The sequence below is a fragment of the Pseudomonas sp. BF-R-26 genome (genome assembly GCF_019947395.1).
Taxonomy (GTDB): Bacteria; Pseudomonadota; Gammaproteobacteria; order Pseudomonadales; family Pseudomonadaceae; genus Aquipseudomonas; species Aquipseudomonas farris.
Genome location: NZ_JAGYGK010000017.1, coordinates 1 through 57,186, shown reverse-complemented (window position 1 = coordinate 57,186; position 57,186 = coordinate 1). Strand labels below are relative to the sequence as shown.

The following is a 57,186-nucleotide window of genomic DNA, read 5'->3' as shown; positions in this document are numbered from 1 at the left end:
GCAGTGAGCACCGCGCCGGTCAGGTAGATCGGTTTGCGCCCGACGATATCCGACAGATAGCCCATCAACGGAATCAGGAAGAAGTGCACCAAGTGCGCGCCGAACATCAGCAGCAGAATTTCCGAAGTGTCCTTGTGCACCACCAGTTTCAGATAGGTGATCGAAAAGGTGACCACGGTGTAATAGAGGATGTTCTCGGCAAAGCGTGCGCCGATGCCGACCAGCACGGCGCGCCAGTGATGACGCAGCACTTCGACCACGCCCAGCTGTTGTTGCTTGGTCTGCGCCTGACGGGCCTGGGCTTCTTTGAAGATCGGCGCGTCATCGACGCTGGTGCGAATCCAGTAGCCGATCAGCACCACCACAGCCGAGAACCAGAACGCCACGCGCCAGCCCCAAGCGAGGAATTGCTCCTCCGACAGGTTCGACGACAACAGCAACAGCGCGACCGTGGCCACCATGTTGCCGGCCGGCACCCCGGCTTGCGGCCAACTGGCCCAGAAGCCTCGACGGTTGTCCGGGCAGTGTTCGGACACCAGCAGAATCGCGCCGCCCCATTCACCGCCAAAGGCAAAGCCCTGGATCAGCCGCAGCAACACCAATAATACTGGCGCGGCATAGCCGATGCTGTCGAAGCCCGGCAGGCAGCCCATCAGGAAAGTCGTGATGCCGACCACCACCAGGCTCAATTGCAGCAGGCGTTTTCGGCCGAACTTGTCACCGTAGTGACCGAACACCAGACCGCCCAACGGACGAGCGAGAAAGCCGACCGCGTACAAGGCGAAGGCGGCGATGATGCCGTCGATGGGACTGTCGGTCTGGCGGAAGAACAACTGGCCGAAGACCAGTGCCGAGGCGGTGCCGTAGAGAAAGAACTCATACCACTCGGCGACGGTGCCGGCCATGGCGGCGGCCACTACGCGTTTGAGTCCCGAGGGGGTGGTTGCGCTTTGCGTGTGTAGAGGATTGGACATGCTGGCGTTTCCTGTAGAGGCGCAAAAACAGGCAGCCGGGCCGGGTCCGCAAAGACCCGCCCGGCAATCACTCAGAGACCGACGTCGGGCAACTCCGGACGGTTAGCCAAGGCCTTGGCCATGATCTGCTCGACGAATACCCGATCAGCTTCCGGCAGTGCCAGGCGTGGCGGACGGGTCAGCGCGCTGCCGCGACCGGCGATGGCTTCGCAGAGCTTGATGCACTGCACCAGGTCGGCGCGGGCATCGAGGTGCAGGATCGGCATCAGCCATTCGTAGATCGGCATGGCTTCGGCGAAGCGACCGGCCTTGGCCAGGCGGAAGATGGTTTCGCCTTCTTTCGGGAATACGTTCGACATGCCCGAGACCCAGCCTTCGGCACCTACCGCGATGCTTTCCAGTACCACGTCGTCCAAACCTGCGAACAGCACGAAACGGTCGCCGACTTCATTGCGCACGTCGATGAAACGACGGGTATCGCCTGACGAATCCTTGAAGCACACCACGTTGTCGCAGTCGGCCAGGGAAATCAGGATGTCCGGGGTGACGTCGTTTTTGTAGATCGGCGGGTTGTTGTAGACCATCAGCGGTACGTCGGCGTTTTTCGCCACGTAGCGGTAGTGCTCGGCGGTCTCGAACGGTTTGGAACCGTAGACCAGCGCCGGCATCAGCATCACGCCGTCGACGCCGACCCGGCGCACGGCATTGGCGACCTTGGCCGCTTGCACGCTGGTGAACTCGGCCACACCGCAGATCACTGGCACGCGACCCCGGGAGGCGTCGACCGCGACTTCGGTCACGGCGATTTTTTCTTCGGCGGTCAATGAGGTGTTTTCCCCCACCGAACCGCACACCACCAGGCCCGATACGCCGTCACGGATCACGTTGGAAATCACCTGATGGGTTTTTTCCAGGTTGATGGAGAAGTCGTCGTTGAATTGAGTGGTCACCGCGGGGAAGACGCCACTCCAGTTAATACGCTTGCTCATTGTTGCCTCCGGTTCGTTAATTGTATTTCGTATACGATATTTTAAATGGCAATGACTCGGCTAGTGTTTTTTTCAATTAGTCAGGGGTTTTTGGTAGCCGTTGGTCTGGGGGAGTTTCAGGCACCTGGCCAGGTGTCAGACAGGCGATAGCCCTGTGGCCACGGATCGCTCGGATCGAGCAGCAGTTGGTGGGTGCCGGTGATCCAGGCCCGGCCGGAAATGCATGGGTAGATCGCCGGGCGTCCGGCCACTTCGGTCAGGGAATCGATGCGACAGTGGAATTCGGAACCGATGATCGAACGGCCAATAAAGCGCTCACCGACCTGCATCAAGCCCTTGGCCTGCAGCACCGCCATGCGCGCCGAGCAGCCAGTGCCGGTGGGTGAGCGGTCGATCTTGCCGGGTTGAATCACCACCGCGTTGGCGCCGGTGGCTATGCCATTTTCAACGACGATGGGCGCGGCAATCTGGCAGAAGGAAATATGTGACCACTCAGGGTTCAGCGGATGGACGAAGCCCAATTGTTCATTGGCCGCGCGAGTGATTTTCAACCCGACCGCCACCAGGTCGGCAGCCTCATCAGGACGGATGGAAAAGCCCAGGCACTCGGCGTCGGCGATCACAAAACTGTCGCCGCCATACGCAGTGTCGACCTGCAACGAGCCAAGGCCTTCGACTTCGATCCAGGCGTCGAGGCGGTCAGCGAAGGAGGGTACGTTCTTGATTTCTACCCGCTCGACCTTGCCATCACGGCAATCGGCCACAGCCTCGATCAGGCCGCCGGGTGCTTCGAGCACCAGTCGGGTTTGTGGTTCGGTCATCGGCAGAATGCCGCTGTCGAGCAGCACGGTGGCGACGCACAACGAATTGGAGCCGGACATCGGTGGCGTGTCCGCCGGTTCCATGATGATCCAGGCCATTTGCGCCCGAGGATCCTTGGCCGGCACCAGCAGATTGACGTGACGGAACACGCCGCCGCGAGGCTCGTTGAGCACGAAGTTGCGCAGTGTCTGATCCTTGGCGATCCAGCGCGATTGCTCCCACACAGTGGCGCCCGGTGGTGGGGCGACACCGCCGACGATCACATCGCCGACTTCGCCTTCGGCATGACAGCTGACTACATGAATCACTTTCGATGAGCGCATGGGTTGCTCCTTCTATTGCCTGTTGAGGCCTCATCGCGGGCAAGCCCGCTCCCACAGGGTTTGATGGTGTACACAAAATTGGTGGCCAACACAGATACCTGTGGGAGCGGGCTTGCCCGCGAAGGGGCCATCAGTTACTTCACCGATTTCAGAAATGCCGCCGTTTCCGCATGCATCGGGTTACCAATCACCTCTCACACACAGTGATCTGGGTTGGCCACCGATTTTGCGGACACCATCAAACCCTGTGGGAGCGGGCTTGCCCGCGATGGGGTCATCCGTTACTTCACCGATTTCAGAAAAGTCGCCGTTTCCGCATGCACCGGATTACCAATCACCTGATCCGGCGAGCCGATCTCGTGCACCAGGCCATTGCGAAAGAACGCCACGCGGTCGGATACATCGCGGGCAAAGCGGATTTCGTGGGTCACCAGCACCATGGTCATGCCGTCTTCGGCGAGCATGCGCATGGTGTCCAGCACCTCACCGACCAATTGCGGGTCGAGGGCCGACGTGGCTTCGTCGAACAGCATGTAGTCCGGCGACATGGCCAGGGCGCGAGCGATGGCCATGCGTTGCTGCTGGCCTCCGGACAACTTGCCGGGGAAGGTCTTGAGCTTGTCGGCAAGGCCCACGTGAGTCAGTTGTCGCACCGCCAACTCCTCGGCGTCGCACTTGCTTTTGCCCAGGACTTTGCGTGGCGCCAGCATCACGTTTTCCAGCACCGTCAGGTGCGGGAAGGCATTCCATTGCTGGAACACGATGCCGATTTTCTGCCGCAGGCGATTGAGGTCGGTGGCGCTGTCATGGACCTCGACGCCGTCGACGCGAATGCTGCCTTTCTGGATCGGTTCCAGGCCGTTGATGCACATCAGCAGGGTCGATTTGCCGGAGCCCGAGCCGCCGATGATCGACACCACCTCGCCCTTGTTCACTGTCAGGCTGACACCCTTGACCACGGCGAGGTCGCCGAAGGATTTATGTACGTTGTCGATCTCAATCATTTTCTTGCCACCTTCTTTCCAGACGAGCGCCCAGGCGTGCGACCACCAGGCTCATGACGTAGTAAATAAGGCCCGCGATGCACAGCACCAGCAACGGTTCCTGGATGCGGGTGACGATGGTTTGCGAGGCGCGCAGCAGTTCGACGATGCCGATCCACATCACCAGCGCGGTGTCTTTCATCACGCCGAGCACCAGGTTCAGCCAGCCGGGAAAAGCCACCCGGGTGGCCATCGGCAGGACGATCCAGCGCAAGTCCTGCAGGAAGCTCAGGCCCAGCGAACGACTGGCCCGGCGCAGGGTGAACGGCACCGACAGCACGCCAGCGCGCACGATCTCGGTGAAATACGCGGCGGCGTAAACCCCCAGCACAATGCAGCCGACGCTGAAGGCGCTGATGTTCAAACCGACGATGCTTTTGAGCGAGTTGAACAGCACGAACTGGATCAGCAACGGCACGCTGCGAAACACGTCCAGCACCCAGGCCAGAGGCAGACTGGCCCGCGGCAACAAGGCCCGCAGCAGGCCGAAGAGCAAGCCGGCGAGGGAGCCGAGCATGATCGACCAGAACGTCAATTGCAGCGTGACCCAGGCGCCATTGAGCAGGAACAACAGGTCATTGGAGGAAAAACCGGTAGAGAACATGCACAGCTCCTCAGTAACGGAACAACCGCCAGGCCATCAGCCGGGCTGCCGCGACGATCGCCTTGGCAATCAGGTAATACAGCACCGCTGCGATGGCGAAGAACTCGAAGGTGCGGAACGTTTTGACGTTGTAGTCCTGGGTCACGCCGGTCAGGTCATTGTTCAACCCGACGATCACCCCCAACGACGTCATCAGCACCGCCCAGACCATTTGATTAGTCAGCGGGTAGAAGACGATTCGCAGCAGCTGCGGGACGATGATCATGCGGTAGGCCTGGAAGGCACTCATGCCCAGCGAACGTGCAGCGCGCACTTGTGTGTCCGGTACGGCCTTGAGGCCACCGCGAAAGTTCTCCGCCAGGTACCCGGCATTGTTGAAGGTGATCCCGGCCAGCAGGGCGAGCCATGAACTGACGTGCATGCCCAGCGAGCCGAGGCCGAAGTAGAGGACGTAGATCTGGAACAGCGACGGGGTGTTGCGCGCGATCGATACCCAGCCGTTGCCGATGCCGCGCAGCAGCGGGTTTTTGCTTTCGCGCATCACGGTCAGGGCCAGGGCGATCAGCACGCCGAAGATCATCGACAGCGCCGCGGTCTCGAAGGTGACCAGGGCGCCGGCGAGCATGTCCGGCAGGGCGCGCAGCGCTGAGCGCCATTGGAAGCTGTAGTCAAACATGCGCAGGGCTCTCCAGTAGGACGGCAGGTTGTAGCCACGCCGGCAGGCGCCCGCTGGCGGTGGCATTGCAGGCGGCATCGACGCATTCTTTGATGCTGGCGAAATGCACTTTTCGGCCTACCAGGCCCGGTGCGTAATGGGCGTATTTGCCGGAGTTGGTCATCAAGGTTTTTGCGGCCAGCGGGATCACCGGTTCGCCGAGCATGCACCAGCAGGTATCGGTGACCAGGGTGGCGCCGAAAGCTTCGATCACGGCGATATGCCCGGCTTCGCGAGCCTGCTCCAGCACGGCACGGCCGCAGGTAATGGCGAGGACCACGTCAGGGTGTTTGTGCCGACCGAGACACAACCGCGCGAGGTGGGCGAACTCGCTGAGGGAGAAATGCGGATTGCCCAGCGAGACCACATCCACCCGGTTGTCGCGGGCACTGTTGAGTTCACGCCAGCTGACCAGCAGATCCTTCAAGAGGATGTGTTCTACCGGTACCCGGATATCCGTATCCAGCACTTGAGACGGGTCGATGGCCTCCGGGGTTATTCCGGCGATATGGAACAAGGGCGCGGCGGACGTGGTGGCAAATGCCGCGCCGAAAGCTTTGAGGTCGTCCAGGCTTGGCTGGCGGTTTTCCAACCCGCGCACCAGTGGAATCCGGCTGCCCGCCAGCGCGCCGATGTGGTAACCGAGCAGCGGGTAGAAGGCGTCGTCCAGTTCACCCAAGGCGGGCAACTCGATCTGCAGCCGGGCCTTGCGTTGCGCGTCCAGATGGCAGCCGATCAACGGGGCGCGGCCAGTCAGCGCGATGCAGATGTCCAGATAGTCCGGATACTTCAGGGTGCGTGCGCCGAGCACGCTGTTGGCATAAACCACCGCGTTGGATTCGGCCCAGACGATCTGCTCGCCAGCCTTTGGCGCGCTGTCGAGCAGGTAGGGCGCGCAGGTGAAACTCAGCTGTGCGCCCATTGCCATATAAGCATCGCCCAAGGCACTGGCCGGTTCGCCGAGGGCGGGATCAATGCCTAGCTCGCGCCAGCGGCGCTGGTCCACGGAAATCGAATTGAGGGTGGTGGGCACCCGCACTGTTGCTCCCCATTGCACCAACTGTTGGGCAAAACGCAGGCTCGCAGGTCCGGTGTAGATGCAGCCGTCAATGTGCGCTTGGGTGATATCCACCAGAAGTCGGGCACCTTGCAGTTCGGCCATGCGCAGGACGATCTGCATCGCCACCTGCGCGGCCTTGCCATGCTGACCGTCGAGCAGCGCCCGGTCGTGTTCGGTGAGTTCGATCGCGGTGGCGATATCGGTGCTCGGCAAAGGGTTGTCGAGTGCCTGCCAGGCATCGCCCGGCAGGAGCTCGAACAGGCTCAGCGTTGTGTCCTCGACCCGAGCGAAGGCCTTACCGCGCAGAGCGGCGAAGGCCTCCCGGCCGATGCACAGCACCGGCAGGGAACGCTCGAAAATGGTCTGTGCCAAAAGCACGCCCAGGGTCAGGATCTCATCGGGCTCGGCCAGCACCAGTGCGGCCGGTGCGTGACCGTTGCTGATCAGTTCCATCAACACGCTACTACCGGTGCACGAGCCGCGACCGCTGGGAATGGCCAGCACACGGCCGGCTAGGTATTCGCCGCTGAGCGGGTGGTGACGGTCAATGATCTCGCCGCTATATGGATCGACCCCGCCCCAGAAACTCAACCCGATATCGGCGAACAGCAGGACACCCTCGGCGGCGCCCGCGACCAGGATGCGACCGGTCAGAGAAGTGGGCCTAGGCATGCCGGACATCTCAGTAGTAGACCTTTGGCACGGTCAGGTCGGTGGGTGAAATCTCGGTGCCGACCCATTTGGTGAACAGCTCGTTGTAACGGCCTGTTCGCACTTGCTGGTTCACGAACAGGTCGAGATACCGGAGTAGACCGTACTCGTTGCGCTTGGCGCCGAGGGAAACGTAGTCGATCACGTACGGCGCGTTACCGGCGACTTTCAGGTTTTTGTATTTGCCGGATTTGAGAGTGGCGGCGGCCACGGTGTTGGTAACCACGGTGGCGTCGATATGACCCTGGGCGACTGCCAGCAGAGTGTCGTTTTGCGACTGATAGGCGCGGAAGGTGCCGGTGCCCCATTTCTTCACGTCTTTCTCCAGGGCGATGGCCTCATAGGTGCCGCTGGTGTTGCCCACGGGTTTGCCCTTGATGTCATCGAAACTGTTGATGCCAGTGTCGTCGCGGGTCAACACCACCATCTGGAAGGCAAAGTAGGGCACGGTAAGGCCGACGGTCTTGGCCCGCTCGAGGGTGTCGGAGGTGGAGGCGACGATCACGTCGGCACGCCCGGAGACCAGCGCCGGAATGCGATCCGGGAATGGCGTCTCTACCACTTCGGCGTCGACCCCAAGGATTTTCGCCAGGTCATGGCAGTAGTCCACGTCAAAACCGGCCGGGTTGTTGCCTGCATCGCGAAAACCCATGGGCGGGAAGTCCAGGGTCACGGCGCAGCGCAGCTTGCCTGAACCGATGATGTCGTCGAGTTTGTCGGCCTGGGCGGTGGCAATAAAGGAGGTACTGAGAACAGCGCTGAGGGCTACGGCAAATGCGGGGGTTTTCATAGAGGCCTCGTTGAAGTGAAGTGCTGTTGGATATCGTATTGGGGATTTCGTATACGATATTAACAATAGCAATCAACGTGCCTATTTCCAGGCAGGGGTGCGAATTAATCGTCAGGCGTTGAAGTAGAGGTCTTTGAATGCGTCAGCGTGACGCCGTAAGGGTCGAGGCCCGTAATGGCAGGTGTTACAGATGGGAGCAATGGTTGTGCGGGGCGCCCCTTTAAGGAACACCGGGCCCTGCGATTTTTTGATCGACCAGGCACACCTGACACTCATGTGGCGAGGGGGCTTGCCCCCGTTGGGTTGCGAAGCGACCCCAAAACCTGCAACCGTATGTTTTCAGGTACACCGCATACGCCGTTTTTACGACTGCTTCGCCGCCGAACGGGGGCAAGCCCCCTCGCCACAAAAAGCCTGTGGTCTCAGATTAATGGTCAGGACGGCGGATCGAGATTATCCAGCACCCGATTCACCGCCAACTCACCAAGCATGACCACCGATTGAATCCCCAACATCACGTTGCGATGTGGCATATCCATCAAGCCGGCGAACTCACTGAGCATCATGCTGGCCGATGCCAGGGATTCGCAGGCGTTGACCAGCAGGGTTTCGTTATCGACCTTCGCACCCACATGGTAAATGGTGCTGGGTTTGCGCTTGGTGTCTTTGGGGATGGGCGGCTTGAGGTAATGGTCGAGGGCGCGGTCGGCGGCTTCGTTGAGCTTTTTGGAATCGAGGGATTCGTAGGGGGATGTTGGATCGGTTTCCGGTGGGTTGGGTGTCGGTTTGAACATGGTGAAGCTCCTTGATGAGTGGAGCTACCGCCGTTCGCGGTCAAACGAACAAGGTGGCAGCTGTACGCGGGTTGACCGACCGGACATCAAGGACTCCGGCACACCCGAAGGTGTCCCACGCACAGCCACCGCGACACGATATTTCAGACATGCCTGAAACAGGTCTTGGACGCTGGCGCGCCTTGATTGATTCGGACGGTCAAATCCGATCGCTGATTCGTCAGCGACCCGGAAACGATAGAGCCCGGCCTCAAGGCGCACAAGCCGGCGGATTTTGGCGTAGTCGTAGGCAACGGCGCAAGGATGTGTAGCCTGGGTGAGTGTCTGGAAGTGTCATTTAAACAGTGCTTGTTTAACCGTCTGCCACCGAGCCTTGTGGTGGCGGTACTGGCCTCATCGCGGGCAAGCCCGCTCCCACAGGTATCTGCGTTGACCAAAGAATGTGTTTACGACACCAATCACTATGGGAGCGGGCTTGCCCGCGATGAGGCCCGAAAGAACACCCTCAAACCCAGGACCAAATCACCGGAGAATGACCCTAGCGTTGATTATCCCGAAACTGGCTCGGTGACAGGCTGGTCAAGGCGCGGAACTGTCGGCTGAAGGCACTGTGGTCGGTGTAACCGCAGCGCAGGGCGATTTCGGTGATCGGCAGGTCGGTGTGCAGTAACAGCCGCGAACCTTCTTCCAGGCGCGCTTTGTGAATCATCTGCCGTGGGGTGAGCTGAAATACCCGTTTGCAGTGACGCTCCAGTTGCGCCACGGAATAGCCGGCGATGGCGGTCAGTTCGGCGAGGCTGATGGCGCGGGCGAAGTGGCTGCGGATATGCGCATCCACGGCGGCGAGTTTCTGGAAGGCGGGATGGTTGGACTGGGGTGATTGCAGGTCGCGGGAGATCCCGGCCAGGCCAACGATCTGACCTTGTTCATCCTGCAAGGCGAGTTTGTGAGTCAGGCACCAGATCGGCTGATTACCGTAATACAGGTGCAATTCCAGTTGGTCGGACAGTTCGCGGCCGCTGGACAGTACCCGCCTGTCCTGTTCGGTGTACAGCGGGCCGAAGCGTTCAGGGAACACCATTTCGGCGGTGAGCCCCAGCAGTTCCTCGCGATGTTTGAAACCGCAACGCCGGGCCAGGGTCTGGTTGACGAAGGCGTAGCGGGCTTCGCGGTCCTTGATGAAAAACACCACGTCCGCCAGGGTATCGAGCAGCGGCGCAATCGGCTGCAGACTGTTGAGCAGCGTTGGCAGGTCGCAGGGTTTGAAGGTGCTGAGCGAGGGGTACATGGCGCTGGGGTCTGATGGCGACCCCGGGATCATAGAGGCTCGGCAGCGTGGCCGAAACCCCCGACGGGGAATCAGGCCGGCGGGGTGTCGTCCAGGCACATCAAGGTCTCGATTCGCGCCGGGCTGAAGGGTGGGCGGGGGGCCGAAGGTTGCCAGCCGAACAGGTGCTGCACCGCACCGCCACACACCCGGCCCTGACAGGCGCCCATGCCGCAACGGCTGGCCAGCTTGGCTTCGCGCCAGTCAGTGTGCCCGGCCAATGCGGCGTAAGGCACGTCTTCGCAGCGGCAGACCAGGGTGTCGGATCGGGCCAAAGACTTGAGTTGCGGGTCGAGGGCGAATGCCTGATTCAGTGCCTTGGCGAAACCCTGCCAGCGTGCCCGGCGTGGCCACAATTGGCGGGCCGCTTCCAGGTCACCGACCGCCGCGTGGCCAGCAATTTCACCTTCGACCAACGCCAGTTCACTGCCACCAAACCCGGTGCATTCGCCTGCCGCATAATGATCGACGCGGCTGCTGGCCTGCCAGGCATCCACCGCCAACGCCTGACCTTCGATGGCGTAACCCAGTGCCTGGCCCAATTGAATGTTCGGGATCAAGCCGAAACCACAGGCCAGCCGATCACATTCCAGTTCGATGATTTTGCCTTGCTGTTGCAGGCGCACGCCTTCCAGCCGGTCAGTGCCAAGGGCGGCCAGCACATGAGTCGCGGTGCGGTAATGGCGGTCGAACAAGCTGAACGATTGCAACCATTTGGCAGGCCAGCGGGGCAGTTGCGCGGCGAAACCGGCGACGGCAATGCGCGAGGCTTGCTCGGCGATGCGTTGTACTTGGGCGCCATGTTTTTTCGCGGTGGCGGCACTCGCCAGTAATAGCGGGCCGCTGCCGGCGATCACCACGCGCTCACCTTGCACCGGCACACCGGCCTTGATCAGCGCCTGCAAACCACCGGCCCCGGTCACGCCAGGCAACGTCCAGCCGGGGAAGGGCAGCAGCAACTCGCGGGCGCCGGTGCACAGAATCAGTTTGTCGTAGCTGATCAGCCAGCCGTCGTCATCATCTTCGACCAACAGTTGTTTCGGTCCGGGACTGGCGATCACCCGGGTGCCGGCGTGATGGCGGATGTTGCTGCAAGACTGCAAACGCTCACGCAGACGACGGGCCTGATCGGGCACGTTGGCTTGAGGGCCGTCACGCCAGATTTGCCCGCCCGGCAGCGGATTGTCGTCGAGCATGACGATGCGTGCGCCGCTGGGGGCGGCGGCAAGGGCGGCGGCCATGCCAGCGGGGCCGGCACCGATGATCAGCAGATCGGCGTATTCATTCATGGGCGTGTCTCCACCTGCATGCCGTCTCGGCACAGGGTCTGGCAGGCCAGGCGTCGCCGGCCGTCGATGGTCACCCGGCATTCCTGGCAGATGCCCATGCCGCACAGTGGTGCGCGACGCTGACCACTGGCCGATGTGCGTGTGCATCCGTCGCTGCCCAACGCCAAGGCAGCGGCGACGCTGGTGCCCTCGGCAACCTTCAAGGCGCGGCCGTCCAGCAGCAATTCAGGCATAGGCAGGTTCTCCGAGGAAACGCTGGGGCAGATAGGGTTGTGCGGCCAGAGGCGGGGTTTCGTTGAACAGTTGCGCCACCAGCAAGTTGGCGGTGCCGGGGGCCGTGGTGACGCCCAACCCTTCGTGACCGACGGCCAGCCACAAACCCTGGCGTTGCGGGTGTTGGCCCACCAGCGGCAGGCCATCAGGGCTAGCGGCGCGAAAGCCGGTCCAGGCGCGGATGCCGTTGAGTCGGGCCAGCCCCGGCATGTACTCGGCGGCGCGCTTGAGCATTTTCGCCAGCATCCAGCCTTCGACTTGCGGGTCGGTGGTACCGAATTGGCGCGAGGCACCGATGAACAATTGCCCGGTGGGGCGCGGCTGAATATTGCAGGCGGTCGACGGCCCCGTGGCGTTGTGGGCGCTGGTGACGTAACCCAGTTCGACCAGGGTGTGGGTGACGGTGCGGGGGTAGCGGTCGGTAATCAGCAGGTGACCTTTTTTCGGCTCGATGGGCAACTCCGGGCACAGTTCGTTGGCCTGAATACCATTGGCTAACACCACCGCTTCGGCGCTCAACCAGTGGCCGTCATCAAGGCAGACTCGGTTGCCATCGACCGCGCTGACCCGCGCCCGACGTTGACGAATGTTCGGCGTGTCGAGCATCCAGCTGGCCGTCGCTGGCGCATAAAGAATGCTGTCGCCATTGATCAACAAACCGCCTTCCAGACCTTCGCGCAGTTCCGGTTCACGCTGACGCAAAGCACTGGCGCTGACCAATTCGCACGCCACGCCCTGGGCTTTCAGGTTCAGGTATTTGCCATGGGCGACCGTCATTTCCTCGGCGTTGGCCGCCAGCCACAGCGTGCCGTTGTTGCGGTAGGCGCAGCCGTCGGGCAGGTCCGGTGCCAGTTCGCGCCAGCGTTGCAGGGAATATTGACTCAGGGCCAGCTCGGCCGGGTTGTCGTCAAGCACCAGCAAATGGCCCATTCCCGCCGCCGTCGCACCGTGCAGGCCGGCGTCCAGCACCAGCACCTGCAAGCCACGACGGGCCAGCGCCTGGGCACAGGTGGCACCGATGATGCCGGCGCCGATCACGATCACATCGGCCACCAGGCCCTCGTTCATGGACGAATGCCCCAGGCGAACGGGTCATCCTGTTCGATGATCAAACTGGCTTCGGCGCTGATAAAGGCCCGGCCGCGAATGGTCGGCACAACGCGCTCGCCCTGCCATTCGTAAGAGCCTTCGAACTCGCTGCCGATGACACTGGCCTGGCGCCAGATCTGCCCCGGTTGCAGTTTGTCGTCCGCTGCCAGGCACGCCAGTTTGGCACTGGTGCCGGTGCCGCACGGTGAGCGGTCATAAGCCTTGCCGGGGCAGAGGACAAAGTTGCGGCTGTCGGCGTGATCGTCATCGCTGAACAGCTCGACATGGTCGATCAGCCCGCCGTCTTCGCCACGAATACCCTGGGCCTCCAGCGCCTGTTGCACGGCGTAGGTATAAGCAGTCAGCGCGTCGAGGTTATCACCGGCTACCCGCAGGCCATGCTCGGCGATCAGGAAAAACCAGTTGCCGCCCCAGGCGACATCGCCGACCACCTGACCGACATCTGGCACCTGCAAGACCAGCGCCTTGCGGTAACGGTAGGCCGGCACATTGCGCACGCTGACCGAATGATCTTCGTGCAGGGTCGCCTGCACCGTACCCACCGGGGTCTCGATGCGGTGCACGCCGGGGCTGATCTTGCCCAGATGCGCCAACGACGCCACCAGGCCAATAGTGCCGTGGCCGCACATGCCCAGGTAACCGGTATTGTTGAAGAAAATCACTCCGGCACAGGCGCTCGGGTCCACAGGTGTGCAGAGCAGGGCGCCCACCAGCACGTCGCTGCCACGGGGTTCCAGCACACAAGCGGCGCGCCATTGATCGTGATGTTCGGCGAGCAGCTTGCGGCGTTCGGCCATGCTGCCGGTGCCCAAATCAGGAAAGCCGGCAGTAACCAGACGGGTCGGTTCGCCGCCGGTGTGGGAGTCGATCACGGTGATGCGTTTCATGGGAGGGCCACGTCCGTTCAGATGAGTGAACGAAAGAGTGGCCTGTGCAGCGGGGTGTCGGCTTGATGGATTTATCCTGTGCCGATGACGAAATCAGCACAGCATTCTAGTAGTCAGTGCGCGTGAGGCAGGTGCTCGAACAGGGTCTTGCAGACCCCGGCAATGTGCTCGTCCAGCAGCTTCACCGCCAGATCCACATCCCCGGCACGACAGGCTTTGATGATCTCACGGTGCTCGTGATCAGCCCGTTCCTTGCCGGCCGACAGGCTCATCTGCATGCGCAAGTAGCGCTCCAGCTTGTCGTTGACTGAACGAATCAGGCTGACCAGAAACGGCCGTTGCGCCGGCTCGTAAAGGCAAGCGTGCAGTTCCCAATTGAGCTCGGCCCAGCGGCCCACGTCGTCCTCGCCGATGAACTCCTGACAGATACGCTCGGCACGGGCGAAGGTTTCTTCGGTCATGTTGGGAATGGCCAGGCGCAGTATCTTGTCCTCCAGCAACATTCGCACTTCGAACATCTGCGCCAGCTCGGCATCGGAAACCCGCGTGACCATCGCCCCGCGATTGCGCTGGAACATCACCAGCCCTTCGGCCTCCAGCCGCTTGAGGGCCTCGCGCACCGGAATTTTGCTGACGTTGAACTGGCGGGCGATGTCGTCCTGGCGAATCGGCTCATCTTCGGCGAAATGCCCGGCGACGATCGCGTCCCGCAGATGACGGGTGATGATTTCCGAGGTTGAAGGTGTATTGCCAAGGTCGGGGGCGTTGAGTTTGGGTAGGTTCACGGCAGCGGTCGTTTGGAGTGAGATGGCGATAGGGTATACGAAATTCTTTCGCTGCGAAGTTCCAGACGATGGCCGCCCCAAGAAAGGCATCAGCAGGGCGTCACCCAGACGCTTCGCGTGGGATCTCAATGATCTGAATAATCATTCGACGGCGCGTCGGCCCGGGTTTGGAGCGGGAGGGCCGAGTGGATATCTGCGCGAAGCCGATTATGCTTCAAGAAACCTTGCAGCGATGCGAGGCCGTCAGCCTGTTTCCATGCTTTGCGTAGTCCTTGATCCGATGACTTCAGCCCTGGGGCCTGGGTGCGGTAAAGAGGTAATGAGGTACTCCGGCCTATAACAAGAGCAAAACGGAGAAGACTCATGGCCGTAATCGACAATACAACCGCAGGCAGTGCACCCAATCGCGGGATCACCAGAGAGGAGCGCAAGGTCATTTTCGCCTCGTCCCTGGGCACCGTGTTCGAGTGGTACGACTTCTACCTTTACGGCTCCCTCGCCGCGATCATAGCGAAGCACTTCTTCGCCGGCGTCAATGAGACAACGTCCTTCATCTTCGCGCTGCTCGCGTTCGCCGCCGGCTTCGCTGTGCGTCCCTTCGGCGCCATTGTGTTCGGCCGACTGGGCGACATGATCGGGCGCAAGCACACGTTCCTCATCACCATTGTCATCATGGGTATCTCCACCGCCATAGTGGGCTTTCTGCCCGGCTATGCGACCATCGGCGTGGCGGCACCGGTCATCCTGATCACCCTGCGCCTGTTGCAAGGCCTGGCCCTGGGCGGAGAGTACGGCGGCGCGGCGACCTACGTGGCCGAACATGCGCCCAAAGGCAAGCGCGGCTACTTCACCTCGTGGATCCAGACCACCGCGACCCTCGGCCTGTTTCTTTCGCTGCTGGTGATCCTCGCCTGCCGAACCATTCTCGGCACCGAAGCCTTCGAGGCCTGGGGCTGGCGGATTCCCTTCCTGCTGTCGATCCTGCTGCTGATCGTCTCGGTGTACATCCGCTTGCAACTCAGCGAGTCACCGGTGTTCTTGAAGATGAAGGAAGAAGGCAAGTCGTCCAAGGCGCCGCTGACCGAATCCTTCGCCCGCTGGGAAAACCTCAAGATAGTGATCATGGCGCTGCTTGGCGGTACCGCTGGGCAGGCGGTGGTCTGGTACACCGGACAGTTCTATGCGCTGTTTTTCCTGCTGCAGACGCTGAAGATCGACCCGCAGACCGCCAACTATCTGATTGCCGGCTCGCTGCTGATCGGCACGCCATTCTTCATCGTATTCGGCAGCCTGTCCGACCGCATCGGCCGTAAGGGAATCATCATGGCGGGCTGCATCCTCGCGGCGCTGACCTACTTCCCGATTTTCCATGCGTTGACCCAATACGGTAACCCCGACGTATTCGCCGCGCAGGAGAAGAATCCGGTCACGGTGATCGCCGATCAGAGTAAGTGCTCGTTCCAGTTCGACCCGGTGGGCAAGGCCAAATTCACCAGCTCCTGCGACCTTGCCAAGACCCTGCTGGCGAAGAAGGCTATCCCCTACAAAAACGAAAAGGCCGAACCGGGCGCTGTGGCGCAGGTGCGCATCGGCGACAAGGTGATCCCGAGCTTCGAGGGCACCGGCATGCCGGCCGCGGACTTCAAGGCCCGCAACGATGCCTTCGTCGCTACCCTCGGTACCGCCCTCAAGGACGCCGGTTACCCCGAGAAGGCCGACCCGGCGAAGACCAATTACCCGATGGTGTTGTTACTCCTGACCATCCTGGTGATCTACGTCACCATGGTCTACGGCCCGATCGCCGCCTGGCTGGTGGAACTCTTCCCGGCGCGCATTCGCTACACCTCGATGTCGCTGCCGTATCACATCGGCAACGGCTGGTTCGGCGGCTTTCTACCCACGGTGGCATTCGCCATGGTCGCGGCCACGGGGGATATCTACTACGGGCTGTGGTACCCCATCGTCATCGCCGTGATGACGGCCATTCTTGGCACGTTCTTCCTGCCGGAAACCAAGGATCGGGAAATTCATCACACATAGGGTTGGCGCTTGCCCTTTCCCGCGAGGGAGAGGGCAATGTGCGGTATCAGGAGTTTTGAGAGCTAGCGCTTACGTCGATGGCCCGTGATCATCGACAGAGGCAGGTTTTCACGCAAGCGCAGGCTTTCCACCAACGCTGCGACGATATGCACGCAAACCAGCGCGAGCAGCACGTTGGCCATAACCTCATGCACATCACGTAGCCAGTCTTCGCCCCAGAAATAGTCCACTTCTTCCATCAAAAAACCGCTGATGCCCAGGCCGGTCATCAACAGCAGCATGAGGACCATCACCAGTGCACCGATGGGCGAATGCCCCATGCGGTGATAGCCTTTGCCGGAAAACAGCGCCCGGCCATGCTGAACGACCCGCGTCGGAGTCGGCCAGAAGTCTGACCAGCGCGCCGATGGTGGGCCGATGAACCCCCACACCAAACGCACCAGCACGACAGCCACGGCGTAATAGCCGAGCCAGCGATGCCAGCCGTCGCCCTCCTCATTGAGGAAGTAGTCGCTGATGAAGACAACCACCAGGGACCAGTGGCAAACGCGTACGAGGGGGTCCCAGAGGCGCAGGGTTTCAGCTTTCACAGAGGGCCTATTCGATTTCTTCTTTCACGACCTTGCCGGTGACCGGGTCAAAGTAGATCTCGACTTTGCGCTTGTCTTTGTCCCAGCCGTAGATCTCGTAGCAATTGCCGCTCGTGACTTTGAACTTCTTGATGTTGTAGCCCTTGGCCTTGAGGTCTTCCTGAAACTTGGCCTGGTCCTGCCATTGGGCTTTGTCGGCTGTGGTGCATTGAGTACTGGCGAAAGCCAAGGGGGAGGCGGCAAGAAGGGAGAGCAACAGAAGTTTACGCATGGGTTTTCCTCGATATGTTGTTGTCTGACAACGCGAGAGATTCTCAATCACTCTCTGCGCGCTGAAGGTTAGTTGAGCTTTTGATCGCTGTCACGATGTTGCGGGTTGCAAACAAACGCCTAGGAATGCAGGGCGTTAATTCTAATCAGTTAAGACGCAAATCCCTGTGGGAGCGACGGTGGCACAGTCAACATTGATGTCGTCTGACACACCGCTTTCGCGGGCAAGCCCGCTCCCACAGGTTTTGCATCTTAACGGGCCGGCATTGCGGCATTTGATTTCAGGTTTCCACTCAGAACCGGTAGTTGGTGCTCAGCTCCAGAGTCCGTGGTGCTCCGGGGGTGATCAGGTCCACCGAGCCATGGGCCGAGGCGTAATAGTCCTTGTCGAAGACGTTGCGCAAGCGCAGCGCCATGTCCCATTTCGGCAAGTTGTAGAGCAACGCCGCGTCCACAGTGGTGTAAGCGGGCATGACCACCTGGTTGTCCAGGGCGGTGTAACGATCGTCGACATAGTTCGCCCCCATGCCTACGCGCCAGGTATTGGTCAGCGAGCGCACCAGCCAGAGGTTGGCACTGTGACGCGGGGTCAGGGTTGGTGTCTGGCCTTCGTTGGCAACGCCGTTGGTTCGGTTGTTGGACTTGATGATCTCTGCGTCCAGATAGGCATAGCCGGCATAGACCTGCCACTTGTCACTCAACTGCCCGCTGGCGGTCAATTCAAGACCGTCGGTGCGCTGCTCGCCCGACAGGACCAGTTTGGTCGGGTTCGCCGGATCGGTCGTTTTCATGTTGGTGCGTTCCAGACGGAACAGCGCCGCCGTCAACGCCAGGCGATTGTCGAGCAGGTCCCACTTGCCACCGATCTCGAAGTTGGTGGTTTGCTCCGGCTCAAGGTCCTGGTTTGTAGTGCTCAGGGCGAAGACTTCGGAGGAGGGTTGATAAGAACGACTCACCGAAATGTAGTAGGACTGAACCTGATCAGGCTGATAGACCAGGCCTGCGCGCGGGCTCCAGGTGTTGTCGGTTCGGGACATGGTGGCACGCGTCAGGTCATCCGAATATTCCTGGTCGAACACGTCATAGCGCACACCCAGCAGTGCTTTCCATTGCGGGGTCAGTTCAATCAGATCCTGGACATAGAAACCGGCCGTGTCCTGGGTAGTGGTGCCCTTGGCGGTTTGTCGGTTGGCCTGGAACGGTACGTCGACCAAGCCATCGCGGTACACCGGGACCCGCGCTACGTTGTTCTGGCTGAAGACCGATTGATCCTTGACCTGACGTCCCAGTTCCACGCCATAGAGCAGGTTGTGGTTCATCCCCGCGAGCGTGGTCTGTTGCTTCAGTTCGGTCTGGTTGAACCAGCCGTCTTCCTTGCGCTGCACATTGCCGCGATTGAGCTTTACCAACAGCTCGCCGTTGGGCGCGGTGACGAAACGTGTCGGGCTGGAGTCGGCGAGTGTGTTGTTGCGATCCAGATCGTAGTGGTAGTAGCGGCTGGTGTTGCTCAGGGTGAAGTCGTCGTTGATGCGGTAGTCGACGCCAGCCGTGAACGAAAACACTTCGCTGCGGGTGTAATCGTCATCCGGGTCGGCGGAACCGAAGCGCTTGTCCCGATCGACATCGACCGGGCGATCGCCCCGCGCGGGAATGCCGAAGTCGATCAAGCGTTTGTCGTAGAGGTACGTCGCCCCCAGGTTCAGCTCAAGATCGTCGGAGAGCTTGAAGTAGGCCGAAGGCGCAATGGCCTTGCGATCGATATAGCCGTCATCGCGGAAGGTGTCGCTGTTCTCCAGCGCACCGGTCACCCGGAATGCCTTGTCGTTTTGCTGCTGATCGGCCCAGCCGGCGTCGAACTGCGTGCGCTTTTTACCCTCGCTGTCGAAGCTGACACCTACTTCCTGTTTGGGAGTGAAGTTGGGTTTCTTGCTGATGCTATTGATCAGGCCACCGGATGAGCCGCGGCCATAGAGCACCGCTGCCGGCCCCTTGATCACTTCCACGCGCTCGACGTTGGACAGATCGCGGAAGTACAGCGCGTCGTCACGAACGCCGTCGACGTACATGTCGCCGATGGCACTGAAGCCGCGAATGGTGACCTGGTCGCGCTGGCCATCGCCATTGGAAAGGCCGATACCGGGGACGTTCTTCAACACGTCTTCCATCGACTGCGCGCCCTGATCCTTGATCACGCTCTGGGGGATCACGTTCACCGTTTGCGGGATATCCCGCAGCGGGGCGTCGATCTTCAGCGCACTGCGGCTGTCGGTTGGCTTGTAGTTCTGCTCGCTGTAATCACTGGTCACAGCGGTTGCAGGCAGGGCCAATGCCGATTGGGTTTCTGCTTGCAAATCAGGTACTGCAAAAAGCCCCAGCAGTGAGAGAGAGGCGGGGTAAATGCGCGGTAAAGCCACCATGAGCTCCTTTTTAGTTATTGCGCTAATGATAACGATTACCTTTTGTAAGTAAATAAATATCATTCACATACAGAGTCGACACATTTGCCGTTGACCCATACATGCGGGGAAACGTATATTCGGAAAAACGGATATGTCTGTATTCACCTTTGATGCGTGAACACCCAACGCAGAGAAATCCAATGGCTGACCAACTGACGCCGACCACTGTTTTCAAATGCCTGGCTGACGACAATCGGGTCCGCATGATGCTGCTCATCGCCCGTGAGGGTGAGCTGTGCGTCTGCGAGCTGACCTGTGCGTTGAATGAGAGCCAGCCCAAAGTCTCCAGGCACCTGGCGCAATTGCGTACGTGCGGATTGCTGTCGGACCGTCGGCAGGGCCAATGGGTTTATTACCGACTGCACCCGGATCTGCCGGGCTGGGTGCATCAGGTGCTGACCGTGGTGCTCGAATCCAACGGCCACTGGTTGAGCCCTGATGCCAAACGCCTTGAAGAAATGGGTGACCGTCCCGAACGGGCAGCTGCCTGTTGTCCGGTTCGATGATTCCAGAAGCGCTATTGCGCAGGACAATGACCATGCACGATGACCACATGCCCCAACTCGATACCGAACTGGTTGATCTCCCGTCGACCGACAAGCTCGGCATCGAACAAACCTCCAGCCACAAGCCGCGCATTTTGCTGCTGTACGGATCGACCCGTGAGCGTTCCTTCAGTCGCTTGCTGGTCGAGGAGGCCGCCCGATTGCTACAGCACTTCGGTGCCGAGACGCGGGTGTTCAATCCTTCTGGTTTGCCGCTGCCTGATGACGCTGGCGACGATCACCCACGGGTGCAGGAACTGCGCGAGTTGATGATGTGGTCGGAAGGGCAGGTCTGGTGTTCACCAGAACGTCACGGTTCGATGAGCGCGGTCTTCAAGGCGCAGATCGACTGGGTGCCACTCGCGATGGGCGCCGTACGCCCGACCCAGGGCAAGACCCTCGCCGTGATGCAAGTGTGCGGTGGCTCGCAGTCGTTCAACGTAGTTAATCAGTTGCGGGTGCTGGGGCGCTGGATGCGCATGTTCACCATTCCCAACCAATCCTCCGTGCCGAAGGCCTATATGGAGTTCGACGATAACGGCCGGATGAAACCTTCGCCGTTCTACGACCGTGTCGTGGATGTGATGGAAGAGTTGGTGAAATTCACCTTGCTGCTGCGCGACCGTCAGGACTATCTGGTCGATCGATATTCCGAGCGCAAGGAATCGGCGCAAGAACTCATGAAACGTGTCAATCAGCGCTCCATTTGAAGGGGGAAACATGACGATCAAAGTGGGCATCAATGGTTTTGGCCGCATCGGTCGCCTCGCTCTGCGCGCAGCCTGGAGCTGGCCAGAGTTTGAGTTCGTGCAGATCAATGATCCGGCCGGCGACGCAGCGACCCATGCGCACCTGCTGAACTTCGACTCGGTGCATGGTCGTTGGAATGACCAGGCTGACTCCGAAGGCGACAGCATCGTCATCGACGGCAAACGAATCAAAGTTACCGCCAACAAGGCGATTGTCGACACCGATTGGTCGGGCTGCGATCTGGTGATTGAAGCCAGTGGCAAAATGAAGACCGTCGCGGTGCTTCAGGCCTATCTCGACCAAGGCGTGAAGCGCGTGGTGGTCAGCGCTCCGGTGAAGGAGCAGGGCGCGCTGAACATCGTCATGGGCGTCAACCATCAGCTGTTCAACCCGGCGGAACATCGCATCGTCACCGCCGCGTCGTGCACCACCAACTGTCTGGCGCCGGTGGTGAAGGTGATCCACGAGAAACTGGGCATTCGCCACGGTTCGATCACCACCATCCACGACCTGACCAACACTCAAAGCATCCTCGATCAGCCGCACAAGGATCTGCGCCGTGCTCGTGCGTCGGGCATGAGTTTGATCCCGACCAGCACCGGCTCGGCCACCGCCATTGCTGAAATCTTCCCGGAACTGCGCGGGCGCCTGAATGGCCACGCCGTGCGCGTACCGTTGGCCAACGCTTCGCTGACCGATTGTGTCTTTGAAGTCGAGCGCGTTACCACTGTCGAAGAAGTGAATCAGTTCCTCAAGGACGCGTCCGTGAACGAACTGAAAGACATCCTCGGTTTCGAGGAGCGTCCGCTGGTGTCCATCGACTACCGCACCGACCCGCGTTCCTCGATCATCGATGCGTTGTCGACCATGGTCATCAATGGCACCCAGGTCAAAATTTATGCCTGGTATGACAATGAATGGGGTTACGCGAACCGCACCGTCGAACTGGCCAGAATGGTCGGCCTGGCCGTTTAAGGAGCGGTGATGAAAGCGTTGTCAGCCCTCGCGCCTCAAGTGCGGCAGTACCTGCTCGTGACGGGCAATTACTGGGCCTTCACCCTCACCGACGGCGCTTTGCGCATGTTGGTGGTGCTGCACTTTCACGCGTTGGGCTACAGCCCGCTGCAAATCGCGGCGTTGTTTCTGTTCTACGAACTCTTTGGTGTGATCACCAACCTGGTGGGCGGTTATCTCGGCGCCCGATTGGGCTTGAACCGGACCATGAACATCGGGCTGGGGATACAGGTTGCGGCGCTGTTGATGCTGACGGTGCCAGTGGCCTGGCTGACGATTCCTTGGGTGATGGGCGCGCAGGCGTTGTCGGGGATCGCCAAAGACCTGAACAAGATGAGCGCCAAAAGCTCGATCAAGCTGTTAGTGCCCGACGGGCAACAGGGCAAGCTTTACCAATGGATAGCCATCCTCACCGGTTCGAAGAATGCACTCAAGGGTGTCGGTTTCTTTCTCGGCGGGGCATTGCTCGCCCTGATCGGGTTCAAAGGGGCATTGTTGTCCATGGCGGGCGTCCTGGCGCTGATCTGGGTCAGCAGCTTGATTCTGTTAAAAAAGGATCTGGGCAAGGCCAAAGCCAAGCCCAGGTTTCGCGACATCCTGTCCAAGAGCCGAGCCATCAACATTCTGTCAGCGGCCCGGATGTTTCTGTTCGGTGCTCGAGATGTCTGGTTTGTCGTGGCTTTGCCGGTGTACTTGAGCAGCGTCTTTGGCTGGGACTTCTGGAAGGTCGGTGGATTCCTCGCGGCCTGGGTGATCGGCTACGGCATCGTGCAATCGTTCGCACCGCGAATCACCGGCAAGCAACGGGGGCATGTTCCTGATGGTCGCGCGGCTTTTTTGTGGGCGCTTGCTCTTGCTGGCTTGCCCGCGGCGATCGCTCTGGGCCTGAACACCGGGTTGTCGCAACAGGGGGTGCTGTTAGGCGGCTTGATGGTCTTTGGGGCGCTGTTCGCGGTGAACTCCTCGCTGCACAGCTACCTGATCGTTTCCTATGCCAAGGAAGATGGCGTGTCGCTGGACGTGGGGTTTTATTACATGTCCAACGCCATGGGACGGCTGATCGGCACCGTGCTCTCGGGCTGGGTCTATCAGGCTTTCGGGCTGGGGGCGTGCTTATGGATATCCAGCGCATTTGTTATTTTCGCGGCATTGATTTCTATTGCGTTACCGAGGCATGCCGACGTGAGTTAAATTGCTCTAACAGTGGCTGTTTCTTGAAGTCTGTAACTTTCATTTCAGTTTTTACTTGCGGTTCTGCCATTTTTCAGGCGTCAAATATTTGCAATTTTTTATATGGATCGAAAAGCAATTAGTCTTAGCACAATTTATTCATACGCATTCTTTACAACTTCAGCCATAAATAAACGCACCAGACCAGGCGGCGAGGAAAACTACAAGAACCGGACAACTAAAAGATTCGCCACAATAAAAATCTAATCCTCCTTATAAGTCGGTGATTATCATGATTAAAATCATGACCTACTTTTTAATAGGAGCTGTTCTTGCAGGATGCAACGGTATGGTAAAACCCGACTTGTCGGGGCCTGCCAATGATTCATACTTTTCCGTCTTCTCGGGCTTTCCCTTGCCCTATCTGTACATGGCCTCGGCCGTGCAATGGAACGAAGACTATGCCGTCACCACTCGCCACACCCCCCTCATCCGCAACGTGGAATACAGCTGTAGCACCGGCTGCGACCTCGTCTTCATCCAGCACAAGGCCGACGGTCGCTACCCGTCATGGCGCGCACCGCGTGTGGGTGAACACATCACTGCCGTGGGGGCGAGCCCCTACATGACGACCGTCACCGGGCAAGGCAAAGTGTACCCGGCGCCTTTCATCAATAGCGATGAAGGCAGCGGTGAACGCTATGCCATCCATGATGCCCCGATGATAAAGGGGATGTCGGGTGGTCCCGTCATCGGCAATGACGGCAGTGTTGTCGGTATCAATGTCGGCTTTTTCTCCACCACCCTTAATGATGTGAGTTTTCACCCTGGGTTAAAGGGGGCTGAGAGAGTCAGCATCTTTATCCCTTACTCGATCATTCAGCGTGAATGGGAGCTGATGCAGGTGAAGCTTAACGATCCGCATGGCGCGAAGTATGCGAAGAAGTAACTTCTAGTCGTCAAACATTTGCCCGTCGGAATGTGTCTCATTGTATTGGGTGCAATGAGACACACCTTGGATGGTTAGTCGAATCCAGGCGTATATTGATTGTGTCGATCCAGGTCATTGAGGCGATAGCAGATCGCTGGCGGTGCGACAGACGAGAGGCTGGGGGGCTAGCAGATATCCCAGAACGTTTGGAGGTGTGACATGAGCCAATATCAACGACTCCTTCTAATAGCCGGTCCCACCATGCGTCATACGCCGGCGTTGCAGCGGGCCGTCGCCCTTGCCGAAGCTACTGGCGCAGCGCTGCATATCACGGTGTTTATCGAAGACTTCAACATCATGGGTTTGATACACGCCAGTGCGCGGTTTCGTGAGGCTTGTCAGCAAGAGAACGAAAAATGGCTCAAGGATGAAGCCGATCTGATTCGTGGGCGCGGGATCAACCTGAGTACCGAGGTTCTTTTCACACGCGACGCGCTGCAAGAGATCCTTCAGCACGTGACAACAACGCAGGCGGATCTGGTTATCAAGGACGTGCAGCATGAGTCGGCGCTCAAACGCGTTTTCATCACGCCTCTGGATTGGCATTTGCTGCGTGAATGTCCGGTGCCTGTGCATCTGGTCAGCGAAGTCAGTTGCCCACTTCCGCGCGTGATCGTGGCGGCAGTCGATCCGTCGCACCCAGAGACCCAGATCACTGGAATCAACGACCTGATCATCCAGGCTGCGAACGAATTGGCAATGCAATGCCATGCAGAAATGCATCTGCTGTATGCCTACGATCTATCGCAGACGCATATATCCGATGCGGGCGCGGGTGCTGTCACGATGCCTGGCTTCAACAGCGACGTGCGCAAGTCTTTGCGCAAGTCATTCATCACATTGGCCGATCACTACGGCGTGCCCACCGAACGGCAACACTTCGTTGCAGGGCCGCCCGGTAAAGCACTGGCCGACTTTGCAGCGCATCACAGGGCCGACGTTATCGTCATGGGCAATGCGCATCGCAAGGGGCTGGAGAAGTGGGTGGGCAGTACCACGGAGCATGTCTTGTATCGGGTACCCTGCAACATTCTCGCAGTCGCCGGGCAAGCGGATCAATGAATGGATCCGTTATTAAGTGAACTGGAAAGAGGGCCTCGGCGGCCGGCTCGGGATTTTTTCAGGGCGCGTGCCGAGATATCCCGGTAGGTGTCACTATCGGTCGCCGCTAGCAGCTTTCCACCGTCCTTCATTGTGGCCATAAAGGTCACCTCGGTGTTTTTTCCGGCGAGCAGATAACCGGCGATGGCCCCAACGGGACCGAGCAACATGGCACCCGCGAGCCCCAAGCCTATGGCGGACTTTATATTCTTGTTGGAATCAGTGTTCTGAATGCTCAGGTCTTTGAATTCCGAGACCGGGAAGCTGGTCCCAAGCCGGGGTTTGAGGGACGTTTTGAGGGTAATGGTTCCAAGGTGATATTCCCCGTCGCCCTGCGGGAAGTCACCGGCGAGTACTGTGATCTTTGCCATATGGAGTTTTCTCTTGGGCGATCATTTTTGGGTAGGACATTGCGCGCGCCCAAAGTCAAAACGTCAACGATCCGACGATGAGTGGCATCCATAGATTCGCGATGCACAAGTACCGGTCCTGCAAAACAATTTCATTCGCAAGCGTAGGCCATTTGCAAGAGACCAGCCCGGCGCTCCGACATGGACGTTTTATAACGTTTAGCTCAAGCAGGCAGAGAGTGCGCTTTAATTCTCCGCTGGTCCGACGGGTTTAATCGTGATCAGGATCAAATGCTCGGCATCATCAACAGACCTTTCAGTCGAGAGGGTTTAACGGGGGATTAATGGACTTCTGGACCACCACGCAAGTATCGATTCTAGGGCTGGTTGAAGGACTCACAGAGTTCTTGCCCATCTCGAGTACGGGTCATCAGATCATTGCCGCGGACTTGCTCGACTTCGGCGGTGAGCGAGCCATGGCGTTCAATATCATCATTCAATTGGGAGCAATTCTGGCGGTCGTCTGGGAGTTTCGTCGCAAGATTCTGGAGATCACTACCGGTTTGCCAACCCAGCGTAATGCGCAACGTTTCACTCTGAATTTATTGATCGGTTTCTTGCCGGCGGTTGTTCTGGGTGTGATGTTCGCCGACAAAATCCATGAATATCTTTTCAACCCGATCACTGTGGCCGTGGCGCTGGTGATAGGTGGAGTCATCATGTTGTGGGCGGAACAACGTGAACATGTGGTGGTTGTCGATCACGTTGACGAGATGCGCTGGACCGATGCCTTGAAAGTCGGTTGCGCACAGTGCCTGGCAATGATTCCCGGCACTTCGCGCTCGGGTTCGACGATTATCGGCGGGTTGCTGTTTGGCCTGTCACGCAAGACGGCTACCGAGTTTTCATTCTTCCTGGCGATGCCGACGATGGTGGGGGCCGCGGTGTACTCGGGCTATAAGTACCGCGACCTGTTCCAGTCCGCAGACTTGCCGGTGTTTGCCTTGGGGTTCGTTGCCGCATTTCTCTTTGCGATGATTGCCGTGCGCGGTTTGCTCAAGTTCATCGCCAACCATAGTTATGCGGTGTTCGCCTGGTACCGGATTGCGTTCGGTTTGCTGATTCTGGCGACATGGTTTTTGGGCTGGATCGACTGGAATCATCTCTCGGAAGGGGCGTAGGTTTTTCTGCGTTCATAAAAAACGCCGCTTGTTGAGCGGCGTTTTTGTGTGGGCGTGATGGCAGATCTAAATCTTGTTAACGCCCGCCAATGGCAAGCTGATGTGCTGTTCACGCTGCAGGAAATTCATCATAAGCAGCACCCGTTCCTCGCCGTCCATGGCCAGGAACACCGCCTCAAGATCGGAGAACGGGCCTTCAGTGATGCGCACCGCATCTCCGTGCCTCAACAACGTTGTCACGATCGCCTGACTGTCTCGCTCCTGAAGCTCGTCGATCAGCGCATCGCGGATCGGCAGTGGCTGACCGCCGAACCCGACGACTCGCGAAACACCGCGGGTCGAGCGCAGCGGGCCCCAACTGTCCTGAAGGCTCAGTTGAATAAACAGATAGCCTGGAAACAACGACTCGCTGATCACTCGACGCTGCCCGCGCAAAACGCGCTCACGCCGGTAGGTCGAGCGAAAACAGGCATAGCCCTGGCGCTGTAAATGCTCTTCGGCGCGCTCATCCTGTTTGGGTTTGCACTGAAGCAGATACCAGGCTTTGTCGGCGTGCTCTGCAATCGCGTTCATTCGAATTCCCTCCCAGCATCGATTTGCCTCAGCAGTTCGGCGGTCTTGTGCTGCATGAGCGAGCTGTCGCCGCGACTTTCCACGGTCAGGCAAGTCACGCAACCATCGTCCAAAAGACGCAAGCTCAGACGCCAGTCGGTAAAGACCAGGTTCAACCCATCGCTCTCGTCGATGTCGAGGGCGTCGGCGGCGTAACGCTGTCTGATGCTCGCCAGCAACGCCGGACCATCCTTGACGTGACGGCGGATCTCCCCGGAGGAGGGGAAGGCACCGATGCGCTCCACCAGCAACACCGGCGGTTTCTGCACGCGGGGAAAGATCAGCTCCGATGCGTAGGCACGCACGATGAGGTACGCGAGGTTGTTTTTAAGGTCAGCGCCATACGGGCGGCGACTGTCATCTGCCTTGAAACCGCTCAATGTCTTCATAGAGGCTTCGTCCATAGGGTAATAAAGACCGAAAAATCGATTCGATAACGCACACGTTTGTCAGGGGGCAGCGCCGTCACAAGGTGTTCTGATGCAGATTCTCGAAACAGAAGTTGGTGGCTTCGATGTAACCTTCGGCGCCGCCGCAGTCGAAGCGTCGTCCCTTGAATTGATAAGCCAGCACGCAGCCGTTCTGCGCCTGCTTCATCAATGCGTCGGTGATCTGGATTTCACCGCCCTTGCCAGGCTCGGTGTCAGCGATCAGGTCGAAGATGTCGGGGGTCAGAATGTACCGACCGATAATGGCCAGGTTGGACGGGGCGTCTTCCGGGCGCGGCTTTTCGACCATGCTGTTGACCCGGTAAATACCCTCGCGAATCAGCTCGCCGGCAATCACGCCGTACTTCTGGGTTTGCTCACGGGGTACTTCCTGAATCGCTACGATCGAGCAGCGGAACTGCTCATAGAGCTTGAGCATTTGCGCCAGTACGCCATCGCCTTCCAGGTTCAGGCACAGGTCGTCGGCCAGCACCACGGCGAATGGCTCATCACCTATCAGCGAACGACCGCTGAGGATGGCATGCCCCAGGCCCTTCATCTCCACCTGGCGGGTATAGGAAAAAGTACAGGTGTCGATCAGCTCACGAGTGCCGGCCAGGAACCGCTCTTTGTCGGTGCCGCGAATCTGGTGTTCCAACTCGAAACTGACATCGAAATGATCCTCCAGCGCTCGTTTGCCCCGACCGGTGACGATGGCCATATGTTGCAGGCCGGCGTCGCGCGCTTCCTCGACGGCGTACTGGATCAGCGGCTTATTGACGATCGGCAGCATCTCCTTCGGCATGGCCTTGGTGGCGGGCAAAAAGCGGGTCCCATAGCCGGCAGCGGGGAATAGGCATTTACGAATCATGGAAGCGTCCTTGAAAGTAGACAGATGGAATGGCTAATGGCAGTAGGAAAGGTTCGACTGGTTGTCGGAACCGGCAACGCTGAAGAGTGCGGGCTCTAAATGGCTCGATCACTCGAGAAAAATGTTGGCAACGCTGCATGAGCAGCGAAAGGCCAGTACGCCATGTTTCTCGCAAGGCGCAGGCAGAGAGAAAGATCGCGCGGTCGCTTGGTCGGCGAGCATGTCTGGTTGTTCCACTGCATGCTTCTGATGCAACCCGCTGTAAACAAAGTTATTGCCCAAGGCATCTCTTACCCAACTTCTAACCGAATGTCTGACGCCCTGGCAATGTACTAACGGAACAGCTATATATTAGCTACTCTCTATTTTGGTGTAATTTAGATTGAACGGTCGCGGGAAAGCGGCAATTGTTAGAAATCGTCTGGATAAATTCTCGAACTGTTATTTTCAGTGCTCAAAGAGTGAAATGTTATTTTTTGTCTGAAAAAAAAGTTGGGGGCTGTTCAAGCGTCATGGTAATAAATACGCACTGATGGTTTGAAAGTTTCAGCTGCAGTTACCGGGGTTATAAATACCCGGATTCATTCGTAGTTTAAAGCTCTTATGTTCGGCAAGTGCTATGTCACCGCCAATGTTGACAAGACGGGGAATGTTATCTTGCTTAAAAGGGTTTTGATTGTCTGCGTCGGCAATATTTGCCGCAGTCCCACCGCGGAGTATCTGCTGCGCGGGGCACTCGTTCATTCCGATATCGAGGTCAGCTCAGCTGGCCTTGCTGCCTTGGCGGGCAAACCCATCGAGCCGACGGCACACGCCGTACTCAAAGAGCATGGTCATCAGCCCGATGGGCATGAGGCCGTTCAACTCACGCCTCAAGCTGTCAGCGAGGCGGATTTGATTCTGGTGATGGAGCGACGGCATGTCAGCGGGGTACTCAATATTGCCCCTGAAGCGCGAGGCAAAGTGTTGCTACTGGGCAAATGGCAAGACGATCGCGAAATCAGCGACCCCTACCGTCACGGCAAACCTGCATTTGTGCACGCTTATGCGTTGATCGAAGAAGCCGTACTCGCATGGGCACAGCGCCTGGCGCGCTGATGGCCACTCCTTTTTGAATCGTAATACAGGCAAAGAATCCGACTTATGCAGCAAGCACCGGTAGTTAATGTGCGGGACGACGACAATGACGAGATTGATCTTCTCGGCTTGTTTGGAACACTCATCGACCATAAATGGCTGATTGCCGCGGTTACCGGTGCGTTCATGGTGGCTGGGGTCGCGTACGCGGTGCTTGCGACCCCGGTATACCAAGCGAATGCGCTGTTGCAGGTCGAAGCGAAAAAGAACGATTTGTTGGGTTTCTCCGATGTCAGCAGCATGTTGGGAAAAGAGTCGCCTTCTGCGACTGAGATCGAACTGATCAAGTCTCGTGCGGTGATTGGCAAAACGGTCGATAACCTGAAACTTGATATCGTCATACAACCAATGTACTTCCCGGTGGTCGGTGAGTTCCTGGCTCGTCGGTTCCAGAATAAAAATCCCGGTGAAATAGCCGACCCCTTGTTGGGGTTGAACAGTTTCGCTTGGGGAGGGGAGTCGCTGAAGATATTCAAACTGGATCTTCCCGACTCGCAACTGGGCAAGAAGTTGACCCTGACCGCGGGTGAAAATGGTCATTACACCCTGTTGGACGAAGACGACAACGTATTGGCGGCCAGCCAGGCTGGACAACTTTTCGAACAAAATGGCATTGCGTTTCAGATAGAAGAAATGCACGCCAATCCTGGAACCCGCTTCAGAATCATCCGCAATTCTCGCCTGACCAGCATCCTCGACTACCAAGAGGATTTGGACGTATCCGAGCGCGGAAAAGAATCGGGCATGATCGGGCTGGCGCTGGAAAGCACAGATCCGGATCAGGCCATTAAAACCCTCAATGAAATTGCCGCTATTTATGTACGGCAAAACGTAGAGCGCACTTCAGCTGAGGCAGCGCAGAGCCTGGCGTTTCTCAAAGAGCAACTGCCGGTGGTCAAGAAGGACCTGGAAAAAGCCGGGAATGCCTTGAATGAATACCAGACGCGCAGCAAATCCGTGGACATCACGCTCGAAACCAAAGCCATTCTCGATCAGATTGTCGGGCTTGATACCAGCATCTCAGAGTTGAAGTTGCAGCAAGCCGAGATGGACCGCAAATTCACCCGCCAACATCCCGCCTATCGCGCATTGTTGACCCAGATTGGTGAGTTGAGCAGCAAGCAGAAAAGTTTGGCGTCCAAGGTGGAGAGCCTTCCCTCCACCCAGCAAGAACTGCTGAGCCTGACCCGGGATGTAGAGGTCGGTACTGCCATTTATACCCAGCTGCTGAACAAGTCTCAGGAGCTGGATGTGATGCGCGCGGGAACGGTCGGTAACGTGCGTCTGATCGACACCGCGGATGTCAATTTTTTCAAACCGGTCAAACCGAAAAAAATCTTGATTGTATTGATCGCCACGATTCTTGGCGGCTTCCTGGCGGTTGTCCTGGTACTGGTACGCAAGGCACTTAACCGGGGGCTGGAAAGTCCGGAAGCCATCGAGCAACTTGGGTTACCGGTCTACGCATCGATTCCTTACAGCATTCTGCAGAAAAGTGAAGAAGACAAAGTCTCTCGCGGACGGGGACGTTCCGGCGCAGGTTCTACATTGCTGGCCGTCACTCATCCCACCGATCTGGCCGTCGAGGCGTTGCGCAGTTTGCGTACCAGTCTGCACTTCGCCATGCATGAGGCTGGCAATAACCGCCTGATGATTTCCGGGCCTAGCCCTCAGGTGGGTAAAACCTTCGTGTCGGTTAACCTCGCGGTGGTGATAGCACAAACCGGGTTGCGGGTATTGTTGATCGACGTCGACATGCGCAAAGGCTATCTGCACAAAGTGTTAGATGTTTCTTCAGACAATGGGCTCTCCGATATCTTGGCCCGGCGCTGCGATGTAGCCACCGCAATCCATAAGACCCAAATCGACAACTTCGATTTTGTCAGTCGAGGCCAAATCCCGCCCAATCCTTCCGAGTTACTGATGCACGCCAATTTCAGCGCGCTATTGGAGCAGGCGAGCGAGCTATACGATCTGGTGATTCTCGATACGCCGCCGATATTGGCAGTGACAGACGCGGCGATTGTCGGGCGCTTGTCCGGGACCAACCTGATTGTGACGCGCTACGGACTGAACCCGGCGAAAGAAATCGAGTTGACGGTCCGCCGGTTCTCCCAGAATGGCGTTTCCATTAAAGGTGCGATTTTTAACGGCGTGGAGAAAAAGGCCTCCAATAAATACGGGTACAGTGATTATGGTTATTACCACTATGCCTACGCCTCCGACAAAAATTGATGAGTGTTGAACGGGTCGCGTCATAAATTCAGATTTTTGACGGCGTTGCTGTTGTTCTTGAGTGCTTGTCGTTATTGCTACGCGGGATCATGCCAATAGGCATGATCAAACCGATATTTCATGGAAACACCACGTCCTGAGGAAGATGACGAAAAATCCTGGGGCGGTAGCGTGTCAAATGACAACATCAGCATAAAGAATACCAAACCATGTTCTACCTGTTATCGCTTATCGCCCTGTCAGCGGGTTTGCTTGCAGTAAAAACCCCAAAATACTCAATTGTATTTTTGGGCATCATGCTATCTGTCATCCCCACCGGGAACTCCTACAGCGAAATAATATCGTTAAAAGGCCTCTATTTTTTTGATTTCTATATAGCCGGTGCACTGAGTGCATTGCTGACAAGACAGGTCGTGGCACAAAAACTTCAATTAACAGTGCCCGCCGGCCTTCTTTTTGGCTGTGGGCTCTATGTGGTACTACTCGCGTGCGGCCTGATAGGGTCCCCGAATAAGTACTTATTGAAAGACATCCGACCTTTTATAATGATCCTGTCATTTATAGTGCTCACGAACATAGCCACCCTTGCAGCAAAAACCTTGACGCTGCAAACGGTACTGAAAATATTAATTGCGATGACAGCTTTCAATATACTGGATATCGCTTGGTTACGATTGGGGCTGTACAGTTTTCAAGACGTCTACTATGAAGAAAACGCCTACAGGTACCTGGATGGTGGCACGTATGCAGCCGTTGCATATTTAATATACTACTTCATAGATCCTGCGGTATTTGAGAACAAAAAGAAGCTGGCGAGAATCTGTTTGATGACTTCATTCATCTGTTTGTTTATCGCCAATTCAAGATTCATTTTCGTTTCTGTTTTTGCAGCTGTCATCATCCACCAATATACAAAGCCTGCTCGAATGATAGGCGTCATACTATTAGGTTCAGTCGTGCTACTGGCCTTCATTGGGGTCAGCAACATGATCGGTGCTGATCGAATCAATGACGGTTTATCATCTGAAGGCCTGGCGGTTCAGCTAACCACTCGCTTCAGCCCTGCGCTGGACTTGATACGCAACATGAATCCCATGCACTACTTCGTTGGTCTAGGAGCCGGAACTCCTTTTGAAATCCCCTGGTTTGAATACCGTGGTCTCGATGACAAAAACTCGAATATCGACAGTGCTTACTTAACGTATTTTGTTAAATACGGGGTCATCGGCTTGTACTTGCTATTTGTATTCACTACGTCCATTACCCATCACTTAAAAACCCGGGTTGCGGTATCAATAGCCACCTTTCTGGCGCTGATGTTCATCGTGTCAGCCACGCCTTATCAGCCGTACGCTATCGGAATCGCTTATAGCGCCATCATTTTACGCGTCGTCGCGGAGCACGCCGGCAGGCAACGTAAAAAAATGCTGACATTTCATCAACCGCTGATAGCCCCATCCTTTCAGGTTAAAGCCAGATGAACAACGCACTGTTGAAAAAGTTCGTGTCCAGTACTGCATGGAGTTTCATTTCAGCCGTGGCCACGAAAGTCTCGGTTGTCATTACCGGCATCCTGGTCGCCAGAGTACTGGGTGCACAATCATTTGGAGAGTATGGCCTGATACAAAGCGCCATTGTGATGCTCGCCAATGTCGCAGCCCAAGCCACAACGACGGCGACGGCTAAACATATTGGTCAATTTAAAGAGACTTCCCCAGAAAAAACGGGCAGAGGTATCGCTCTAACGCTGATATTTGCCTTATCTTTCAGCGCCATGATCATTGGTATCGCTCTGTTTTTTCCGCTTTTCTTCTCTAACATCATTCTTGGCTCCGACAATCTGAAATATGTATCACTGATTGTATTGAGTACCATCACCTTCATCATTTTGTCTGGATGGACCCAAGGGTGTTTAACCGGTTGGGGGCAATATCGGTCTATTGCAACGATCAATGGAATTATCGCCATCGTCGCGATCCCGGGGACTTACTTCCTGACGACAAAATTCAGACTCAATGGCGCCTTGCTGGGACTGGCATGCTCTCAACTGTTAATTGTGTTTTTTAGCGCACTCGCGTGCTGGAAAACACTAAAGGCAAAGAACACTACACTCAGTTTCAAAGGTGTAATGACTGAAAAGCATACCGTTCTTTCGGTCGGGCTCCCGGTCTTGCTGACAGGCCTGATGGTCGCCCCGATGAATTGGCTCGCGAATAAATTGTTGGCAGAAACAAGTAACGGACTCGCCGCGTTAGGAATGTACGCAGCCGCCATGCAATGGAATGCAATATTCTCACATGTCTCCGTGGTATTAGGTTCCGTGCTTGTCCCGATGCTAGCCGCAACCCTGGGAGGTAAAAGCCGGAAGCTAGACGCCTTGAACTTTCTATCCGGCTGGTTAGTCGTATTGATTGTTATACAGCCGGTCATCATGTTCCCCGAACTGCTGGCAAAACTCTATGGGGACAGCTTCCTTGGCCGGGACTTTGAAGTAACGTTGATTCTGGTCATTCTGGGGTCGCTGCTAAGTGCCTTTAAATCCGGTATCTCAAGAAAAATGATCGTGATGGATTTGGCGTGGTACAGCGTCATGAGTAATATTCTATGGGGTGTATTGTTCATATCCGGAGCTTTGCTTCTGAGGGAGGAGGGCGCCGTCGGCATTGCAAAAGCATTCATTGGCTCGCAATTAATACACTTTCTGCTTGGCCTGCCCTATTTCGTATACAAAAAAATACTGCCCTTGGAATTACTCGTCTCCCCTAGAATTCTGATTTTGTGGACGTTGCCTTTTGTCAGTTTCATTTCGAGCACATATATTGAAAGCGCCCTGTATCGATTGATGATAGTGGTCATGATCTTTATATACATTGTTGCAACAACGTTTACCTTGAATACTATGTTCAATGAACCCGTAGAAATTGGAAACCCAGCATGAATTCCAGTAAAGTTTATATCCGTGGTGCTTACGGTCCTGGTAATCTAGGTGATGACATACTAATGTTGTGCGTCATCAATATTCTGAAAAAGAGATTCAAAGAGTCGGACATTGCAGTGGGTGTCGACCATCCGGATGTCGCCAAGAATTTTAACCCGCGCATAAAATGGTTACATATCAAGGAACCTGTCAAAGCTGATCTGGTTGTTTTGGGCGGCGGCGGTCAGTTTTTCTCGTTCATTCCTCCGGCCAAGAAAGCCTCCACTCTTTCGCTTAAAGCGTCAAAGCTTTATAAGAGTGTAAAAGCCCAAACCGATTTAAAATCCACACTGTTACGTTTGTATGTAGGGATGCGCGGCGGCATCGACAAGATTTTTTTCCATCGTCGTCTTGCTGCATTCTGTATCGGTTTAGGCCCATTTGATGGTGGTGGCAAGCAGCTGACTCGCGCAGTCAGTGTCATTAATCGTTGTGACTATATTTCCGTCAGGGACGGAACAAGCCAAAAGCATTGCAATGCGTTTGGAAAATCAGATGTGGATGTGTACACGGACCCGACCCTACTTTCCGATCTGTGGATCTCCAGCAAAGATCTGAACATAAACAGCGCAAATAAAAACAAATACCTATCCTTTATCCTGCGCGATTGGCCGCATGACGTGAATGGACAAAAATTCATCGAGGCAATGGTTCAGGCCGCTCATGAACTGTCCAAACGTGGTGAACAGGTTCGTCTAGTATCACTTTATAAAGAACGTGACCAGCATCTTATCGATAAGCACCACACGTTTGAATGGTTGTGCTGGGATGCCGCAATCGACACGCCAGAGACGTTCATGGCGAAATTGATAGTTGAATCCGATGTCATTATCAGCGCCAGGGCGCACGGCGTGCTTCTGCCTGCCTCTTTAGGTTATCCAACCATCGCTGTTGAAATCGAAAACAAACTGAAAAAAGTCCATGAAATGCTTCCGCGTGGCACCAAACTGGTCAGCGCTCCTGACCATAACCTGATCATGGCGACCATTAGCGAATTCAGACAATCCAAAGAGCAAATGGCAGAGCACCTCAAGCAAGAGATTTCACAGAGATCATCCATCGCACAAAATGCTGTCGATGATTTTTTGAAGTGGGTCGATAACAAATAAGATTCGAGGGGCAACTGACGTGAAAACAAAAGGCTCGACGCTACTCGCTTTAGCTTTTTCTCTGCATGTGGCTACGAGCGGTGCGTCAGACGTAAACGACAGCTGCGAGCAAAACATTGAAAACATCTATCCGTCACTTCCAGATGTTTCACAGACGTTTACCAGTCGTCAGGGTAAAGCCCAAGTACAGGAAAGTATAAAAGGCAGCGCTAATTTAACCAACAAAGCCTACAGCAACGAAATCAAAGACATCAAGGTACATTATCCCGCCGGGTCGTACGATCCAGGCTCGATGGTCCGGTTGGGTTTACCCTACGGGGGAATTGAATTCAAATCCAGGCTCAAGCAATCGGGTAGAGAATGCCTGATTCTTACTTATGAATTGAAATTCGATAAAAACTTTGATTTTGTAAAAGGCGGAAAACTTCCGGGTCTCTACGGCGGCACAGGCAATACAGGAGGGAAAATACCTAACGGCCATGATGGTTTTTCCACTCGCTACATATGGAAAGAAAATGGCGTTGGCGCAATCTATGCCTATTTACCCACCAGCAAAACATGGGGGACAGCAATAGGCTTGGGCTCCTGGACCTTTAGTGTCGGGCGATGGCACGTATTAGAGCAACTCGTAAAATTAAATACTCCGGGTCAAGCCGATGGCGTGATTTCTATTTGGTACGATAGAAAACTGGTGCACTCTGAAACCGGACTGATATTTAGAGACACTAAAAACTTAACGATCGATGGTTTGCTGTTCTCTACTTTCTTCGGTGGAAACAACGCATCTTTCGCTACACCTGCCAGTACCAATATTCGGTTCAGGAATTTCGTGATGAGTTCACGTCGCATCGCTAATACATCAGGGCAGGGCGCAGGTAACTAGATGAAAAACTTGAAGCTTAATACCAAGAAGGTAGTGGTTGCCTTATTTAATACGGCGCTTAGCCTGGCTTTCTTTTTCAACTTGAGACGTTCACTGCTAAGGGCAACGGGATGCCGCATTGGCACCAAAACTACTGTCCATAGAAGGGTCATTTTTTTTTCATTTGGCAAATTCTCAATAGGAAAGAACTGCACAGTAAATTACAACTGCTACATGGATAATAGGGCTGGAATCAGCATCGGCGACAACGTCAATATCTCCCACAACACAAAAATTTATACACTGGGGCACGATATCGATGACCCCATGAGTAATACAGTCGGGAAGCCAGTTGTCATTGGAGATAACGCGTGGATCTTTCCCAATGTGATGATAATGCCAGGAGTCACAATAGGAAAAGGTGCGGTTATTTATCCCGGCAGCGTTGTCACGCGCAATGTTGAAGAGTATTCGATCGCGGGAGGAAACCCGGCTAAACATATTCGGTTCAGAAATCAAAACATTCTGTACAGCGCCGACTTCCCTATTTGGTTTGCATTGTAATGCACTCAATTTTCCCGACTATCCTTTATGCAGGATTCTGAAGTGAAATCATTAATGATCGCATGGGTTGGCTATCAACGACGCGCCGACACAATGAAACAATATTGGGCGTATGACATTCTGCACCTCCCAAACAGATTCAAAAAAAAATATACACGACCATTGGACTATTTGATTAAGTCTTTTAAGACGATCAAAGCGCTTTTCGTCAATGCACCTGAGGTTGTTTGGGTCCAGCTGCCCCCGAGCCCTGTGTTGCACATAGCATTGGCCTACAAGTTTTTGGTGAACAGACGCCTCAAGATTATCGCTGACGCACACAATAGCCTGTTGCGCAAACAGTGGCTAACTTTCCCGGGGACGGTGTCTTTACTCAACAAAATCGATGCTGTTGTAGTCCACAACTTCAAAGTCAAAGAAGAGTTATCTCACGCAGGCGTTAACGCAGAAAACATTTTCATCCTGGAAGATTTGCCGTGTGATTTTAAAGCCTCGCCCGCCAGTGATCATCAGACCCCCTATGTGCTTTTCCCTTGTTCTTTTGACATCGACGAACCGATAGAAGTCGTTATTAATGCAGCCAGGGAGATGCCTCATATAAACTTTCTTATCACAGGGAAGCATGAGGGCAAGTTGTCGGAGGCGCTCATAGAGTCAATGCCAGCCAATATCAAGCTTACGGGTTTTCTGAGCAAATTGATTTTTGAACAACTATTGTGTAACGCGAATGTCGTTCTCGGTCTGACAACGCGCGACAATGTTCAATTGAGTGTGGCCAACGAAGCGGTCAGTGCCGGCAGGCCGATGGCACTCTCGAACACGACGGTACTGCGCTCATTGTTTTCGGACGCGGCCGTATTTGTTGAGACATTAGACCCCCTGTCAATAAAATTCGGGGTATCTCAACTCATCGAAAATGAAGAACTCTATAAAGAAAAATCAGCCCAGTTAAAAGCCAAGCGAATAACACGCTGGAAGGGCCAGGCGGAGTTATTAAGAACAGCCGTTATTATCTAATGATGTCTATTAATCCTGACAGGAAGGGAACCGTCATGAGTCAATCGTATGATGTTTTACTGATTTGTTCCGGAGGTGGGCACTGGGTACAGATGAGCAAACTGCTTCCTGCTTTTGACGGCCAAAAGGTTAACATTGCCACCGTCGATATCAGCGTTCACTCACAGTATCCACTTCACGATTTTGTTAAAGTCCCAGACTTTAATAGAAATGAACCCTTGAAGATTATTAAGGGCTTCTATCAGATCTTCAATATCGTTTACCACAGCAAAGCAAAATACGTCATCTCTACGGGTGCGGCACCGGGTCTGCTGGGTTTGATCACCGCAAAGATCATGGGAAAAAAAACGCTCTGGATTGATAGCATTGCGAACCCCAAGAAAATCTCTCTGTCCGGCAGAATCGCTTCTTACTTTGTAGATGAATTGCTCACGCAGTGGCCCACTCTTTCGGAAAACAGCAGGGCTCAATATAAAGGGAGGATTGTATAAATGATATTCTGCAGCGTTGGCACTCAAGCACCGTTTGAGAGAATGCTCAGCTATTTAAGTGAATGGAGTCATGCAAACCCTCATGTCCCTATTGTTGCCCAAGTCGGCGATAACGAAAAGGACTTGGGCCGCATTACCGCGTTCAAGACAATAGCCGAACCTCTGTTTTCCAAAAACTTCAACACCTCAGCAGTCGTTGTCTCTCATGCGGGCATGGGTAATATCATTCGCTCGCTTGAACTGGGAAAACCAATAGTTATCGTGCCTCGGGATAGCAACCGTGGTGAGCACATTAATAACCATCAGTACGACACTGTCGAGAATTTTTCGAGCTTTCCGTCTGTTTTTATTGCCTATGATAAAGATGATTTTTTTTCGGCTATCGATTCAGCACTCAATTACAGTAACGCAGAGAGTTCGCTGGACTTCACGGAGAGAGATCGTTTGATCGATTATATAAAGTCGTTCACGTCTTAAACCTTCGCTGTTTGTCGACACTCTCTCATCACCTTTAATCATTGAGTAATCGCTATGATCCCAGTTATTTTATCTGGCGGCTCAGGTACGCGCCTGTGGCCGCTTTCAAGATCTCTCAAGCCAAAACAATTTATATCGTTACACGGTGATTTGAGCTTGTTTCAAGCCACTTTAGATCGAATAAAAAATCTATCTACAGAGGGCGAGAGCTTAAGTCCTCCGATCATAGTTTGTAATGAAGATCATCGTTTCATCGTGGCTGAGCAAAGCAGATCCCTGGATATAAAGCCACAAAAAATACTGTTGGAACCCGCTGCACGAAATACCGCCCCCGCTATAGCGGCCGCGACACTGGCAGCCTTGGAGGACGGGGATGATCCTATCCTTTTGGTTTTAGCCGCAGACCATGTCATCACCGACATTAACGCTTTTAAAGCTTCCCTTGCGTTGGCCAAGGTGGAAGTCAACAAAGGGCGAATTGTCACTTTCGGCGTTGTACCTACTAAGCCAGAGACTGGCTACGGCTATATCCGTACGCAAATTGACACTGCCGAAGGCGTTGCGCACGTCGAAGCTTTTGTAGAAAAGCCCGACCTGGAAACAGCACAAAGCTACCTTGCCCAAGGAAATTATTTCTGGAATAGCGGAATGTTTATGTTCCGCGCCTCCGTCATGAAATCTGAATTGGAACGCTTGAGTCCTGACATCGTTGTTGCCGCAGAACTTTCTCTCTCCAACGCGGCGCATGATCACGACTTCACAAGGCTCAATCAAGTGGACTTCGTGAACGCGCCCAATGTGTCAATTGATTATGCGGTCATGGAAAAAACCAACATCGCGTCAGTCGTTATCCTCAACTCCAGTTGGAGCGATCTTGGCGCATGGGATTCGGTTTGGGAAGCGGGCCTGAAGGATGAAAATGAAAACTGCATACAAGGGGATGTGTTGCTGCAAGGCGTTACCAACAGTTATGTCCACTCCAGCCATCGTCTAGTCACTGTTTTAGGTATAAGTGATGTCGTTGTCGTCGAGACTTCGGACGCAATATTGGTGACGACCAAGGAGCACTCTCAAGACGTCAAGAAAATAGTGTCTGAACTCACTAAAAACAATCGAGTCGAGGGCGCTAGCCATCGTGAAGTCTATAGACCCTGGGGAAAATATGACTCAGTAGACCAAGGTCATAGATACCAAGTGAAGCGAATCACCGTCAAACCTGGGCATAAACTTTCTGTTCAACTTCACCATCATCGGGCAGAACACTGGATCGTGGTATCAGGCACCGCAAATGTGCAAATCGGTGACAAACAGGTGTTACTGAGCGAGAACCAATCCACCTACATACCCATTGGGGTTGTGCACTCTCTTGAAAATCCAGGGCGAATCCCCCTTGAGTTGATAGAAGTTCAATCGGGTTCCTACCTTGGCGAAGATGACATTGTTCGTTTTGAAGATCGTTATGGCCGCCTCGAGCTCATTTAAAGGAGTATTAAAATGAATGTTACTGTTTTTGGAATAGGCTATGTGGGCCTGGTTCAAGCGGCTGTACTTGCTGATGCAGGGCATGACGTATGTTGTGTTGACGTCGACGCTATTAAAGTCGAGAACCTGAAGAGCGGGATTATTCCGATCTATGAGCCTGGATTAAGTGCTCTCGTAGAAAAATGCCATGAAGCAGGGCGTTTACATTTCACCACCGATGCAGCACGCGGCGTGCATCATGGTGACATCCAGTTTATCGCAGTGGGCACGCCTCCAGACGACGATGGCAGCGCTGATATAAAATACGTGTTATCCGTTGCAGCGACCATCGCGCTCCACATGACGGAGACTAAAATTATTGTTAACAAGTCTACTGTGCCTGTCGGTACCGCAGATAAAGTAAGAATGAAAGTTTCCGACGTATTGAAAACTCGGGACCTTGAGGTGGAATTTCACGTTATCTCAAACCCCGAGTTTCTGAAGGAAGGTTCTGCGGTAGCAGACTGTACTCGTCCCGATAGAATTATCATAGGAAGTGATAGTCGCTACGCCGTGGACCGGATGAGGGAGCTCTATGAGCCTTTCAACAGAAACCATGAAAAAATAATCACAATGGACATCAGAAGTGCTGAACTGACGAAGTATGCGGCTAACTGTCTGTTGGCAACAAAAATTTCGTTCATGAATGAAATGGCTAATTTCGCCGAACGATTGGGCGCAGACATTGAGGCCGTTCGTAAGGGCATTGGCTCTGATCCAAGAATTGGCTACGACTTTATCTACCCTGGCTGCGGCTATGGCGGCTCCTGCTTCCCAAAAGATGTACAAGCCCTGGAGCGCACAGCGTCGTCGATCGGCTATAAAGCGACGCTTTTGTCAGCTGTCGAGGAAGTCAACAGACGGCAAAAGGAACATCTATTCGAACATATCCAACATCACTTCGATGGGCAGTTGGAGGGAAAAACATTTGCGATTTGGGGCTTGGCTTTCAAACCCAATACGGATGATATGCGAGAAGCATCCAGCCGCGTCTTGATTGAGCAGTTGCGTAGCGTTGGTGCCAGAATGCAAGCCTTCGACCCCGAAGCTATGGCCGAAACGCAACGAATTTATGGAATGAAAGAAGACTTGCTTTTAATGGGTACCAAAGAAGCCGCGCTTCAAGGCGCTGATGCTTTAATCATTGTGACAGAATGGCGCGAATTCAAAGCCCCTGACCTGGACTTGATAAAGGACAAACTGAGTACTCCTGTCATATTTGACGGCCGTAACATATTTGATCCTCACCGCATGAAAGCCAATGGATTCGACTATTATGGTATAGGTCGTGGGCTGTCGGTAAGGCCAGTCATTTAAAGCTGTCCAGGCCACTGAAAGCGCCATAGTCCCTCTTCCATACTTGGTCCGTGTCCTGGAATGAACAAGTCCAGTGGTCAAGAGCCCGGATAATGCTGACCATTATTAACAATGCCTCAGCGCGCTGGAAGGTTCGCGCTCAACGATGAGCGTTGAAAAACGGCTAACGCCCGGCAAATTCCCTCGAAAATCCGCAAAAATTGCATTCTGACCTGGTTTCCAGGTGATCTGCGCAGGCTTTTTGGCGAATGTTGGCCACTGGTTTAAGTTATCGACGAGTGAGATGATTCTGAGGAGGCTACGTGCGTGATCCGACAAGATCTTTCAGCAGTTGTCATTGCCTCTTCATCTCCGTTCCATCCCTGCTCCCTTATTATAGAGTTCTATAAGGGTTTAATATCGAGAAGGAGTCTGATATGAAGAAATTACTTTTAGCCAGCTTGCTGGCTGTCATGAGTACCGCGGCGTTGGCAGCGGATGAACCGGTGAGCGATACGGTGAGCACAAGCGAACCACTGTCGTTGAACACCCCGCTGGTCGGGGGTGTAACTGTCGCCGAAACCGTGGTGATCGGCGCGGCGATTGTCGGCGCTGCAGTGGCCGCTTCAAACTCTGGGGGCAGTTCCAATGGCGGTACCTCTGGAACGGGCGGCACCACCGGTACTGGTGGTACTACTGGTACCAACTAATACCCCGCGAAGTGTGTTGTACAAGATCACTCAGAACTTTCTGGGTGATCTTGTTTTAGACTTGCCCTCGACTAGCGTAGTGCCATTATGATCCGTAGGTTTTCTGTTGTTATGCTGGCAAGTATTAGCTTGTCCGGCTGTATGTTTTCGCCTGGTCAACACATGGACACCAGTCAAATGGTGAGTGACGGCTCTCCGGAGAGTAGCCGTGTGGAACTTATTCCCATCACCCCTAAATTGATTGCCATGGATGCCGCCACACGCGTACGCGAATCGGTCCCCTCGGAGTTGTTGTCTTATACTTCGGGCGGTTATCGCGTGGGTGCCAACGACCTGTTGTTTATTACGGTCTGGGATCACCCGGAGTTGACGGCGCCTTCCGGGCCGCAACAGCAAATCGATGCCAACGGTCGCCTGGTTCGTCCGGACGGCACGCTGTTTTATCCCTATATCGGTAATATTCCGGCGGCCGGTAAAACCATCGAAGAGTTGCGAGCTTTTATCGCCGAGCGCTTGTCGCAATTTGTCGAAAGCCCTCAGGTCGACGTCAGCGTATTGCGCTTCGCCAGCCAGACCGTGGTGATTTCCGGTGCGGTGATCAAAGCCGGCCAGCAGCCGATCACCACCACTCCGTTGAGTGTGGTGGAGGCCATTGGCGCGGCTGGAGTGGATCCGACAAATGCAGACCTGTCAGGCCTGACGCTGACCCGCGACGGGCGCGAGTACAAGCTGGATCTGGACACCCTCAATCGCCAGAATTCGCAACTGCAGGGCGTCTACCTCAAGGGTGGCGACCGACTGTACCTGCCTTATAACGATCTCAAGCGGATCTATGTCATGGGTGAGGTCAATCAGCCACGCGCGCTGAGCTTCAAGAGCAAATCGATCAACCTGACCGATGCCTTGGGCACTGTGGGGGGCTTGAACCAGACCACCTCCAATGGCAACGCGGTGTACGTGATTCGCGGTGCGGACAACCTGGAAACCCAACCGGCCAAGGTATTCCAGCTCGATGCAGAATCGCCTTCCGCTTTGGTGCTGGCCACCCGTTTCGACTTGCAACCGCAAGACATCGTCTATGTCGGCCCGGCCGGCGTGACGCGCTGGAACCGTTTGATCACCCAGCTTCTGCCTACCGCCAGTGTCCTCGGGACCGGTGCCAGCTCGGTTAACGACCTCAGCGAAGCCAACAGCAGATAAGGCTCTATCCCGCCGTGAAAATTTTGCCTACCTGTGCCTGTCTGACGATGGCGCTCTTGCTGTGCGGGTGTAACCCGTTGATGAGGGCCTCCTGGGATACCCTGGAATCCTCCGTCACAGGACCTGCCTCCATCAACTTGACCCGCGCTCAGGTCGACGCCGTGCCGTATCCGCAGATCCTTGTCACCACTACCTCCAGCGAGGGGGTGATGGCCATGGCTCGCCGGCAGGGCGGCCTGCAGTTCTGGGTCGCTTCTGGCAAGCAAGTACTGATGATGCGCGACGGTCTCGTGGTACGCACCGTGGGGCTGGGCGTTTCACTGGATGGCACTCGCTTCAATGATGAGTCGCCGTTCAAACGCGGCCTTCAGCATTTACCCAACGGCTATACCAGCACGCGCTGGATCGACATCTATGACGGCAACCGTATCGGTATCGCCGTCAACAGCCGTTTCAGCACCCACGACATCGAGACCATTCGCATTCTGGACAAGGATTACGCCTTGCTGCGCATCGACGAGCAGGTGGATGTACCCACCCTGAATTTTCGCGCCACCAACCGCTACTGGATCGACCCCCAGGACGGTTTCATCCTGCGCAGCGAGCAGCACCTGACGCCGCAGCTATTCCTGAAAATCGTGCAGGTACGCCCTGATCGGGGGGCTGCCCGGTGAAGTGTTCGAACCTTGTGTTGCTGGGCTTGTTCTTGATGGGGCCGGGCGTGAGCCAGGCAGCCGTGACAGTCAGCGGTGATGTGCGCAGCCCCGGTCCCATCGACGTCAAGCCCGGTGCACGTTTGATGGACGTCATTCGAGGCGCCCAACCCAACGCCGAAAGTTACTGGCTGGGTGCAGCATGGCTGCACCGCTCGCTGGAGGATCAGCAAGCACGTTTGAAGGCAGGCGTCCTGTTCGATCTGAAACTTCTGCAACGGGGTGCCTTGCTGGATGGCAAGGGCACGCGAGCAGATTTGAGTGCGCGCCTGTATGAGCAGATCGAGCGACTGCCGGTCACTGGGCGCCAGGTTGCAGTGCTCGACCCGATCGCCGTGGAAGTGGGCTTCGCTCGCAACGCATTGCTGGATGATGGTGACCGTCTTGTTTATCCCGCGCGGCCGTCCACCGTGGAAGTCCTCGGGGCAGTCGCGCAGCCCTGTCATGTGCCTTACCGCGCCCTGCAGGAAGTCCGTGCTTACGCGCAGGACTGCCCCATCCTCGACGACGCCGAGCGCGATTACCTGTGGCTGATCCAGCCCGACGGCCAGGTCAGGCGCGTGGGTGTGGCGGCATGGAATCGCGAGGATGGCATCGTGGCTGCTCCTGGCAGCAGGATCCTGGTGCCGATCAGGAGCGATGACCTCGAGATGCCGACCCCAGAGCTCAATCAACAACTGGCCGAGTTTCTCGCCACTCAACCCTTGGCTGAGGTGGCCCCTTGAAGTGCCCGTTGACGTTACGTTTTGCTGCTGTATTGATCCTGCCCTGCGGAATGGTTCACGGTGAACCGCGTTATACCCAAAGTGATTTTGGTGGCGTCGGTCTGTTACAGACCCCCACCGCGCGCATGGCCCCCGCGGGGGAGTTGAGCGCCACGGCCAGTCGTACCGACCCTTACACCCGCTATGGTTTTTCCCTGCAGCCGTTTGATTGGCTGGAAGGCTCGTTTCGTTACACCGCGATCACCAACCGCAGGTACGGCACCGAAGAGTTGAGCGGCGATCAGAGCTTCAAAGACAAGGCCATCGACATCAAGGCGCGGCTTTGGGAAGAAAGTCACTGGGCCCCGCAGGTCGCCGTTGGTGCCCGGGACATCGGCGGTACCGGGCTGTTTTCCAGCGAGTATTTCGTCGCCAACAAGCGTTATGGCGACCTGGATTTCAGCCTCGGCATTGCCTGGGGCTATCTGGGTAATCGAGGGGATTTCAGCAACCCGCTGGCGGTCTTCGGTAGCAAGTTCAACGACCGACCAGAGAGCTCGGCGGTTGTCGCCAGGGCAGGGGACGTGAATACCAACGCGTATTTCAGAGGCCACCCTTCGTTGTTTGGTGGGGTTGCCTATCAAACGCCGTGGGCACCGCTGAGCCTGAAGCTCGAGTACGAGGGCAACGATTACAAGAATGAGCCGCTGGACAACTCGATCAAGCAAGACCTGCCGATCAACATCGGCGTGGTCTACAAGCTCGCGGACAGTGTCGATCTGAGTGCTGGTTGGGAGCGTGGCAATACGGCGATGTTCGGTATCACCCTGCACACCAACTTTGTCAGCCGCAAGGCACCGGCCAAGACGTACGACCCTCCCGCCGAGCCGTTGCCGGCGCAGGAGCCGTCGACCCCGGCTGACCAGGTCAACTGGGCCGATGTCTCCAACCGGCTGCAGCAAAATGCCGGCTACAAGGTGAAACGCATCACCCAGCGTGGCTCGGAGCTGATGGTATATGGCGAGCAGTCTCGCTATTTTTATCCGTCCAAAGCCGTCGGGCGGGCGAGCCGGATTCTCGATAACAGCGTCAATCAGGACATCGACTGGTTCACTCTGGTGAATCAGCGTTATGACATGTCCATCGAGGAAACCAGCGTACCGCGGGAAACGTTCCGCGCGGTCGTGAACAATGACCAGCCGCTGAAGGATCTGCACCGTACGACCGAGGTCAATCCGGCGACTGCGCACCGGGAAACCACGCTCTACACCCAGGCGCTGGAGCCGTTCAGTTACGGCCTCGGTCTGGGCTACAAACAGAACATCGGCGGTCCCGACGGGCTGCTCTATCAGTTCACCGCCGATGCCGACGCGGAGTACCGTTTCACCCGCAATACCTGGTGGAGCGGCTTGCTCAGTGCCAACCTGCTGAACAACTACGACAAGTTCACCTACGATGCGCCGAGCGGGCTGCCGCGAGTGCGCACTGATCTGCGCCAATACATGACCACCTCCGATGTGACGATGCCGACGTTCCAGTTCAACCATGCGGCGCAGCTGGATCGGGATTGGTACGGGATGGTCTACGGCGGCTATCTGGAATCCATGTTCGCCGGCGTCGGCAGCGAAGTGCTGTATCGACCCACGGGGAAACGCTGGTCGGTGGGTGCAGACCTGAACTTCGTGCGTCAACGGGACTATGATCAGGGCTTCGGCCTGCGTGACTACAAGACCGTGACGGGCCATGTCACCAGCTATACTGAATTGCCCAATGACATGCTTGCAGCGGTCAGTGTCGGGCGTTATCTGGCGCGGGACTGGGGCACCACCGTGGACTTGTCGCGGGTGTTCAAGAACGGCGTGAAGTTTGGCGCCTGGGTCACGCTGACCAGCGCGTCGAAGGAGGAGTATGGCGAGGGCAGCTTCGACAAAGGGATCTATGTTTCCATCCCGTTCGACGAGTTGATGAGTACCTCCACCATGCGTCGGGCCAACATCGTCTGGGCGCCACTGACCCGCGATGGCGGTGCACGCCTGAGCCGAGCTTACTCGCTGCAAACCATGACCGACGGACGTGATAGCGACCTGTTCTACAACAACTTCGAGAAAATTACCGAATGATCACGTGGCTCAAAGGCTTGGTCGAGTTGCCGTTCTGGTTCCGGGGCCTGGTCTTTGCCTCTGTGACCGCGATTCTGCTGTTCGCGGGTTTGCGCTCTCAGCCGATCCCGGAGCTGTTCGTCGAAGAAGACAAGCTCCATCACTGGATCGGCTTTCTGGTCTTTGCGTGCAGCTGCCGCCTGGCCTTTCCCAATGTGAAATTCCGCTGGATCGCCGTGGGTTGTTTGCTCACCGGTGTACTCATCGAGGTCGCGCAAGGTTTGATGCCGCTACGCACGGCTTCGCCCTACGACATGCTGGCAAATACTGTCGGCGTGTTGATGGGGTTATTGATTTCCAGGTACTGGGTGCGCTGAAAAAGCCGCGAAATACCAAGCAGTCTGTCGGTATGTTGCAACCGTAGATCCCTCTCTCTATCCCCCTCCAGCAACACCTCTCTTGCCGATGGCGCGAGTACGGTCGACTTGCTCGACCTGCTCGACGCATTGAGCATCCATCCCCACTCATGTCAGTCAGCCAAGTCGCAAATCTGTAGCAGCTGCCGAAGGCTGCGTTCGGCTGCGTAGCAGTCGCAAAATCAGAACTTGCGGTGCGTCGGGTAGACCGCATCAGCCGGACGACTCACGACTGCTACGCAGCCGAACGCAGCCTTCGGCAGCTGCTACAAGGAGTGCGTCACGGCTGAAATTGCGTACTGACTGGCATTGCTCTGTCGACCGTTCAATTGGGATCAACGTGGGATGGGATATGAGGCGGTGGGGCGGGGGTGTTTGGGGTAGTCAGAAACCTGACTACCCCAGGCTACAACCTTGTCAGCAATACGCTGAAGAATAGAAGGGATGAACGTCGCAGCGGTTAATAGATGTCCTTGGAAAAGAGCGTAAAGGGAGTCTTGATCAGGATTTTGATGTCGAGCCACAACGACCAATTGTTGATGTAGTTGAGGTCGATCTCCACACGCTTCTGCATCTTGTCGAGGGTCTCGGTTTCGCCACGGCAGCCGCTGATCTGGGCGAGCCCGGTGATGCCCGGTTTGATTCGATGGCGGGCCATGTAAGCCTGGATCTTGCCGGTGTAGTAGTCGTTATGGGCGATCGCATGAGGCCGCGGCCCGACCAGCGCCATATGGCCTTGCAGTACGTTGAAGAACTGCGGCAGTTCATCGATGGAGGTGCGTCGTATGAAACGGCCGACCGAAGTAATGCGCGGGTCTTCACGACCGGCCTGGCGTACCTGATGGTCGTCGTGCAGGCGCATGGAGCGGAACTTCCAGACCTTGATGATCTTGCCGTTCCAGCCATGACGCTCCTGTTTGAAGATAATCGGGCCCGGCGAGGAGATCTTCACCGCGACGGCGATCACCAGAAGCAGCGGACTGAAGCCGATCAGCGCCAGGGCGGCGAGGCTGCGGTCGAGCAGGGTCTTGCTCAGCGCCGCTGTCGGGTAACTGGTCAGTGGGCTTTCATTGAGGTGGATGGCGGGCTGGCCATCCAGTTCGCTGACGGAGTGATTGAGCAACGTCATGCTGCCCAGGTCGGGAACCCAGACCACATCGACATTCGAGTCAAGAAGGTCGATATACAGCGCTTCGACTTGTTTGGCTTCACTCAAGGGCAGTGCGATGTATAACCGCCGGACATCGTGCACCCGGATCAGCTCACGCAGCTCCTGCAACTGACCCACGATTCTGTGGGCATTGACGTTGGTAGACAACTCGTTGGGTTTTGAGCTGATCAGGCCGACCAGCGGCGGATATTCGGTTTTGGCCAGCTTGTCTGCAAGATTCACCGCCAGTTGGTCAGTGCCGATAATCAGGGTGTTGTTTTGGCTGTGCAATTGCCGATGATAGTGCCTGGAAAAACTGTGCAAAGGCAGGTACAGCAAGGCCTGTACGCAATAACCGGCCACAGCCCAGACCAGGATGATCTCCCGGGAGAACAATTCGCTGGTTTTGCTGATAAAGCCGATGCTGGTCAGTCCGGTCAGCGTCAGCAGCCACCCCAGCAGCAGTCGACCCAGGCCGGTGAGGTAGCCATGCTGTTTGTGATAAACCAGCAGCAGGGAGTAGGAAGGGACCGAACCCAGGAAAGTAAGCACCGCTAGCACACGGTAATGGGCCTCTATTTCTCCTGTCTGATAGAGCGCCAGAGCAAATAACAGCGTGTTGACCGAAGTAATGGCAATTATCCATTGCCCCCAGAAAGTCAGTCCTTTGGATATGCTGTTTCGATTAATACGATTATGTACCATCGCGGTGTCCCTCGGGCATGCGCCACGTTGTGTATCAGTCGACGGTTAATAAATGGCAGCCACGCACAAAGGCTGAGCGAACGCGGTTCAGTCAGAAGTTGTTTTTATTATTAGAAGGGAATAACGCGGGCTTATGGCTGGCCATCCTGGCGTTGTTTTCAAGTCAGCTGATACGGTTGTCTCAGTGTCAGGTTTTTATACTAGTACCTAAATCTCCGTGTGTGTCTGACGAATTATAACGGCCATACTTTCAGAGGGCTTGTTATAAAAGGTCGTGCTCTTTTGTTAGGAGGATATCGCTCAATCGTCTATATAATTGCAGCATTCGATAAACGTTTGTCGGGTAGGCGAGGGGTGGAGCGAAGTGGGCGCCATGGGAGAGTTTATGGCGACAGTCAAGATATGCGGTGCGAGGAGGCAGGTGGTGGGTGTGGGTGTATCAAGTAGAGTGGAGAATCGCGTTTATTGTTATTATTTTTGCGAATTCTCGCTCAGTAAGCGACTCTTATCCTCTGTGCCAGGCAGTAGCCACGGTTTCTAACCGAGCGGACCAGCCGTTCTCCATTGGCTGCCGTCTTGAACTTTTTCTGCAATCGACTCAGGCACATTTCAAGGCCGCTATATTGTTCCGGGTCTTTGTCGATGCGTAGAATAAGATCGTTTTTGCTGAGTACCCGTCGATCGCTGAGGACCAGTTGGGTGAGCATTAACGATTCGGTACCGGTCAATGGGATAGTGATATCTTCTTTGACCAATGTTCGATCGTCAGCATTGAACCACCAGATATCAGGGTTGCCCTGGGACTCTTTAACCCGACTGACTGCCGAGATGAACTCTTCGTCGGCCACCGGTTTCTTGAGAAAGCCATCAACACCGAAGTGCGAAAAGTGATGGAGTTCCGAAGGTTCAGAGTTAGGCGTTATGAGGATGATTTCCGCATCTTTTTGATTTTTACGAATGAAACTGACATCGCTCAGCGATATGTCCGCCTGGTCGAGCAGGATGTGCGTGAATCGACTCTTTCGGATGCGTTCGCTGCTGAGTTTACCTGACTCGATTTCAAAAGATAAATACAGGCGTTGTGCGAGAAGCGATTCTATTGCTTGTCGTGCCAGTTGGTCTCGGGTGAAAATCAGAAAGCTGTTATTCGGCGTATTCACAATAAGGTTCCTTCCTAGTCTGGTGAAGTTTTCAAAACTTAAATAAGCTCGGTGGGTGAGTAGTACCTCCCCTGGAAAAAGTCGAAGGGCATGCTGCGAGCCAGTGTGTGTAGTGCTTTGTGCTCCACGCGGTCCGCCACGAATTTGATCTTGCTGTCATGGATCATGCCGCTCAGGCAGTCGTAAGACCTGTTGAAAAAATCCTGGCTGTTTTCGACCATGATGTCGAAATTGGATTTGGTCAGGTCCACTTTTATGTAATCGAAGAGGGCCAGGCTGATCAGTTTTTCGGTGCTGTCGTCGCTTAAATCATAGCCATCGAACGCGATCTCGATCCCATTGTCTTTTAATAGGTGAATATGATTGATAATGGTTCTTTTTTCTTTCAGGTTGAACGACAGGAACGAACTGCTGTTAATGCTGGGGATTAGCTGTTGCTCATGCTTTTTGAGTATCGCTTGAGCATCGTTCATTTCCTTGATGAGCGCTTTATCCAATAAAGCAGATTGACTCATGGTCACGAACAGTTTGTTTGGCGCCGGTGCGGAATGGGAAGGCATGGCCTCAATCTGCGAGAGGGCATTCAATTGGATCCGAGTCAGGACTTCGTAATAAGTCGCCAGTGGATGATCGGAATGCAGTTGCTGATACCCCTTGTTCAGAGGTGTCTCCTGTTTGGTCGCCTTGGCATAGATTTCGCTGCCGAACAGTTCATCGTTTCGTTTCAGAATCGATTGCCTGAAGAATACCAATGCGAAATTTTCGTGCACGATAGCTTGCCTGCTGGGCTCCATTGCCTAGTCCTTTAAGAGTGAAAGTTTGTTTGATTGACTGAGACGACCCCTCGAAGCAGTCGATAACCATAACCACGAACACTGTGAATGATGTTAATGCCAAAGTGTTTTTTGATTTTATTTCGAAGCCGGCTTATGGATTTCTCCAGGACGCGTGAGTCGTAGAGTTTTATATTCAATCCCATGGATTCGGCCATGCAATCATGGTGCAGGATATTGCCTTCTGCGTTAATAAGCGCATCCAGGGCTTTCATTTCCTGATAGGCCAGGTCCAGTTTGTATTCATCGTTGTACAAGTGCAGGCAAGTTTGGTCCAGGGTCAACTTGACACTGGGCTGCCATTCAGGAGCTTCGAGCAACTCTGAGAGTAACCTGGCTTTTTCATCCTGATCGTTAGGTACATTGATGCAGTGATCGGCTCCGGCCAGGTAACATTCAATTTTAGTGTGCGGAGAACGATAGTTAATTGCAACGATAATGGACAGTTCTGTCGGGTTTTTACGTAACTTCTTGATCAGCGCCAGGCAGTCATTAAGTATGGAGGGGCTTTCAATATCGATCAGTACGGTATCGAGTGTTTGCGTTTCGATATCCAGGCTTGGCGGGTTTGGATAATCTAATGTATAAACATGTGTGAGATTGGGTACAAATAATTGTCGAAGTTTCTCTGTCGAGCGCCAAGTGCGCCCAATAGCGAGAATACCCCTCTGGCTATTTTCGGTTTTGCTCTCAGTACTCATCGTGTAAATTACTCATATGTGCTGGCGTTGCAATCTTAATACACAAAATACTGACGTTATCTGACTTTTTATAACATTTTCCGTCGTGAACACACGTCACTCCACCCTCGGTAGTTTTAGCTGATTCAATGACATAGGCAAATGCCGTGGCTTAAGCCCATTTGATTTGTGATATCGGGCTTAGTTGGTACGCCCCTTTCAGTCGGACTAGGCTCTTTAGGTTGACTTTTCTATAAGCAATACAGATGCGATGGCTAATTGCCCATCTGGCTGCAGAACGAAGCACAACTGATGAAGCCTTGCGTATGAACTGTGCGGGCGTCCGCTTTTGCGAAAATTGGAGTTGATTTATAAGGATATTCCACGGTGTTCTAGGGTGATGTAGGTGCACGTTGGGGAGGCGATCAGTACAACGATCGCCTCTTTTTAGGGCAAATGGGAGGGAGGCTATATTAATTGAGACTTTTTGCATTATATTCGTAATATTTAGGTCAAGGGGTGGAATTTGTGGACGTGTAGTTATTCTGTTTGGCTATTGAAAAAAATTCCCAAAGTTGATATTAAAGCGCCAGTAAATTCTATGTACTAACCGGGTGTAACCCGGTCACTGATCCTTTTCGCAATTAACCATCCACGCCAAACCGATCGACCAGCATCCCGAAACGTGCCGCCCAGAACGTCGCCTCCAGCGGCATTTGAATACTGCCGCCTTCTGCCAATGCAGCAAACACCCGTTCAGCCTCCGCCACACTGTCGACATTCAACGAAACCGAACAACCGCTCATTTTGGTGGTGGGGCGATCAGGTGTGGTGTCCGACCCCATGATTGCCTGGTCTGCGACCAGCAGGCGCGTATGAATGATCAGGTTATGACAGTCGGTTGGAACATGGTCGCGAGCCGGAGTTTCGCCGAAGGTCATCATTACTTCTATCTGGCCTGGCAGGCTTTGGGCGTAGAACGTGAAAGCGGCTTTGCAGTCGCCATTGAAGATCAGGTAGGGATTGATTTTCATGTTTTTGCTCCCGGTTATGGAGAGGGCACATCGGCTGGACGTTCAGGTTCGTCCTCGAATCTCGATGGGCATCGACTCCCCATATCAAAGCGCTAAAACGTAGCGAGTGAGGGTGTTTTTTTAGATGTTTTTACGATGGGCGTGGCCAGCCTTATCGCATCCTGTCCCCGTAGAGCGGATGGCTCATTCCACGTACTGTAGAACCTGCCGCGCTCCTCCGACATCCGCCACCGAGTCCATCACCCTATGCCTGTCCTGACCCGTTTTGCCTCTTTGCTCGACCAGGCGAGACGTGCCTTGTTGCTGGTCTGGGGAACGTCCCGTGGGCTGTTTCTGGGGCTGGTACTGGCGACCCTGATTGCCGGTGTTTTGCCGGCGCTGGCGGCCTGGTTGGGGCAGCGGATTGTCGACGCCGTAGTCACCGCCATGCAGTTGCACACTCAGCAGGGCAGTGCGCCGTTATGGCCGGTTGTGCGGTATGTGCTGTTTGAAGCGGGCGTGCTCGCGTTGCTGTCCGGGACACAGCGCGCACTGTCGGTTCAGCAATCGCTATTGCGGGTGCAGTTGGGGCAGAAGGTCAACACGATGATTCTGGAGAAAGCCCAGACGTTATCGTTGGTGCAGTTCGAGAATTCCGAGTTCTACGACAAGCTGGTACGGGTGCGGCGCGAGGCATCGACCCGGCCGCTGGCGCTGGTGATGAAGTCGCTGGGGCTGATCCAGAACCTGATCGTGTTGATCAGCTTCGGTGTCTTGCTGGTGCATTTTTCGCCGTGGGCGCTGGTGCTGCTGGTCGTTGGGGCGTTGCCGGTGTTCTTTGCCGAGGCGCACTTTTCCGGGGATGCCTTTCGCCTGTTCACGCGCCGGGCGCCGGAGAGTCGGCAGCAGAATTACATCGAAACGCTGCTCTCCCATGAGGGCTACATCAAAGAGGTGAAGCTGTTCGGCTTCGCGCCGCTGCTATTGAAGCGTTATCGGGATACGTTTGCGCGTCTCTATGCCGAAGACCGGCGCCTGACATTGCGTCGCGATGGCTGGGGTTTTGTACTGGGATTGCTGGGCACCGCTGCGTTTTATCTGGCCTATGCCTGGGTCGTGGTCGATACCGTTCACGGCAGTATCAGTCTTGGGCAAATGACCATGTACCTGGTGCTCTTCAAGCAGGGGCAGGCCGCGGTGAGCAGCAGTTTGAGCGCGATCAGCGGTCTCTACGAGGATGGCCTTTACCTGTCGAGCCTCTACGAGTACTTGGCCGAACCGGTTATTGCCGATAGCGGAAGCCTTACCGTGGGCGCGGTGCCCGGCGATGGTTTGCGTTTCGAGAACGTCGGTTTCCGTTATCCGGGGGCGAGCCACGCCGCTTTGCAGGGCATCGATCTGCACCTGCTGCCGGGCCGCAGTGTCGCCCTGGTAGGGGAAAACGGGTCAGGCAAAACCACGCTGATCAAGTTGCTGACTCGGCTGTATCGTCCCGATCAGGGCCGTATTTTGCTGGACGGCAGCGATTTGCAGTCCTGGGACGAAGAGGTGCTGAGACGGCGCATCGGCGTGATCTTCCAGGATTACATTCGCTACCAGTTCTCCGTGGGCGAGAACATCGGCGTGGGCGATACGTTGGCGTTCAACGATGAAATGCGTTGGCAGCAAGCGGCCGCCGAGGGCATGGCCGCTCCCTTTATCGAGCGCCTGGATCGCGGTTACGCCACGCAATTAGGGCGGTGGTTTGCCGGTGGGCAGGAGCTGTCCGGTGGACAATGGCAAAAAATCGCCTTATCTCGCGCTTACATGCGCCGTGACGCCGATATTTTGATTCTGGATGAGCCAACCTCGGCCCTGGACCCGGCGGCGGAAGCGGCGGTGTTCGAGCATTTCAGTCAACACACCGAAGGCCGCATGACGTTGCTGATTTCTCACCGCTTCTCCAGTGTGCGCAATGCCAACCACATCATCGTGCTCGACCAGGGGGCGATCCTTGAGCGAGGCGATCACGACAGCCTGGTCGCGGCGGGTGGGCGTTATGCGCAGTTGTTCAACGTGCAGGCTCGTGGTTATCGGTAGCGCCTTAATTCCCACAGGGGATTGTGCCAGCCAGCGGGCCGTTTTTTGTGCCTGGTGATACGGACTAATGTGGCGAGGGGGCTCGCCCCGTTGGGCTGCGAAGCAGTCCTGAACCCTGCCACCACAGTGAATCAGGTACACCGCATTCACTGGCTGGGCGACTGCTGCGCAGCCCAACGGGGCAAGCCCCCTCGCCACAAGGTGTGGGGCTTCACGGCATTTCCGGCAACTCTTGCGGCCGCAAATCAAACACCAGAACCTCGGCATCCACGCCGTTGCTCAAGTTCAGCGCTTGCTCCTCACGCACCCGCACGCCATCACCTTCCTGCAACTGCACGCCGTTCAACTCGACACTGCCACGCGCCACATGCACATAGGCGTAGCGATTGGTGGCCAGTTCCAGCGTGGAGCTTTCCTTGCCATCGATCAGGCCGGCATACACTCGCGCATCTTGCCGAACTTTCAGCGAACCGTTGGTCCCGTCAGGGGAGATGATCAGTTGCAAGCGCCCGCGTTTTTTCTGCGTGCTGAAGTGCTCTTGCTGGTAACGCGGTTTGGCGCCGCTAACCTCTGGCACGATCCAGATTTGCAGAAAGTGCACCGGTTTGTTCGCCGAATGGTTGAACTCGCTGTGAGCCACGCCGCTGCCAGCGCTCATCAATTGCACGTCACCGGGGCGGATTACCGAACCCGTGCCCAAGGTGTCCTTGTGTTCCAAAGCACCTTCGAGCACATAGGAAAAAATCTCCATGTCGCGGTGAGGATGCTGACCGAAACCTTTGCCGGCCGCCACGCGGTCGTCGTTGATCACCAGCAGGTCGGAAAAACCCTGCTCCCGCGGGTTGCGATAATTGGCGAAGGAGAAGGTATGGAATGACTTCAGCCAACCGTGATTGGCCGCGCCGCGATCCGAAGCTTTACGAAGGGTCAGCATGATGAAATCTCCTGTCAGGACGTGAATTCGTCCGAGTGAGGAGAAGGTTAATGTTTACAGTTTGGTGCAATAAGTAGATGAAAATTGAAATACTGTCTCTTTCAAGTTGACAGTTATTTGCGCGGATTCACGTATCCTTATTGTTACACTTGGCCATAATGCCGGGCGCGATACTTGTGGGAGCGAGCCTGCTCGCGATAGCGGTCTTATAGTCACCATCATCGTGAATGTGAAAC

At 55.6% G+C, this 57,186-nt stretch carries 54 protein-coding genes and 1 pseudogene (1 of these 55 only partly in view); 27 read left to right on the top strand and 28 right to left on the bottom strand.

All coding sequences use genetic code 11. The features are described from left to right. The 15 genes from abaF to KGB18_RS23855 all read right to left on the bottom strand — a co-directional run. Nucleotides 1-974: the 5' portion of a fosfomycin efflux MFS transporter AbaF gene (gene abaF / locus KGB18_RS23925; protein ID WP_223570570.1), read on the bottom strand. 421 nt of this gene lie to the left of the window's left edge; 974 of the gene's 1,395 nt are visible here — the first part of the coding sequence; its start codon is at nt 972-974; the stop codon falls past the left edge of the window. Nucleotides 975-1,045: 71 nt separating this feature from the next. Next, a complete protein-coding gene (locus tag KGB18_RS23920) occupies nt 1,046-1,963 on the bottom strand; it encodes a dihydrodipicolinate synthase family protein (protein ID WP_007903713.1) in 918 nt (305 codons plus the stop codon). 116 nt (nt 1,964-2,079) lie between these two features. Next, entirely contained in the window at nt 2,080-3,108 is a 1,029-nt protein-coding gene (locus KGB18_RS23915) for a trans-3-hydroxy-L-proline dehydratase (RefSeq protein WP_123721029.1), read from the bottom strand. 281 nt (nt 3,109-3,389) lie between these two features. After that, nucleotides 3,390-4,112: an amino acid ABC transporter ATP-binding protein gene (locus tag KGB18_RS23910; RefSeq protein ID WP_201060037.1), complete on the bottom strand. Its 723-nt coding sequence runs from the start codon at nt 4,110-4,112 to the stop codon at nt 3,390-3,392. Continuing rightward, a complete protein-coding gene (locus KGB18_RS23905) occupies nt 4,105-4,755 on the bottom strand; it encodes an amino acid ABC transporter permease (protein WP_030132198.1) in 651 nt (216 codons plus the stop codon). Before KGB18_RS23905 ends, KGB18_RS23910 begins: the two co-directional genes overlap by 8 nt. A gap of 10 nt (nt 4,756-4,765) precedes the next feature. Next, nucleotides 4,766-5,431, bottom strand: a complete 666-nt coding sequence (locus KGB18_RS23900; RefSeq protein WP_123721031.1) for an amino acid ABC transporter permease — start codon at nt 5,429-5,431, stop codon at nt 4,766-4,768. Further along, nucleotides 5,424-7,202 carry an aconitase X gene (locus tag KGB18_RS23895; RefSeq protein ID WP_223570569.1) on the bottom strand — a complete coding sequence of 593 codons (1,779 nt, stop codon included), beginning with the start codon at nt 7,200-7,202 and terminating at the stop codon, nt 5,424-5,426. Before KGB18_RS23895 ends, KGB18_RS23900 begins: the two co-directional genes overlap by 8 nt. A 10-nt stretch (nt 7,203-7,212) precedes the next feature. Continuing rightward, nucleotides 7,213-8,031: a transporter substrate-binding domain-containing protein gene (locus KGB18_RS23890; protein WP_223570568.1), complete on the bottom strand. Its 819-nt coding sequence runs from the start codon at nt 8,029-8,031 to the stop codon at nt 7,213-7,215. Nucleotides 8,032-8,465: 434 nt separating this feature from the next. Continuing rightward, a complete protein-coding gene (locus KGB18_RS23885; RefSeq protein WP_223570567.1) occupies nt 8,466-8,825 on the bottom strand; it encodes a DUF6124 family protein in 360 nt (119 codons plus the stop codon). A 538-nt stretch (nt 8,826-9,363) separates the two neighbouring features. Further along, a complete protein-coding gene (locus KGB18_RS23880; protein ID WP_038980169.1) occupies nt 9,364-10,113 on the bottom strand; it encodes an AraC family transcriptional regulator in 750 nt (249 codons plus the stop codon). A gap of 71 nt (nt 10,114-10,184) precedes the next feature. Then, nucleotides 10,185-11,441: an FAD/NAD(P)-binding oxidoreductase gene (locus KGB18_RS23875; protein WP_223570566.1), complete on the bottom strand. Its 1,257-nt coding sequence runs from the start codon at nt 11,439-11,441 to the stop codon at nt 10,185-10,187. Next, on the bottom strand, nt 11,438-11,674 hold the full coding sequence (locus KGB18_RS23870; protein WP_223570565.1) for a (2Fe-2S)-binding protein: 237 nt from the start codon (nt 11,672-11,674) through the stop codon (nt 11,438-11,440). Before KGB18_RS23870 ends, KGB18_RS23875 begins: the two co-directional genes overlap by 4 nt. Then, nucleotides 11,667-12,782: an NAD(P)/FAD-dependent oxidoreductase gene (locus KGB18_RS23865; protein WP_123721037.1), complete on the bottom strand. Its 1,116-nt coding sequence runs from the start codon at nt 12,780-12,782 to the stop codon at nt 11,667-11,669. The genes KGB18_RS23870 and KGB18_RS23865 overlap by 8 nt, the downstream gene beginning before the upstream one ends. Beyond that, nucleotides 12,779-13,711 carry a 4-hydroxyproline epimerase gene (locus KGB18_RS23860; protein ID WP_123721038.1) on the bottom strand — a complete coding sequence of 311 codons (933 nt, stop codon included), beginning with the start codon at nt 13,709-13,711 and terminating at the stop codon, nt 12,779-12,781. The genes KGB18_RS23865 and KGB18_RS23860 overlap by 4 nt, the downstream gene beginning before the upstream one ends. 113 nt (nt 13,712-13,824) lie before the next feature. Then, nucleotides 13,825-14,496, bottom strand: a complete 672-nt coding sequence (locus KGB18_RS23855) for a GntR family transcriptional regulator (RefSeq protein ID WP_007900901.1) — start codon at nt 14,494-14,496, stop codon at nt 13,825-13,827. Between the two features lie 363 nt (nt 14,497-14,859). Here KGB18_RS23855 and KGB18_RS23850 point away from each other — a divergent pair, with 363 nt between their 5' ends. Then, nucleotides 14,860-16,536, top strand: a complete 1,677-nt coding sequence (locus KGB18_RS23850; protein ID WP_123721039.1) for an MFS transporter — start codon at nt 14,860-14,862, stop codon at nt 16,534-16,536. Nucleotides 16,537-16,598: 62 nt separating this feature from the next. Here the strand turns inward: KGB18_RS23850 and KGB18_RS23845 are convergent, their stop codons facing one another. From KGB18_RS23845 to KGB18_RS23835, 3 genes are all read right to left on the bottom strand, one after another. Further along, nucleotides 16,599-17,126, bottom strand: a complete 528-nt coding sequence (locus tag KGB18_RS23845; RefSeq protein WP_123721040.1) for a cytochrome b/b6 domain-containing protein — start codon at nt 17,124-17,126, stop codon at nt 16,599-16,601. A gap of 7 nt (nt 17,127-17,133) precedes the next feature. After that, nucleotides 17,134-17,397: a PepSY domain-containing protein gene (locus KGB18_RS23840; protein WP_123721041.1), complete on the bottom strand. Its 264-nt coding sequence runs from the start codon at nt 17,395-17,397 to the stop codon at nt 17,134-17,136. A 292-nt stretch (nt 17,398-17,689) separates the two neighbouring features. After that, on the bottom strand, nt 17,690-19,813 hold the full coding sequence (locus KGB18_RS23835) for a TonB-dependent receptor (RefSeq protein ID WP_223570564.1): 2,124 nt from the start codon (nt 19,811-19,813) through the stop codon (nt 17,690-17,692). Nucleotides 19,814-19,995: 182 nt separating this feature from the next. Between KGB18_RS23835 and KGB18_RS23830 the strand changes: the two genes are divergently transcribed. From KGB18_RS23830 to KGB18_RS23805, 6 genes are all read left to right on the top strand, one after another. Beyond that, on the top strand, nt 19,996-20,361 hold the full coding sequence (locus KGB18_RS23830) for a metalloregulator ArsR/SmtB family transcription factor (RefSeq protein ID WP_201060045.1): 366 nt from the start codon (nt 19,996-19,998) through the stop codon (nt 20,359-20,361). Between the two features lie 32 nt (nt 20,362-20,393). Next, the gene (gene arsH, locus KGB18_RS23825) at nt 20,394-21,110 is read left to right on the top strand and encodes an arsenical resistance protein ArsH (protein WP_052965265.1); all 717 of its coding nucleotides are present in this window, start codon (nt 20,394-20,396) and stop codon (nt 21,108-21,110) included. 10 nt (nt 21,111-21,120) lie between these two features. Continuing rightward, a complete protein-coding gene (locus KGB18_RS23820) occupies nt 21,121-22,125 on the top strand; it encodes an ArsJ-associated glyceraldehyde-3-phosphate dehydrogenase (protein WP_123721044.1) in 1,005 nt (334 codons plus the stop codon). 9 nt (nt 22,126-22,134) lie between these two features. Continuing rightward, entirely contained in the window at nt 22,135-23,355 is a 1,221-nt protein-coding gene (gene arsJ / locus KGB18_RS23815; protein ID WP_223570563.1) for an organoarsenical effux MFS transporter ArsJ, read from the top strand. Between the two features lie 328 nt (nt 23,356-23,683). Further along, nucleotides 23,684-24,283: a trypsin-like peptidase domain-containing protein gene (locus tag KGB18_RS23810; RefSeq protein ID WP_052965262.1), complete on the top strand. Its 600-nt coding sequence runs from the start codon at nt 23,684-23,686 to the stop codon at nt 24,281-24,283. A 201-nt stretch (nt 24,284-24,484) separates the two neighbouring features. Continuing rightward, nucleotides 24,485-25,387, top strand: coding sequence for a universal stress protein (locus tag KGB18_RS23805; RefSeq protein ID WP_223570562.1), 903 nt, complete (start codon nt 24,485-24,487; stop codon nt 25,385-25,387). Here KGB18_RS23805 and KGB18_RS23800 read toward each other — a convergent pair. After that, complete coding sequence (locus tag KGB18_RS23800; protein ID WP_123721047.1) at nt 25,381-25,797, bottom strand: hypothetical protein; 417 nt, start codon at nt 25,795-25,797, stop codon at nt 25,381-25,383. The two genes, KGB18_RS23805 and KGB18_RS23800, sit on opposite strands and share 7 nt — an antisense overlap. Nucleotides 25,798-26,120: 323 nt before the next feature. Here KGB18_RS23800 and KGB18_RS23795 point away from each other — a divergent pair, with 323 nt between their 5' ends. Next, the gene (locus KGB18_RS23795) at nt 26,121-26,957 is read left to right on the top strand and encodes an undecaprenyl-diphosphate phosphatase (RefSeq protein WP_123356547.1); all 837 of its coding nucleotides are present in this window, start codon (nt 26,121-26,123) and stop codon (nt 26,955-26,957) included. A gap of 66 nt (nt 26,958-27,023) precedes the next feature. On the opposite strand, the gene rfaH is transcribed toward KGB18_RS23795, so the two are convergent. From rfaH to galU, 3 genes are all read right to left on the bottom strand, one after another. After that, nucleotides 27,024-27,530: a transcription/translation regulatory transformer protein RfaH gene (gene rfaH, locus KGB18_RS23790; protein WP_123721048.1), complete on the bottom strand. Its 507-nt coding sequence runs from the start codon at nt 27,528-27,530 to the stop codon at nt 27,024-27,026. Then, the gene (locus KGB18_RS23785; RefSeq protein WP_052965258.1) at nt 27,527-27,958 is read right to left on the bottom strand and encodes a phosphomannomutase; all 432 of its coding nucleotides are present in this window, start codon (nt 27,956-27,958) and stop codon (nt 27,527-27,529) included. The genes rfaH and KGB18_RS23785 overlap by 4 nt, the downstream gene beginning before the upstream one ends. 76 nt (nt 27,959-28,034) lie before the next feature. After that, on the bottom strand, nt 28,035-28,868 hold the full coding sequence (gene galU, locus KGB18_RS23780) for a UTP--glucose-1-phosphate uridylyltransferase GalU (protein ID WP_123356553.1): 834 nt from the start codon (nt 28,866-28,868) through the stop codon (nt 28,035-28,037). A gap of 603 nt (nt 28,869-29,471) precedes the next feature. Here galU and KGB18_RS23775 point away from each other — a divergent pair. The 18 genes from KGB18_RS23775 to KGB18_RS23690 all read left to right on the top strand — a co-directional run bounded on the left by KGB18_RS23775 (nt 29,472) and on the right by KGB18_RS23690 (nt 48,357). Then, the gene (locus KGB18_RS23775) at nt 29,472-29,966 is read left to right on the top strand and encodes a low molecular weight protein-tyrosine-phosphatase (protein WP_052965257.1); all 495 of its coding nucleotides are present in this window, start codon (nt 29,472-29,474) and stop codon (nt 29,964-29,966) included. Between the two features lie 45 nt (nt 29,967-30,011). Then, a complete protein-coding gene (locus KGB18_RS23770) occupies nt 30,012-32,240 on the top strand; it encodes a polysaccharide biosynthesis tyrosine autokinase (RefSeq protein WP_201060050.1) in 2,229 nt (742 codons plus the stop codon). 209 nt (nt 32,241-32,449) lie between these two features. Then, on the top strand, nt 32,450-33,721 hold the full coding sequence (locus tag KGB18_RS23765; protein ID WP_223570561.1) for a DUF6369 family protein: 1,272 nt from the start codon (nt 32,450-32,452) through the stop codon (nt 33,719-33,721). Beyond that, the gene (locus KGB18_RS23760; RefSeq protein ID WP_201060052.1) at nt 33,718-35,178 is read left to right on the top strand and encodes an oligosaccharide flippase family protein; all 1,461 of its coding nucleotides are present in this window, start codon (nt 33,718-33,720) and stop codon (nt 35,176-35,178) included. Before KGB18_RS23765 ends, KGB18_RS23760 begins: the two co-directional genes overlap by 4 nt. Next, nucleotides 35,175-36,326, top strand: a complete 1,152-nt coding sequence (locus KGB18_RS23755; RefSeq protein ID WP_201060053.1) for a polysaccharide pyruvyl transferase family protein — start codon at nt 35,175-35,177, stop codon at nt 36,324-36,326. Before KGB18_RS23760 ends, KGB18_RS23755 begins: the two co-directional genes overlap by 4 nt. Nucleotides 36,327-36,345: 19 nt before the next feature. Beyond that, nucleotides 36,346-37,209 (top strand): polysaccharide lyase, encoded by an 864-nt coding sequence (locus tag KGB18_RS23750; RefSeq protein ID WP_123721054.1) that lies wholly within the window; start codon nt 36,346-36,348, stop codon nt 37,207-37,209. Further along, nucleotides 37,210-37,752 (top strand): acyltransferase, encoded by a 543-nt coding sequence (locus KGB18_RS23745; RefSeq protein WP_123721055.1) that lies wholly within the window; start codon nt 37,210-37,212, stop codon nt 37,750-37,752. Between the two features lie 42 nt (nt 37,753-37,794). Beyond that, nucleotides 37,795-38,769 (top strand): glycosyltransferase, encoded by a 975-nt coding sequence (locus KGB18_RS23740; protein WP_223570560.1) that lies wholly within the window; start codon nt 37,795-37,797, stop codon nt 38,767-38,769. Between the two features lie 35 nt (nt 38,770-38,804). Next, a complete protein-coding gene (locus KGB18_RS23735) occupies nt 38,805-39,260 on the top strand; it encodes a hypothetical protein (RefSeq protein WP_201060055.1) in 456 nt (151 codons plus the stop codon). After that, nucleotides 39,261-39,737 (top strand): glycosyltransferase, encoded by a 477-nt coding sequence (locus tag KGB18_RS23730; RefSeq protein ID WP_123721057.1) that lies wholly within the window; start codon nt 39,261-39,263, stop codon nt 39,735-39,737. A 54-nt stretch (nt 39,738-39,791) separates the two neighbouring features. After that, nucleotides 39,792-41,219 carry a mannose-1-phosphate guanylyltransferase/mannose-6-phosphate isomerase gene (locus KGB18_RS23725; protein WP_223570559.1) on the top strand — a complete coding sequence of 476 codons (1,428 nt, stop codon included), beginning with the start codon at nt 39,792-39,794 and terminating at the stop codon, nt 41,217-41,219. 12 nt (nt 41,220-41,231) lie between these two features. Then, nucleotides 41,232-42,575 (top strand): UDP-glucose dehydrogenase family protein, encoded by a 1,344-nt coding sequence (locus KGB18_RS23720; protein WP_123721059.1) that lies wholly within the window; start codon nt 41,232-41,234, stop codon nt 42,573-42,575. A 416-nt stretch (nt 42,576-42,991) separates the two neighbouring features. Then, a complete protein-coding gene (locus KGB18_RS23715; protein WP_123721060.1) occupies nt 42,992-43,264 on the top strand; it encodes a hypothetical protein in 273 nt (90 codons plus the stop codon). Nucleotides 43,265-43,351: 87 nt separating this feature from the next. Beyond that, nucleotides 43,352-44,464 (top strand): polysaccharide biosynthesis/export family protein, encoded by a 1,113-nt coding sequence (locus tag KGB18_RS23710; RefSeq protein WP_187326423.1) that lies wholly within the window; start codon nt 43,352-43,354, stop codon nt 44,462-44,464. Between the two features lie 14 nt (nt 44,465-44,478). Next, nucleotides 44,479-45,138: a YjbF family lipoprotein gene (locus KGB18_RS23705; RefSeq protein WP_123721062.1), complete on the top strand. Its 660-nt coding sequence runs from the start codon at nt 44,479-44,481 to the stop codon at nt 45,136-45,138. Beyond that, nucleotides 45,135-45,902, top strand: a complete 768-nt coding sequence (locus KGB18_RS23700; RefSeq protein WP_123721063.1) for a capsule biosynthesis GfcC family protein — start codon at nt 45,135-45,137, stop codon at nt 45,900-45,902. The genes KGB18_RS23705 and KGB18_RS23700 overlap by 4 nt, the downstream gene beginning before the upstream one ends. Nucleotides 45,903-45,910: 8 nt before the next feature. After that, on the top strand, nt 45,911-48,001 hold the full coding sequence (locus tag KGB18_RS23695) for a YjbH domain-containing protein (RefSeq protein ID WP_223570619.1): 2,091 nt from the start codon (nt 45,911-45,913) through the stop codon (nt 47,999-48,001). Then, nucleotides 47,998-48,357: a VanZ family protein gene (locus tag KGB18_RS23690; protein WP_223570558.1), complete on the top strand. Its 360-nt coding sequence runs from the start codon at nt 47,998-48,000 to the stop codon at nt 48,355-48,357. Before KGB18_RS23695 ends, KGB18_RS23690 begins: the two co-directional genes overlap by 4 nt. Before the next feature lie 499 nt (nt 48,358-48,856). Here the strand turns inward: KGB18_RS23690 and KGB18_RS23685 are convergent, their stop codons facing one another. The 5 genes and pseudogenes from KGB18_RS23685 to KGB18_RS23665 all read right to left on the bottom strand — a co-directional run bounded on the left by KGB18_RS23685 (nt 48,857) and on the right by KGB18_RS23665 (nt 53,958). Beyond that, nucleotides 48,857-50,251 (bottom strand): undecaprenyl-phosphate glucose phosphotransferase, encoded by a 1,395-nt coding sequence (locus KGB18_RS23685; protein ID WP_123721066.1) that lies wholly within the window; start codon nt 50,249-50,251, stop codon nt 48,857-48,859. 491 nt (nt 50,252-50,742) lie between these two features. Next, complete coding sequence (locus tag KGB18_RS29930) at nt 50,743-51,411, bottom strand: winged helix-turn-helix domain-containing protein (RefSeq protein ID WP_007900813.1); 669 nt, start codon at nt 51,409-51,411, stop codon at nt 50,743-50,745. A 38-nt stretch (nt 51,412-51,449) separates the two neighbouring features. Continuing rightward, nucleotides 51,450-52,205, bottom strand: coding sequence for an EAL domain-containing protein (locus tag KGB18_RS23675; RefSeq protein ID WP_123721067.1), 756 nt, complete (start codon nt 52,203-52,205; stop codon nt 51,450-51,452). A gap of 11 nt (nt 52,206-52,216) precedes the next feature. Next, nucleotides 52,217-52,945: a winged helix-turn-helix domain-containing protein gene (locus tag KGB18_RS23670; RefSeq protein WP_123721068.1), complete on the bottom strand. Its 729-nt coding sequence runs from the start codon at nt 52,943-52,945 to the stop codon at nt 52,217-52,219. Nucleotides 52,946-53,549: 604 nt separating this feature from the next. Beyond that, nucleotides 53,550-53,958 (bottom strand): annotated as a pseudogene (locus KGB18_RS23665) (VOC family protein). 246 nt (nt 53,959-54,204) lie between these two features. Between KGB18_RS23665 and KGB18_RS23660 the strand changes: the two are divergent. Next, nucleotides 54,205-56,016 (top strand): ABC transporter ATP-binding protein, encoded by a 1,812-nt coding sequence (locus KGB18_RS23660; RefSeq protein ID WP_223570557.1) that lies wholly within the window; start codon nt 54,205-54,207, stop codon nt 56,014-56,016. A 211-nt stretch (nt 56,017-56,227) separates the two neighbouring features. On the opposite strand, the gene KGB18_RS23655 is transcribed toward KGB18_RS23660, so the two are convergent. Beyond that, complete coding sequence (locus KGB18_RS23655; protein WP_223570556.1) at nt 56,228-56,950, bottom strand: pirin family protein; 723 nt, start codon at nt 56,948-56,950, stop codon at nt 56,228-56,230. Nucleotides 56,951-57,186: the final 236 nt, after the last annotated feature.

What these genes read in the sequence shown, in the direction of transcription:
- KGB18_RS23920 (WP_007903713.1), bottom strand. Translation starts at nt 1,963, where the DNA reads ATGAGCAAGCGTATTAACTGGAGTGGCGTCTTCCCCGCGGTGACCACT.
- KGB18_RS23915 (WP_123721029.1), bottom strand. Translation starts at nt 3,108, where the DNA reads ATGCGCTCATCGAAAGTGATTCATGTAGTCAGCTGTCATGCCGAAGGC.
- KGB18_RS23910 (WP_201060037.1), bottom strand. Translation starts at nt 4,112, where the DNA reads ATGATTGAGATCGACAACGTACATAAATCCTTCGGCGACCTCGCCGTG.
- KGB18_RS23905 (WP_030132198.1), bottom strand. Translation starts at nt 4,755, where the DNA reads ATGTTCTCTACCGGTTTTTCCTCCAATGACCTGTTGTTCCTGCTCAAT.
- KGB18_RS23900 (WP_123721031.1), bottom strand. Translation starts at nt 5,431, where the DNA reads ATGTTTGACTACAGCTTCCAATGGCGCTCAGCGCTGCGCGCCCTGCCG.
- KGB18_RS23895 (WP_223570569.1), bottom strand. Translation starts at nt 7,202, where the DNA reads ATGCCTAGGCCCACTTCTCTGACCGGTCGCATCCTGGTCGCGGGCGCC.
- KGB18_RS23890 (WP_223570568.1), bottom strand. Translation starts at nt 8,031, where the DNA reads ATGAAAACCCCCGCATTTGCCGTAGCCCTCAGCGCTGTTCTCAGTACC.
- KGB18_RS23885 (WP_223570567.1), bottom strand. Translation starts at nt 8,825, where the DNA reads ATGTTCAAACCGACACCCAACCCACCGGAAACCGATCCAACATCCCCC.
- KGB18_RS23880 (WP_038980169.1), bottom strand. Translation starts at nt 10,113, where the DNA reads ATGTACCCCTCGCTCAGCACCTTCAAACCCTGCGACCTGCCAACGCTG.
- KGB18_RS23875 (WP_223570566.1), bottom strand. Translation starts at nt 11,441, where the DNA reads ATGAATGAATACGCCGATCTGCTGATCATCGGTGCCGGCCCCGCTGGC.
- KGB18_RS23870 (WP_223570565.1), bottom strand. Translation starts at nt 11,674, where the DNA reads ATGCCTGAATTGCTGCTGGACGGCCGCGCCTTGAAGGTTGCCGAGGGC.
- KGB18_RS23865 (WP_123721037.1), bottom strand. Translation starts at nt 12,782, where the DNA reads ATGAACGAGGGCCTGGTGGCCGATGTGATCGTGATCGGCGCCGGCATC.
- KGB18_RS23860 (WP_123721038.1), bottom strand. Translation starts at nt 13,711, where the DNA reads ATGAAACGCATCACCGTGATCGACTCCCACACCGGCGGCGAACCGACC.
- KGB18_RS23850 (WP_123721039.1), top strand. Translation starts at nt 14,860, where the DNA reads ATGGCCGTAATCGACAATACAACCGCAGGCAGTGCACCCAATCGCGGG.
- KGB18_RS23840 (WP_123721041.1), bottom strand. Translation starts at nt 17,397, where the DNA reads ATGCGTAAACTTCTGTTGCTCTCCCTTCTTGCCGCCTCCCCCTTGGCT.
- KGB18_RS23835 (WP_223570564.1), bottom strand. Translation starts at nt 19,813, where the DNA reads ATGGTGGCTTTACCGCGCATTTACCCCGCCTCTCTCTCACTGCTGGGG.
- KGB18_RS23830 (WP_201060045.1), top strand. Translation starts at nt 19,996, where the DNA reads ATGGCTGACCAACTGACGCCGACCACTGTTTTCAAATGCCTGGCTGAC.
- arsH (WP_052965265.1), top strand. Translation starts at nt 20,394, where the DNA reads ATGCACGATGACCACATGCCCCAACTCGATACCGAACTGGTTGATCTC.
- KGB18_RS23820 (WP_123721044.1), top strand. Translation starts at nt 21,121, where the DNA reads ATGACGATCAAAGTGGGCATCAATGGTTTTGGCCGCATCGGTCGCCTC.
- arsJ (WP_223570563.1), top strand. Translation starts at nt 22,135, where the DNA reads ATGAAAGCGTTGTCAGCCCTCGCGCCTCAAGTGCGGCAGTACCTGCTC.
- KGB18_RS23810 (WP_052965262.1), top strand. Translation starts at nt 23,684, where the DNA reads ATGGTAAAACCCGACTTGTCGGGGCCTGCCAATGATTCATACTTTTCC.
- KGB18_RS23805 (WP_223570562.1), top strand. Translation starts at nt 24,485, where the DNA reads ATGAGCCAATATCAACGACTCCTTCTAATAGCCGGTCCCACCATGCGT.
- KGB18_RS23800 (WP_123721047.1), bottom strand. Translation starts at nt 25,797, where the DNA reads ATGGCAAAGATCACAGTACTCGCCGGTGACTTCCCGCAGGGCGACGGG.
- KGB18_RS23795 (WP_123356547.1), top strand. Translation starts at nt 26,121, where the DNA reads ATGGACTTCTGGACCACCACGCAAGTATCGATTCTAGGGCTGGTTGAA.
- rfaH (WP_123721048.1), bottom strand. Translation starts at nt 27,530, where the DNA reads ATGAACGCGATTGCAGAGCACGCCGACAAAGCCTGGTATCTGCTTCAG.
- KGB18_RS23785 (WP_052965258.1), bottom strand. Translation starts at nt 27,958, where the DNA reads ATGAAGACATTGAGCGGTTTCAAGGCAGATGACAGTCGCCGCCCGTAT.
- galU (WP_123356553.1), bottom strand. Translation starts at nt 28,868, where the DNA reads ATGATTCGTAAATGCCTATTCCCCGCTGCCGGCTATGGGACCCGCTTT.
- KGB18_RS23775 (WP_052965257.1), top strand. Translation starts at nt 29,472, where the DNA reads ATGTTCGGCAAGTGCTATGTCACCGCCAATGTTGACAAGACGGGGAAT.
- KGB18_RS23770 (WP_201060050.1), top strand. Translation starts at nt 30,012, where the DNA reads ATGCAGCAAGCACCGGTAGTTAATGTGCGGGACGACGACAATGACGAG.
- KGB18_RS23765 (WP_223570561.1), top strand. Translation starts at nt 32,450, where the DNA reads ATGTTCTACCTGTTATCGCTTATCGCCCTGTCAGCGGGTTTGCTTGCA.
- KGB18_RS23760 (WP_201060052.1), top strand. Translation starts at nt 33,718, where the DNA reads ATGAACAACGCACTGTTGAAAAAGTTCGTGTCCAGTACTGCATGGAGT.
- KGB18_RS23755 (WP_201060053.1), top strand. Translation starts at nt 35,175, where the DNA reads ATGAATTCCAGTAAAGTTTATATCCGTGGTGCTTACGGTCCTGGTAAT.
- KGB18_RS23745 (WP_123721055.1), top strand. Translation starts at nt 37,210, where the DNA reads ATGAAAAACTTGAAGCTTAATACCAAGAAGGTAGTGGTTGCCTTATTT.
- KGB18_RS23735 (WP_201060055.1), top strand. Translation starts at nt 38,805, where the DNA reads ATGAGTCAATCGTATGATGTTTTACTGATTTGTTCCGGAGGTGGGCAC.
- KGB18_RS23730 (WP_123721057.1), top strand. Translation starts at nt 39,261, where the DNA reads ATGATATTCTGCAGCGTTGGCACTCAAGCACCGTTTGAGAGAATGCTC.
- KGB18_RS23725 (WP_223570559.1), top strand. Translation starts at nt 39,792, where the DNA reads ATGATCCCAGTTATTTTATCTGGCGGCTCAGGTACGCGCCTGTGGCCG.
- KGB18_RS23720 (WP_123721059.1), top strand. Translation starts at nt 41,232, where the DNA reads ATGAATGTTACTGTTTTTGGAATAGGCTATGTGGGCCTGGTTCAAGCG.
- KGB18_RS23715 (WP_123721060.1), top strand. Translation starts at nt 42,992, where the DNA reads ATGAAGAAATTACTTTTAGCCAGCTTGCTGGCTGTCATGAGTACCGCG.
- KGB18_RS23710 (WP_187326423.1), top strand. Translation starts at nt 43,352, where the DNA reads ATGATCCGTAGGTTTTCTGTTGTTATGCTGGCAAGTATTAGCTTGTCC.
- KGB18_RS23690 (WP_223570558.1), top strand. Translation starts at nt 47,998, where the DNA reads ATGATCACGTGGCTCAAAGGCTTGGTCGAGTTGCCGTTCTGGTTCCGG.
- KGB18_RS23685 (WP_123721066.1), bottom strand. Translation starts at nt 50,251, where the DNA reads ATGGTACATAATCGTATTAATCGAAACAGCATATCCAAAGGACTGACT.
- KGB18_RS23675 (WP_123721067.1), bottom strand. Translation starts at nt 52,205, where the DNA reads ATGGAGCCCAGCAGGCAAGCTATCGTGCACGAAAATTTCGCATTGGTA.
- KGB18_RS23670 (WP_123721068.1), bottom strand. Translation starts at nt 52,945, where the DNA reads ATGAGTACTGAGAGCAAAACCGAAAATAGCCAGAGGGGTATTCTCGCT.
- KGB18_RS23660 (WP_223570557.1), top strand. Translation starts at nt 54,205, where the DNA reads ATGCCTGTCCTGACCCGTTTTGCCTCTTTGCTCGACCAGGCGAGACGT.
- KGB18_RS23655 (WP_223570556.1), bottom strand. Translation starts at nt 56,950, where the DNA reads ATGCTGACCCTTCGTAAAGCTTCGGATCGCGGCGCGGCCAATCACGGT.